The organism is Hymenobacter tibetensis (assembly GCF_022827545.1).
Taxonomy (GTDB): domain Bacteria; phylum Bacteroidota; class Bacteroidia; order Cytophagales; family Hymenobacteraceae; genus Hymenobacter; species Hymenobacter tibetensis.
Map to the genome: position 1 here is coordinate 1,921,101 of NZ_CP094669.1, position 57,671 is coordinate 1,978,771.

At 55.6% G+C, this 57,671-nt stretch carries 41 protein-coding genes, 1 tRNA gene and 1 pseudogene (1 of these 43 only partly in view); 15 read left to right on the plus strand and 28 right to left on the minus strand.

Going from position 1 to position 57,671, the window contains the following annotated elements; translation table 11 throughout:
• Positions 1 to 341 precede the first annotated feature (341 nt).
• Positions 342 to 1,145 carry a hypothetical protein gene (locus MTX78_RS07635; RefSeq protein ID WP_243801395.1) on the plus strand — a complete coding sequence of 268 codons (804 nt, stop codon included), beginning with the start codon at positions 342 to 344 and terminating at the stop codon, positions 1,143 to 1,145.
• Positions 1,146 to 1,161: 16 nt separating this feature from the next.
• Here the strand turns inward: MTX78_RS07635 and MTX78_RS07640 are convergent, their stop codons facing one another.
• Positions 1,162 to 1,668 (minus strand): hypothetical protein, encoded by a 507-nt coding sequence (locus tag MTX78_RS07640; RefSeq protein WP_243801397.1) that lies wholly within the window; start codon positions 1,666 to 1,668, stop codon positions 1,162 to 1,164.
• 398 nt (positions 1,669 to 2,066) lie between these two features.
• Between MTX78_RS07640 and MTX78_RS07645 the strand changes: the two genes are divergently transcribed.
• Complete coding sequence (locus tag MTX78_RS07645) at positions 2,067 to 3,986, plus strand: RecQ family ATP-dependent DNA helicase (RefSeq protein WP_243801399.1); 1,920 nt, start codon at positions 2,067 to 2,069, stop codon at positions 3,984 to 3,986.
• 95 nt (positions 3,987 to 4,081) lie between these two features.
• Here MTX78_RS07645 and MTX78_RS07650 read toward each other — a convergent pair whose 3' ends face one another.
• The 10 genes and pseudogenes from MTX78_RS07650 to MTX78_RS25530 form a co-directional block, all read right to left on the minus strand.
• A complete protein-coding gene (locus tag MTX78_RS07650) occupies positions 4,082 to 4,762 on the minus strand; it encodes a type 1 glutamine amidotransferase domain-containing protein (RefSeq protein ID WP_243801401.1) in 681 nt (226 codons plus the stop codon).
• A 44-nt stretch (positions 4,763 to 4,806) separates the two neighbouring features.
• Positions 4,807 to 5,127 (minus strand): putative quinol monooxygenase, encoded by a 321-nt coding sequence (locus MTX78_RS07655; protein ID WP_243801403.1) that lies wholly within the window; start codon positions 5,125 to 5,127, stop codon positions 4,807 to 4,809.
• A gap of 76 nt (positions 5,128 to 5,203) precedes the next feature.
• Positions 5,204 to 6,202 (minus strand): NADP-dependent oxidoreductase, encoded by a 999-nt coding sequence (locus tag MTX78_RS07660; RefSeq protein WP_243801405.1) that lies wholly within the window; start codon positions 6,200 to 6,202, stop codon positions 5,204 to 5,206.
• Between the two features lie 150 nt (positions 6,203 to 6,352).
• Positions 6,353 to 6,787 (minus strand): organic hydroperoxide resistance protein, encoded by a 435-nt coding sequence (locus MTX78_RS07665; RefSeq protein WP_243801407.1) that lies wholly within the window; start codon positions 6,785 to 6,787, stop codon positions 6,353 to 6,355.
• A 37-nt stretch (positions 6,788 to 6,824) separates the two neighbouring features.
• The gene (locus tag MTX78_RS07670; protein ID WP_243801409.1) at positions 6,825 to 7,277 is read right to left on the minus strand and encodes a MarR family winged helix-turn-helix transcriptional regulator; all 453 of its coding nucleotides are present in this window, start codon (positions 7,275 to 7,277) and stop codon (positions 6,825 to 6,827) included.
• A 180-nt stretch (positions 7,278 to 7,457) separates the two neighbouring features.
• On the minus strand, positions 7,458 to 7,757 hold the full coding sequence (locus tag MTX78_RS07675) for a rhodanese-like domain-containing protein (protein ID WP_243801411.1): 300 nt from the start codon (positions 7,755 to 7,757) through the stop codon (positions 7,458 to 7,460).
• Between the two features lie 101 nt (positions 7,758 to 7,858).
• Entirely contained in the window at positions 7,859 to 9,781 is a 1,923-nt protein-coding gene (locus tag MTX78_RS07680) for a T9SS type A sorting domain-containing protein (protein ID WP_243801412.1), read from the minus strand.
• Positions 9,782 to 9,950: 169 nt separating this feature from the next.
• Positions 9,951 to 10,736 (minus strand): PASTA domain-containing protein, encoded by a 786-nt coding sequence (locus MTX78_RS07685; RefSeq protein WP_243801414.1) that lies wholly within the window; start codon positions 10,734 to 10,736, stop codon positions 9,951 to 9,953.
• 93 nt (positions 10,737 to 10,829) lie between these two features.
• Positions 10,830 to 13,160, minus strand: a complete 2,331-nt coding sequence (locus tag MTX78_RS07690; RefSeq protein ID WP_449555802.1) for a D-alanine--D-alanine ligase family protein — start codon at positions 13,158 to 13,160, stop codon at positions 10,830 to 10,832.
• A gap of 32 nt (positions 13,161 to 13,192) precedes the next feature.
• Positions 13,193 to 13,619: pseudogene (locus MTX78_RS25530) on the minus strand (D-alanine--D-alanine ligase family protein); the annotation flags it as partial.
• 206 nt (positions 13,620 to 13,825) lie between these two features.
• On the opposite strand from MTX78_RS25530, the gene MTX78_RS07695 reads away from it, so the two are divergent.
• Positions 13,826 to 15,016, plus strand: coding sequence for a phosphoglycerate kinase (locus MTX78_RS07695; protein WP_243801418.1), 1,191 nt, complete (start codon positions 13,826 to 13,828; stop codon positions 15,014 to 15,016).
• 105 nt (positions 15,017 to 15,121) lie between these two features.
• On the opposite strand, the gene MTX78_RS07700 is transcribed toward MTX78_RS07695, so the two are convergent.
• The 3 genes from MTX78_RS07700 to MTX78_RS07710 form a co-directional block, all read right to left on the minus strand.
• Positions 15,122 to 15,760 (minus strand): hypothetical protein, encoded by a 639-nt coding sequence (locus MTX78_RS07700; RefSeq protein ID WP_243801419.1) that lies wholly within the window; start codon positions 15,758 to 15,760, stop codon positions 15,122 to 15,124.
• Positions 15,761 to 15,872: 112 nt separating this feature from the next.
• Positions 15,873 to 17,099 (minus strand): site-2 protease family protein, encoded by a 1,227-nt coding sequence (locus tag MTX78_RS07705; RefSeq protein ID WP_243801421.1) that lies wholly within the window; start codon positions 17,097 to 17,099, stop codon positions 15,873 to 15,875.
• Entirely contained in the window at positions 17,056 to 17,730 is a 675-nt protein-coding gene (locus tag MTX78_RS07710; protein WP_243801423.1) for an HAD family hydrolase, read from the minus strand. The genes MTX78_RS07705 and MTX78_RS07710 overlap by 44 nt, the downstream gene beginning before the upstream one ends.
• Before the next feature lie 149 nt (positions 17,731 to 17,879).
• Here MTX78_RS07710 and MTX78_RS07715 point away from each other — a divergent pair.
• Positions 17,880 to 17,953, plus strand: a tRNA-Ile gene (locus tag MTX78_RS07715).
• A 354-nt stretch (positions 17,954 to 18,307) separates the two neighbouring features.
• Here MTX78_RS07715 and MTX78_RS07720 read toward each other — a convergent pair.
• The 3 genes from MTX78_RS07720 to MTX78_RS07730 form a co-directional block, all read right to left on the minus strand.
• Positions 18,308 to 18,544, minus strand: a complete 237-nt coding sequence (locus tag MTX78_RS07720) for a hypothetical protein (RefSeq protein WP_243801425.1) — start codon at positions 18,542 to 18,544, stop codon at positions 18,308 to 18,310.
• Positions 18,545 to 18,641: 97 nt separating this feature from the next.
• On the minus strand, positions 18,642 to 19,112 hold the full coding sequence (locus MTX78_RS07725) for a cation:proton antiporter domain-containing protein (protein ID WP_243801427.1): 471 nt from the start codon (positions 19,110 to 19,112) through the stop codon (positions 18,642 to 18,644).
• Positions 19,067 to 19,285 (minus strand): hypothetical protein, encoded by a 219-nt coding sequence (locus tag MTX78_RS07730; protein ID WP_243801429.1) that lies wholly within the window; start codon positions 19,283 to 19,285, stop codon positions 19,067 to 19,069. The genes MTX78_RS07725 and MTX78_RS07730 overlap by 46 nt, the downstream gene beginning before the upstream one ends.
• A gap of 379 nt (positions 19,286 to 19,664) precedes the next feature.
• Here MTX78_RS07730 and MTX78_RS07735 point away from each other — a divergent pair, with 379 nt between their 5' ends.
• Together MTX78_RS07735 and otsB are read left to right on the plus strand one after the other, a co-directional pair.
• Positions 19,665 to 21,272 (plus strand): bifunctional alpha,alpha-trehalose-phosphate synthase (UDP-forming)/trehalose-phosphatase, encoded by a 1,608-nt coding sequence (locus tag MTX78_RS07735; RefSeq protein WP_317258936.1) that lies wholly within the window; start codon positions 19,665 to 19,667, stop codon positions 21,270 to 21,272.
• Complete coding sequence (gene otsB / locus MTX78_RS25340) at positions 21,247 to 21,849, plus strand: trehalose-phosphatase (RefSeq protein ID WP_317258937.1); 603 nt, start codon at positions 21,247 to 21,249, stop codon at positions 21,847 to 21,849. The genes MTX78_RS07735 and otsB overlap by 26 nt, the downstream gene beginning before the upstream one ends.
• Before the next feature lie 51 nt (positions 21,850 to 21,900).
• On the opposite strand, the gene MTX78_RS07740 is transcribed toward otsB, so the two are convergent.
• The 3 genes from MTX78_RS07740 to MTX78_RS07750 form a co-directional block, all read right to left on the minus strand.
• A complete protein-coding gene (locus tag MTX78_RS07740; protein ID WP_243801431.1) occupies positions 21,901 to 22,665 on the minus strand; it encodes a 4'-phosphopantetheinyl transferase family protein in 765 nt (254 codons plus the stop codon).
• A 31-nt stretch (positions 22,666 to 22,696) separates the two neighbouring features.
• Complete coding sequence (locus MTX78_RS07745; protein WP_243801433.1) at positions 22,697 to 26,734, minus strand: non-ribosomal peptide synthetase; 4,038 nt, start codon at positions 26,732 to 26,734, stop codon at positions 22,697 to 22,699.
• Between the two features lie 114 nt (positions 26,735 to 26,848).
• Positions 26,849 to 33,523 (minus strand): polyketide synthase, encoded by a 6,675-nt coding sequence (locus tag MTX78_RS07750; protein ID WP_243801434.1) that lies wholly within the window; start codon positions 33,521 to 33,523, stop codon positions 26,849 to 26,851.
• A 654-nt stretch (positions 33,524 to 34,177) separates the two neighbouring features.
• On the opposite strand from MTX78_RS07750, the gene MTX78_RS07755 reads away from it, so the two are divergent.
• The 4 genes from MTX78_RS07755 to MTX78_RS07770 all read left to right on the plus strand — a co-directional run bounded on the left by MTX78_RS07755 (position 34,178) and on the right by MTX78_RS07770 (position 39,525).
• Positions 34,178 to 34,855, plus strand: a complete 678-nt coding sequence (locus MTX78_RS07755) for a response regulator transcription factor (protein ID WP_243801436.1) — start codon at positions 34,178 to 34,180, stop codon at positions 34,853 to 34,855.
• A 53-nt stretch (positions 34,856 to 34,908) separates the two neighbouring features.
• Entirely contained in the window at positions 34,909 to 36,387 is a 1,479-nt protein-coding gene (locus MTX78_RS07760; protein ID WP_243801438.1) for a sensor histidine kinase, read from the plus strand.
• Between the two features lie 187 nt (positions 36,388 to 36,574).
• The gene (locus MTX78_RS07765) at positions 36,575 to 38,182 is read left to right on the plus strand and encodes a SulP family inorganic anion transporter (protein ID WP_243801440.1); all 1,608 of its coding nucleotides are present in this window, start codon (positions 36,575 to 36,577) and stop codon (positions 38,180 to 38,182) included.
• Between the two features lie 395 nt (positions 38,183 to 38,577).
• Positions 38,578 to 39,525, plus strand: a complete 948-nt coding sequence (locus MTX78_RS07770; protein WP_243801442.1) for an NAD(P)-dependent alcohol dehydrogenase — start codon at positions 38,578 to 38,580, stop codon at positions 39,523 to 39,525.
• 94 nt (positions 39,526 to 39,619) lie between these two features.
• On the opposite strand, the gene MTX78_RS07775 is transcribed toward MTX78_RS07770, so the two are convergent.
• The 3 genes from MTX78_RS07775 to MTX78_RS07785 form a co-directional block, all read right to left on the minus strand.
• Positions 39,620 to 42,100: a M1 family metallopeptidase gene (locus tag MTX78_RS07775; RefSeq protein WP_243801444.1), complete on the minus strand. Its 2,481-nt coding sequence runs from the start codon at positions 42,098 to 42,100 to the stop codon at positions 39,620 to 39,622.
• Between the two features lie 135 nt (positions 42,101 to 42,235).
• Positions 42,236 to 43,048, minus strand: a complete 813-nt coding sequence (locus MTX78_RS07780; protein ID WP_243801445.1) for a hypothetical protein — start codon at positions 43,046 to 43,048, stop codon at positions 42,236 to 42,238.
• A complete protein-coding gene (locus tag MTX78_RS07785) occupies positions 43,045 to 43,548 on the minus strand; it encodes a glycine-rich domain-containing protein (protein WP_243801447.1) in 504 nt (167 codons plus the stop codon). Before MTX78_RS07785 ends, MTX78_RS07780 begins: the two co-directional genes overlap by 4 nt.
• A 135-nt stretch (positions 43,549 to 43,683) precedes the next feature.
• Between MTX78_RS07785 and MTX78_RS07790 the strand changes: the two genes are divergently transcribed.
• Complete coding sequence (locus tag MTX78_RS07790; RefSeq protein WP_243801449.1) at positions 43,684 to 44,055, plus strand: hypothetical protein; 372 nt, start codon at positions 43,684 to 43,686, stop codon at positions 44,053 to 44,055.
• Between the two features lie 163 nt (positions 44,056 to 44,218).
• Here the strand turns inward: MTX78_RS07790 and MTX78_RS07795 are convergent, their stop codons facing one another.
• A complete protein-coding gene (locus MTX78_RS07795; RefSeq protein WP_243801451.1) occupies positions 44,219 to 45,334 on the minus strand; it encodes an NAD(P)-dependent alcohol dehydrogenase in 1,116 nt (371 codons plus the stop codon).
• A gap of 234 nt (positions 45,335 to 45,568) precedes the next feature.
• On the opposite strand from MTX78_RS07795, the gene MTX78_RS07800 reads away from it, so the two are divergent.
• The 4 genes from MTX78_RS07800 to MTX78_RS07815 all read left to right on the plus strand — a co-directional run bounded on the left by MTX78_RS07800 (position 45,569) and on the right by MTX78_RS07815 (position 50,163).
• Entirely contained in the window at positions 45,569 to 46,552 is a 984-nt protein-coding gene (locus MTX78_RS07800) for a formylglycine-generating enzyme family protein (protein ID WP_243801453.1), read from the plus strand.
• Between the two features lie 518 nt (positions 46,553 to 47,070).
• The gene (locus MTX78_RS07805) at positions 47,071 to 49,617 is read left to right on the plus strand and encodes a type IA DNA topoisomerase (RefSeq protein ID WP_243801455.1); all 2,547 of its coding nucleotides are present in this window, start codon (positions 47,071 to 47,073) and stop codon (positions 49,615 to 49,617) included.
• 33 nt (positions 49,618 to 49,650) lie between these two features.
• Entirely contained in the window at positions 49,651 to 49,914 is a 264-nt protein-coding gene (locus tag MTX78_RS07810) for a hypothetical protein (protein ID WP_243801456.1), read from the plus strand.
• A 21-nt stretch (positions 49,915 to 49,935) separates the two neighbouring features.
• Entirely contained in the window at positions 49,936 to 50,163 is a 228-nt protein-coding gene (locus MTX78_RS07815) for a DUF2905 domain-containing protein (RefSeq protein ID WP_243801458.1), read from the plus strand.
• Between the two features lie 9 nt (positions 50,164 to 50,172).
• On the opposite strand, the gene MTX78_RS07820 is transcribed toward MTX78_RS07815, so the two are convergent.
• The 4 genes from MTX78_RS07820 to MTX78_RS07835 form a co-directional block, all read right to left on the minus strand.
• Positions 50,173 to 52,008, minus strand: a complete 1,836-nt coding sequence (locus MTX78_RS07820; protein WP_243801460.1) for a prolipoprotein diacylglyceryl transferase — start codon at positions 52,006 to 52,008, stop codon at positions 50,173 to 50,175.
• Between the two features lie 337 nt (positions 52,009 to 52,345).
• The gene (locus MTX78_RS07825; RefSeq protein ID WP_243801461.1) at positions 52,346 to 54,292 is read right to left on the minus strand and encodes a hypothetical protein; all 1,947 of its coding nucleotides are present in this window, start codon (positions 54,290 to 54,292) and stop codon (positions 52,346 to 52,348) included.
• A gap of 63 nt (positions 54,293 to 54,355) precedes the next feature.
• Complete coding sequence (locus MTX78_RS07830; protein WP_243801463.1) at positions 54,356 to 56,107, minus strand: SBBP repeat-containing protein; 1,752 nt, start codon at positions 56,105 to 56,107, stop codon at positions 54,356 to 54,358.
• Positions 56,108 to 56,316: 209 nt separating this feature from the next.
• A protein-coding gene (locus tag MTX78_RS07835) for an SDR family oxidoreductase (RefSeq protein WP_243801465.1) crosses the window boundary here: on the minus strand, positions 56,317 to 57,671 show its 3' portion. Its footprint extends 136 nt past the window's final position; 1,355 of the gene's 1,491 nt are visible here — the last part of the coding sequence; the start codon falls outside the window, past its right edge — the gene reads right to left on this strand; its stop codon occupies positions 56,317 to 56,319.

The window sequence follows — 57,671 nt, forward strand, 5'->3', positions numbered from 1 at the left end:
CAGATGCTATTTACGTACGACCTCGGTCATGCGTCCGTTCCGCCCCGGACCATGCTTTGCAACCCGCTCCCTCGTTTTCCGGAAACGAAGGAGCGGGTTTTCTTATGCTCCATTAGCCCGTACGCAGGAGAGTAACGCCACCTGAAAAGCACACTAAAGATGCTGGGGAAGGCTAAAAAAATTAGTCAACTAAATTTTTTTGAATATGCAGTTGTAAGTGTCTGACAGACAGAGTAAAAATTCTATAAAAAATATATAGATTTGTGCACCTTTTAGGAGGCCAAGGCGTTTACATATCAGAACACAAACACGGTATTACAGGACATAAAAGAACAGACGCCATGAGCGAAGCAACCAAGACCATCAAAGAGCCGGTTCGCAAGACCAAAGTGGAGAGCTACGACATTTCGCGCTCCGACGAGACCCTGCACTTGGCTACCGATCTGGCCAAGTTCATCAAGGAAAACAAGCTGACCACTACGGTGCAAGGCAAAGAGTTTGTGAACGTGGAAGGCTGGCAGTATGCCGGTTCGCGCTTGGGCATTGTGCCCATCGTCGACCATGTCATCAACGTTTCAAACGACCAAGAATTAAAATATCAAGCTAAGGTGACGCTGTTCGACATGCGTTCCGGGCAGACAGTGGGTGCGGGCTTCGCTATCTGCTCCAGCAAGGAGCAGGGCAAAAAGTTCTACCAGGAGTTTGCTATCATGAGCATGGCCCAGACCCGGGCTATTGGCAAAGCATACCGTAACATCCTAGCCTGGATTATTCGGGCTGCTGGTTACGAGCCTACGCCTGCTGAAGAGATGGAGTATGGCGGCAACACGCCTACTGTCACGCAGCCTGCTATGGCAGTGGTACCTGCTGCTCCTGCGCCAGTTGCGGCTGAAGTAGCCGCTCCAATGATAGCCGTAGCTGCTGAGCCTGCTCCTGAAGCGCCAGTTGCTGCTGTTACTTATGCCTCGGCCGCGCAGAAGGAAGAGATTATTCGTCTGCTGAACCATCCGGTTATCACGCGCCAGGAGAAGACCAAGATGTTGCTTAACATCAACCGTCTGGACGATGAGCGAGCTACGCAGGCTATTGCCAAGCTAAAGAAGGCAATTGACGACCGTGAGAATGGTCAGTCGGCTGCCGCGTAAGCAGATACCCGAATGATTAGTACACGTACATTGAACTCACAACAAACGACGACACGTAGGTTTTAAGCTCTTGCTGATTCCGGTACACTGTCGTCTTTGCTGCTTTCGTGAAAATGGGCGACTTGAACTTCACGGCACACAGCCAACTGTAGGCCGAGGCAATGTCACTGAATAGCGCGACCACTGGTGAGGAGATATTGTACAAGGCTACATCGGTGCAGCATTGAATATCAACACCTGCGGAATACACCCATGCCATGTACTCCACACCCGCCATCTGCATGTGAGGGAAGTATTCGGTGGCCAGCCAGGCCCCGACGTCGGAAGTGATGCTCGTGACGTTGGAGTTGTCGTTAAGGATACGGGTGCAGTTTTGAGAAAGAAAGCATTGGGCTACCGCTACGCAGCATTCTTGCACGGAAGATAAAGTAAGGTCACCGTGCCAATCTAGGTAGAGCCAACGATTAGCGTTATCGAAGGAAATAGACACATTAGGTTTTTCTAATAATATATCTATGCTCATGGCAATATGATTTAAAAGAGGGTGCAGTGAGGTGTAAGTACGCAGAGCGAGGAGAGAGCAAATAGTCTTTTAAAGTCAGATGCGCCCTATACAACGTTTAAAGGCCGTTTTGACTGTTATAAATGTAACTATATTTATTTCATTGAACTATGCTCCGAAAAATAAATTTAGTAATAAGCCTTATCCATTTTATATAATATTGAAAACAAGCTATTTGCAAACACAATAAAACTTTGCCCGGATAACCGAGCCTGAACAGCAACCAATCATGCTTACTTTACTACGAGCAACAAGAAGGTAGTTTCTTACCTGAAGGTCAGCGAAACGACGGTAGCACTGGCTTTCTGTTTTAAAAGCAACGGCCGTACCTTCGTGGTTCCGCTAAGCTTACTCGTACCTTGACCTTGCCTACCGACGATATTCTGCACGTACTGCATCAGACGTGGGGACATACTGCTTTTCGGCCGTTGCAGGAGGACATTATCCGGGCGGTGCTAGCGGGGCAGGATGTACTGGCGCTATTGCCGACCGGTGGTGGAAAGAGCATTTGTTTTCAGGTACCTGCCCTGGCACGAGACGGGTTGTGCTTGGTGGTGTCGCCCCTGATTGCGCTGATGAAGGATCAGGTGGAGAACCTGCGCAAGCGGGGTATCAAGGCCGAAGCGGTGTATGCGGGGATGAGCCACCAAGAAATCGACCAAACGCTGGACAACTGCGTGTATGGCCCCGTCAAGTTCCTGTACGTGTCGCCGGAGCGTCTGCTAACGGATATGTTTCGGGCACGGATTGGGAAGATGAAGGTGAGTTTGCTGGCTGTGGATGAGGCGCATTGCCTTTCACAGTGGGGCTACGATTTCCGGCCGCCGTATCTGCGCATAGCGGAGCTGCGAGAAGTGCTGCCTAGTGTGCCCTGCATCGCCCTCACAGCTACAGCTACCGAAAAGGTGCGCCAGGATATCATACAAGAGTTACGGTTCCGGCCCGGACACAAGGTATTTCAGCAAAGTTTTGCTCGGCCCAACCTATCCTATTCAGTGCTGGCCACTGAAGACAAACTGCGCCGGCTGTTGGAAGTGATACGGGGGGTAGGGGCCGGCAAAACCAGCATTGTGTATGCCCGTACCCGCCGGCAAACTGAAGAGACCACTGCGTATCTGCAACAGCATGGCGTGCGAGCTACAGCCTACCATGCCGGCTTGCCCAGCGAGCAGCGCACTCGTACCCAGCAAGACTGGATGCAAAACAAAGTCCACTGCATAGTGGCCACCAATGCGTTCGGTATGGGCATAGATAAGCCCGACGTCCGGCTGGTAGTGCATTTAGAAGCTCCCGACAACCTTGAGGCATACTACCAGGAAGCAGGCCGGGCTGGCCGCGACGAGAAGTACGCCTTTGCCGTGCTCCTCGTCGGACCAAATGATGCCGATGAGTTGCGCCGCCGTACACAGCAGGCCCATCCGCCCCTCGATACGGTGCGCCGGGTGTATCAAGCGTTGGCTAACTTTTCTCGCACAGCGGTGGGGGGCGGCGAGTTGGTCGCTTTTGATTTTGATATTCAGCAATTCGCTGAGACGTACCGAATTAAAGCACTGGATGCGCACAACAGCATGCGTACGCTGGCACGTGAAGCATTTGTGGTTCTGAACGAAGCCGTAAACGATCCGGCCCGCGTGCATATTCCCATAGACCATACCGATTTGTATCGGTTTCAGGTAGCCAATGCCCAGCACGACCAGCTAATTAAAAGTTTGCTGCGCTTTCATGGGGGAGAGCTGTTTGCGGGGTTTCAGCGGATTTCCGAGAACAGCTTGGCGCAACACTTAAAGCTCAGCGTAGTGGACCTGCGCAAAATGCTGTTGTTTCTACACCGCTCCGGCATTATTCAGTACCAGCCTCGGCACGACTCCCCCCAAGCCCAGTTCGCCACGCCCCGCTACGACGCCGACAAGCTGCCGCTCGACCAAAAGCGCCTAACCGCAACCCGAGAACTAGCTCACAAGAAAACAGAAGCGGTAATCCGCTACGCCGCCGGAGGACGCTGCCGGCAGCAACTCTTGCTGGAGTACTTCGGTGAGCTGGATGCGCCTGCTTGCCGGGTCTGTGATTTTTGCTTAGCGCAGAAGAAGGCCAAGCAAGAGGCAGTGCCATCCGTGGCGCTCCGCGAACAGTTGTTGGCTTTGCTCCGTACCACCCCACAAACTCCGCGTGAGGTCTTGGCACATTTCAACCCCGGCCAAGCCAGTACGGTTACCGAGCAGCTGCGGGAACTGGTGGAATTAGGTGAGCTACGCTATGCTTCCGACGGCCGATTAAGCTAACGCCTCAACAATTCCCACTCCGTAACAATCAAACAGCACCAGTGGCCCCGACGAAGGGGCTACTGGGGCTGCATCGATAAACGGCAATCAACCTTCTACTTGCCTAACTGCTTGAGTAGCTCTAGCGCAGCAGGCTCCGACGAAGCTGGATTTTGTCCGGTAATCAAGTTGCCAGCTGTTACTACGTATGGCTGCCAGTCGCTTACTTTCGAGTAGTTGCCGGTGGCTTTCTTTAGTTCGTCTTCCACTAGAAATGGCACGATGTCGGTGAGTTGAACGGCCGCTTCTTCGGTGTTGGTGAAGCCCGTAACGTCTTTACCTGCCACTAGCAACGAGCCGTTAGGTGCTTTTACGTGGCGCAGAACGCCCGGTGCGTGGCAAACGGCGGCTACTGGCTTGCCAGCGGCATACATGGTTTCGAGAAGCGCAATGGAGGTAGCATCCTCGGCCAAATCCCAGAGTGGGCCATGGCCGCCGGGGTAGAACACGGCATCAAAATCAGGGGCCGAAACGCTGTCGAGCTTCACAGTGTGGGCGAGGGCGTCCTGGGCTTCTGGGTCTTTCTTGAAGCGCTCGGTAGCCTCTGTCTGGGCACCAGGCTCGTCGCTTTTGGGGTCGAGGGGCGGTTGGCCTCCTTTGGGCGAAGCCAGCGTGAGGGTGGCACCCGCATCTTTGAATACGTAGTAGGGAGCTGCAAATTCTTCCAGCCAGAAGCCGGTTTTTTTGCCTGTAGTACCTAGTTGATCATGGGAAGTCAACACGAGTAGTATGTTCATGGGAGGGCTTGTTACAATGAAAAAGGTATTCGGAACAGTTCTGTCTATACCAAAGGGTGGTAAAAGAATACTTTGCGCTCGGTGAGCAGCGGGACAATCTGCTGGAGAACTATCTCCTGGTAATGAGGTGCAGCGCGGTGCGTTTCGTACGCGGCTTTGTTGGCGTACTGCTCGTAGAGAAAGAAATGAGCTGGTTCTACCGGATCTTGGTGGGCAATATATTGCAGGTTGCCCGGCTCATGTTTCCGTACAGCTTCCATTACGCTTAGGAGTAAGTCGGCTACGGCCTTTTCTTGCCCAGCCTGTACCCGCCATTCGGCCGCCACGCAATACATATCGTTCTGCTTACTTGCTTGCTTTTCCATACGAATTGAGGTTGGCGTAGTGCTTGGGCACTACGGGTAAGTGGGCAAGACTAGAAAGCATTGCCTTACGGAGGCTTTACGCCACTTTTACTACCGCTTTGCCAGTGTTTTCTCCCTTGAATAAGCCTAAGAACGCGGCCGGAATCTGATTGAACCCTTCGGTGATGGTTTCTTCAAACTTCAACTTGCCCTGGCTATACCACTCCGTGAGTTGTTTAACGCCTTCCGGCCACCGCTCCGAGTAGTCGCTCACGATAAAGCCCTGAAGCTTGGTGCTGGTTTTGAGTAGCTTGCCTTCGGGGCGCGGGCCTACGGGCGCTTCCGTGGCGTTGTAGGTGGAAATCTGGCCGCATAAAGCAATGCGGGCGTGCGTGTTCAGTTGGTCGTATACGGCATCGGTGATGGCGCCGCCCACATTGTCGAAGTAGCAGTCGATGCCGTTGGGCGCGGCGGCAGCTAGTGCTTGCGCTATATCGGGAGTGGTTTTGTAGTTGATGGCTTCGTCGAAGCCAAGCTCTTTGAGGTAAGCCACCTTTTCATCGGAGCCAGCCGTCCCAATAACGCGGGCCCCGTGAATCTTAGCCAACTGGCCTACTACCATGCCTACTGCTCCTGCTGCCCCAGACACCACCACCGTTTCACCCGCTTTGGGCTGGCAGATTTCAAGCAGCCCGAAGTACGCAGTCAGCCCAGGCATGCCTAGCAACCCAAGAAAGTAGCTGGCGGGCGCTTTGTCGGTGGGTATACGGTTCACGGTGTTGGCGGCGGCTACGGTGTATTCCTGCCACGGCAAATTGCCGACCACCATGCTGCCTACCGGAAGGCTTTCGCTGTGGCTTTCCACCACTTCCGCCACCACTGCGCCTGCAATAGGCTGGCCTACCTCAAACGGCGCGATATATGATTTGGCCGCGCTCATCCGGCCGCGCATATAAGGGTCAACGGAAACGTAGCGGGTTTTCAACAGGACTTGACCCTCGGCCGGGGCCGCTACTTCGCGGGTTTCAAACCGAAATTGCTCGGCGGTAGGGGCACCCTGCGGGCGGCTAGCAAATAAGATGGTTTGCGTGTTCATAGATATGGAACTAGGAGCGAGTGTACACTAAAAAGTCATCCTGAGCAGGGCGAAGCTTCCTCGGCAATGCATATATCTGCCACAGCGGCAGTGTACTACAAGCCAAGCAAACTCCTGACAGGCTCAGGATGACTTTCAATTAGGGCCGTTCTAGGCGTTGGTGCTGGTGGTGAGGTTCACCTCGATATTGCCCTTTGTGGCGCGCGAATACGGGCAGATACCATGAGCGGCTTCTACCAACTCTTCGGCCTGGCTTTGCTCGATGCCGGGAATGTTGATATGCAAGTCGGCCGAAATGCCGTAGCCGCCATCTTCTGCTTTGCCGAACCCAATTAGGGCTTCTACCGTCACGCCTTCTAGTTTCACTTTGGCTTGCCGAGCCGCTACACCCAGTGCGCCTTCAAAGCAAGCTGCGTAGCCAGCTGCAAACAACTGCTCGGGGTTGGTAGAACCAGGCTTACCAGGGCCACCCATTTCTTTGGGAGTGCTAAGGTCGATATCCAGTACGTTGTTGTTGGTGGAAACGTGACCGTCGCGGCCGCCTTTGGCGAGAGCTTGCGCAGTGAAGATTTTGTCGATTTTCATAAAAGATGAAAGAGTGAAAAAGAAAAAACGCGACCAGTTAGGTTAGCCGCGTCAGTAAATGCAGGAGATGAGCGCGCAACTCTTCCATCTCGGCTGGGGTCATGTCCAGCTTCCCGATTAGCTGGCTGGGCACGTGGCATGCGCGGTTCTGGAGTTCCCGCCCCGCGGGCAGCAAACTAATGATGACCGACCGTTCGTCTTGCGGGTCACGGCTTCGGCTCACCCACTGTTTCTGCTCCATGCGCTTGAATAGCGGAGTAAGCGTGCCCGAATCCAGCAGCAGCTTTTCGCCTATTTCCTTCACCGTCAGCTGCTCGTGCTCCCACAGAAGCATGAACACCAAGTACTGCGGATACGTGAGGTCGAGGGATTGCAGAAAAGGTTGGTACGCCTTGGTCAGCATCCGGGAAGCGGCATACAGCGGAAAGCAAAGCTGGTTTTCCAGCTTCAGCAAGTCAGTGGCAGCCATAGGGTCGGTAGATGAAGTCATACGCTTTGGGTTATAAACTGGCTTTGGTTGTGTGATGTTTAATTGTGTGCAATTAAATTGTTTATGTTTATTGTAACTACTTGTAAGTCAATAATAAATATTTTAAGGTAGATAGACTAGAAGCAAGAAGGGTCGCCTTGCAAAGCAAAGCGGCCCTTCTTGTAAATGGAGTAGAAGTGTTTAGGCCTGCTGATACGCTTGAAAGCCACCAACTAGGTTGCGCACGTTCATGAAACCTTGCTGACTAAGAAAGGCCTTAGCGGAAGAGGAGCGTCCGCCCCCTTTGCAATGGACGATGATTTCCTGGTTTTTCAATTCGTCGAGGTCGTCTAGCTTTTGTGGAAGCGTACCAAGCGGAATATTTTGACTGCCCTCGATACGGGCTTCCTCGTTTTCCCAGGTTTCTCGAACGTCAATAATGGTGAGCTTTTCACCAGCAGCTTGGCGCTGCTTTAGCTCGGCAGGAGTGATATCAGGCATTCTACTTACTGATAAAGTGGAGTGGAAGGAAGGCTTACTGATGACAAAGGTGTTGAAAACAAGGCAAATCTGCTATCCAAGCTCCTCAATTTTCTCCAATTCTACTTTGTTAGTACCAAGCGTTTCGTGACTGTAAGCCGGTCATGCAGGGTGAGTTGCACCAAGTACAGCCCCGCTGGCAAGGCATGCAAATCTAAGGTAGATTGGCCTGTTTGAGAGGCTGGCTGCTGCCAAGCCACTCGGCCCAACGCATCCAGCACCACCGCCTGTGCGTAGCGGCCTTGCACCCGTACCTGCCCGTCGTTGCTGGGGTTGGGGTACACGCTGTAGGTGGCTGCTACAGCAGCGGGAGCCACCGCCAGGATATTGTTGTTCAACACGGGCCGCAGCATCAGAGAGCCGGTTGGGTAGAATGTAGCGGTAGGTTGCGACCAGCCCGGCGTGAATTGCCAGAAAGCGTCAGCGGGAATAGGCGTGTTCAAGTCCAACCCCAACCGGACCGGGTTCACAGAAAGCGTTCCGGTTGGGCCATGGCCGTAGCCTGCGTAGAACCGTCCGCTTACCGGCACTGGCACCGTGAATGGTATATCTATGAAGCTCTGGCCTGCCGGCAGCGTAGCCGGAATACTGTAGCTCTGGGTGGCTTTGGGAGTGGCCGCGGGTCGTCCGTTGGCAGCAGGGTCCGGATCAGCGTCCCAAATGTTGATTGTAATCTGGCGGCCCGTCGCCTGCGGATACAAGGGAAGTAGCTGTAGCCTGATGCTGCGTACTTGGTCGGGGCGGTTGGTCTCGAAGCGCAACGCAAAGTAGCGGTTGCCCGGCTGGTCGAAGGGGTTGATGTTGATAGTAGCTTCAGCGGTACCATCATCGAAGGCGTAGTAGTCGCTCAGTTCGGTTAGGCGAGAAATAGTGTCGTTGGGCAAGGTGAGCGGGTCTACCTCATTGCTGGCGAGTGTTACACGGTGCCGGATGGTCTTTGGCTCGGGCGTGATAGGCAGCGTGACAGACGACGCGTTGCCTTCCGCCCGTGCCTGCTTTTGGTTGCTTATCAGCGTAGTGGGAGCAGTGATAGGGAAGGTGGCGACTGGTCCGGTGGGTAACACTTGCAGCGTGCCGGTTGCTTGCAAGGGCGTAGGAAAGCCGCTCTTATCCAGGTTGTTCACCGTAGTGAAGGTGGCCGGGTTCAACTGGCTGGAGGGGTTGGCTGCTGCGTTGAATTGCCACACGGGCATGGCCGTGCCACGAGTCAGTAAGCTGCTTAAGGGCCTGCTAATGGCCACATCCTGGTACAGCGTATCAACCACGGTCCGGGGAGGGACGGGTTGCAGCGGTGCCAGCCGGACATAGTCGATGCTCCAGTTGTCTTCGTTGGTAGCAACGTCGCCAGTGGCCCGGAAGCGGAACTGGAAGTCGGCGTGCAGAAACATCGGCTGCGTGACGGCAATAAACTTCTGCCGGAAAGCCGTCCGGTTGCCGGTGGTGCTGCGCTCTATCCATACTTGCCGCCAGCCGCCCGTGTTGTCCTTGAATTCCACTTGCAAAGAAACCTGCCGGCTGCTACTATTGGTGTTGAGGCCTCCGCGGATGTTGCCGGCTTGCCAGAAGAAACCGAAGAAAATTTGATCGGCCGCCGAGCGTCCACTCAAGTCAATGGGCTGCGAAACCAGCACATCAATTTCGCTGCTGCCGCCGCCGCCATAAGGCTGGCCGTTGGCCCGCAACCCATCAAAAGTGGCCACGCCGCGCGTTGGCGGCTCGAAAGCCAAGCGGTTGTTTACCAATACTCCCGTCGGAACCACCCAGTTTTGTACTGTGGGTGCGCCTTCCTGCGGAGAAGTGAAGTCATCGAAAAAGGGTAGGGCCAAGGCTTGCACGCGCTGTGCCGTCACCGTCGTCCGAACGGCACTTGAAGAAGCGCGCGCCGGATCAGTAGTTAAGGGGCCTACACCCTGCGCCTGCCCCACCAAGGGAGCTAGGCTAAGCAAGGATAGAAACGAGTAGCGTAAAAGTTTCAAACTCATCATGTAGCACAAAGTAAGAGTCGGGATTTAAACGTACCGGAGAAAGAGAATATTTCAAGCCCTGTCATCCTGCATACGAGAAGTTGAGTGCCGCAGTCAGACAACCAAACAGCCGCCGCGCAAAGCATGGGTGCTCTACACGGCGGCTGCTTCAAGCGCCCAGGCGCACAAACTACTTGACCTCGGATAGGGGCGCTTTGCCGGCCACCCAAATATCCACGAGCTGGCCCATCCGGATGGTAGCATCAGGCGCGGCTACGGGTCGTTGTTTTACCACCGTGCCTTCCACTTCGCCTTCCTGTGGCTCCTGGTAAAATGTTTCACCTAGCTGCAAACCCTGGCCAACTAGCAGCGTAGTGGCTTCGTCGGCGGGCATGTTGAGTAGGTTGGGAACGGCAAATTCCTGGTTGCCAAGACCGTCGCCCACTTCGAGGTCTACGCTGGTGCCTTTCGCAATAGGAGCGCCGGGCGCAATTTCCTTGCCGTTCACCATCTGCCGCAATACCATGTTCTGCTCTAGGTTGGGCACTTTTATCAGCTTGCCCACCGTCAGACCATAGCTGCTAAGAATCATTTGGGCATTCTTTTCGGAGCCGCCCGTTAGCGTAGGCATCTTAATGACCGGTGGGTTCTTCATGGCCACCGTAATATAGATTTTGCGGTCTTCCTTCACCCGCTCACCGGGAGCTGGATCTTGGTTGAGCACCTGGAACGGTGGTACGCGCGGGTTGTAGGTGGAGTCGTCCACGAAGTAGCGCAGGTTTCGCTCGTCGAGGTAGCTGTCGAGGTCGGCCTGATTCATGCCCGTGATTTTGGGCACCACAATGGTTTCGCCGTGGTTGGTGGTGAGGGGCAGATACACGAAGAAAAAGCCGAACACCAACGCCGCCGCCGCCACGCCTATCACCACCAGGTGTTTGACAAGATCAAGCGGCGTATCAGATTTAAGAAAAGACATGTGCGTTAGAAATGAGATAGTAGCGCTGAGAACGTAGAGAATTCAGCCAGAAGGTTTTAGAAACGAAAAGCGGACGAGGCTAGCGCCGTGGTTCTAGGCGTTAAGCTCTAACTTATCGGCTCTCTGTTTCCCAAACTCTAGAATCTGGTCGATGAAGTCGTAGGGAGTGTAACCGGCCAGGGCAGTTTGGTGGAAAATGCAGGTGGCAGGCGTCATTCCCGGCAACGAATTTACTTCAATGATCAGTACTTCCACGGCGCCCTGTTGCCGCACTCGCACAAACGCATCGATGCGGGCATAGCCCTGAATGTCCAGCACTTCGGCCACCCGGCGCAGCTCGGCTTTCACTTCCTCGGAAATGCGCTGCCGCTCAGCCGGGTCGGGGGCGTAGCGCGCCGGGGTGATGTTCTGGCCTTCGCCGGCCAGAAACTTCTCTTCCAAGCTTAATACTTCGCCGGTGGCAAGGGCTTCGGAAGCCTCAAACACCTCGATTTCCAGCTCGCCATTAGGGCCCCAATGGGTGAGCAGGCCGCCGGTCACTTCCAAGAAGTGAGCCGCCCCGTCGCGGGCAATGAGGGTCTCGACCAGGAAAGCCTCTTTTTGCGGAAACTCTTCTTTGAACCCAAGCTGAAGCACGGTTGCATCCGCGGGCATCAGTTCTTCCTGGTCGCGGAAAATGAGGCGGCTAAAAGCAGCTAGCTCCGCGCGGTTCTTGATTTTCTTGACCGCCGAAGAACAACCGTCGTCGGCAGGCTTGGCAATGAAAGGATACGGAAACTGCGCTTCCAGGCTTTGGTAGAACCCTTCCGAATCGGCAGTCCATTCCAGACGGGTAGCCATGCGGTGTTCGGCTACTCGCAGACCGGCTTCGCGCAGCTTGCGGTTGGTTTCGAACTTGTTGATGGTGATGCTGCTGCTTTCGGCACCCGAGCCGTTGTAGGGTAGCCCGTACTGTTCCAGCTCGCGCTGCAACGCTCCATCTTCGCCTGGGCGGCCATGCAAGGCAATAAATACCTCGCTCACCTCTTCAGCCAATTCCGAAAACGACACGCGCCGCGGCTGCTCAGTGGGTTGCCCGGCGTACGCACTGGTAATGGCCTCGGCTTCGTGACGGATACGGGTCAGAATAGGGTGCGTCGGGTGGCCTGCTTCGGCCAACTCAATTTTCTCTCGAATGTCATCGGCATTGTCCTTGAGCATCACGTTGATGGGCAGCACGTAGAGCCGGAACTCTTGGCTGTTGCCCGTCAGGAACACCGGCACAGGCTCGTATTTGACGGAGGAGCTAAGCTTTTCGTAGATGTTGCGCCCACTTTCCACTGAAATGTGCCGCTCCGAAGAGTAGCCGCCCATAACCACGGCGACTTTGGTACGGGTGCGCTCTTGCTGCTGCCGTGAAGCCACGGCCGTATCCAGTTGCTTCAGCAAACCAGCCAACCGAACCGGCTGCATACCCCCCCGCCGCCGCGCCGCCAACGACGTGCGAATCAGAAACGTAAGAAACTGCGACGGATTCAGGCCGATTTCGGCAGCTTGGTGAAAGAAAAACGAAGCAGGCAACATGCCCGACGTGGTATTCGGGTCGTTGAGGAAAATAAAGTTGCCCGAGTCAGTAGCCGTTGCCTCGGAGTCCGTGACGGGCGCTTCGGAACTAATAAATCCGTCCAAGCGGGCGTACACCTGAAAACCGAAGGTCTCGAACATCTCTTCGCAAGCCTCGCGGATGCGCTGAATGTCGGCTTCGGGTAAGTCGATAGGTGTGATTTTGCGTGAGAGGCCCGGCAGGTATTTCGACCGGTAGTCGAACATCTCTTCGCCTTTCACAATTTCGGTGGGCGGCAACGCCAGCGGCTTGCCAGTTGGGTCTTCCACCACAATGCACGAAAACTCGCGCCCCTGCACGAAGCTCTCTAGCAGTACCTGGGCCTCACCATCCACATTGGTTAGCCGCACGGCCTCCGTGGTTTGCAACGTGGCGTCTAGCACGCGCAGCAGTTCTTCGGGGTGAGCTACTATCTGCTTTTCAGAGGGCTGAGCAGTGGCGTCAAGGGTACTGGAAGCTAGAGGAGCGAGGGTGGAAACTTCCACGGGAAGCCCGATACCATCCCGGATGTCCACGAGCTGCTGCACCCACTGGAGCTTGTCCCGTTCGGTGAGCTTCTGCCACTCCGCCCCAACAACAGTTTTGCGGAACAAACTGCGTTCTACGGCATCCAAGAATTTCGCTACGTCGGCTTCCCGAAGAATACTGACCCCGATGCTAGAACCCTGACGGGGTGCTTTGAACACCAACGGCAGGCCCAACTCCCGCACCAGATACTGCAGCGTGGCGGCCGGATCGGCAGCGTCCCACTCTTCCACTGACAGCACGCGGAAATTAGGCGTCGGCCGGTTCAGGGCTTTCAGTAGCTTCTTTTGTGCCACTTTGTTGATGCCAAATGCCGAGGGCAAAATGCCAGAGCCCGAGTACGGAATTCCGTACCACTCCAGTAAGCCTTGAATAGCGCCATCTTCGCCACCCGGCCCGTGTAAGGCCAGAAAGGCGAAATCCACTAGCTCGCGCAGCTCATGCGGCTCCACGCGGCGGCCTACTTCCGCAATAATGCGGTCCTGCTCCGCCTGCGTCAGCTCGCCCAAGCTTTCCAGGTACACTTGCACGGGCAGGGTGGAAGGCGGCAGCGCCGAAACCGGCGGGTAAAAGTCGCGGATGGTGCCTTTGTAGATGTAGTGCCAGTCGAGCAGGATAAAGTTGCCGCGGCTGTCAACAAATATGGGAATGGCCTCGAACAACGACTTGTCGAGGTTATCATATACGGTGCGGCCGCCCGCAAAGGAAATTTCCCGCTCACGCGACGGTCCGCCGAAGAAGATGCCAATTTTCATAGATAGCACAAAGGTAAGGGGAATCTAGAACGCAGTACCACTGTGTGGCTGGCTACACGTACGCCTAGCAGATTGGTTCCGCTGGCTGGGTTGCTGGCTTTGTGTGGGTGAAAAAGAACGGGGTGCCATGCCGGATACAGGCGGCTGATTCGCACTACTTGCTACATTCGTGCCGTACAAGGCCCAAACATCATCCCCATTCTCATATGAAAACCCTCGACCAGTACAACTTCAGTGGCAAGCGCGCCGTGGTACGCGTGGACTTCAACGTGCCGCTTGACAAGGAGTTCAACATCACCGACGACACCCGCATTCGGGCAGCAACGCCCACTATCAAAAAGATTTTGTCGGATGGCGGTTCGGTGGTACTGCTCTCACACCTAGGCCGGCCCAAAGGCGGCCCCGAAAACAAGTACTCGCTCCAACACATTGTGGCCCGCCTAGGGGAGGAGTATGGTGCCGAGGTGCAGTTTGCTCCGGATGCGCTGAAGGCTGAGCAGCAGGCCCAGGCATTGCAGCCCGGCCAGATACTGCTCGTTGAAAATGTGCGCTTCTATCCTGAGGAAGAGAAAGGCGACGAAGCATTTGCTACGGAGCTAGCCAAACTAGGCGAGGTATACGTGAACGACGCCTTCGGTGCAGCACACCGGAAGCATGCTTCCACCGCCGTAATGGCAGCGCAGTTCGCTCCCGAAGACCGGATAGCCGGCTACCTGCTTCAGTCGGAGCTGGACAATGCGCAGAAGGTGCTCGAACATGCCGAGCGTCCCTTCACGGCTATTATGGGCGGCGCCAAAATTTCCGACAAGATTCAACTGATTGAAAAACTGCTTGATAAGGTTGACAACCTCCTGATTGGGGGCGGCATGGCCTACACATTTGCCAAAGCGCAAGGTGGCAGTATTGGTAGCTCGTTGCTGGAAGCCGACAAAATGGATTTGGCTCTCCGCCTCATCCAGCAAGCCAAAGACAAAGGCGTAAACCTGGTGCTGCCTACCGACAGTGTCATTGCCGATAAATTCGCCAACGACGCCAACACCAAACAAGCCAACAACGACAGCATTCCCGACGGGTGGCTGGGTCTTGACCTCGGCTCCGAGTCGCAAAAAGCCTTTGCCGACATCGTGCGCCAGTCCAAAACAGTGCTCTGGAATGGCCCCATGGGGGTGTTCGAGATGAGCAACTTTGCAGCCGGCACCACGAAGGTAGCCGAGGCCATTGCTGAGGCTACGGAAGCTGGCGCCTTCAGCCTCATTGGCGGCGGCGACTCTGCCGCGGCAGTCAACCAGCTTGGCTTCGCCGATAAAGTATCGTATATCTCCACTGGCGGCGGTGCGCTACTTGAGTATATGGAAGGCAAGGAATTGCCCGGCGTAGCAGCGCTAGAAGGACGATAAAGCAAAGCAGTAATCAACCAGTAAAAAAAGGGAGGCTGACGCTCCGGCTGCGCACGTTGCGCAAGCGGAGTGTCGGCCTCCCTTTTTTTACTGGTTGTCTGGCTACTAATTCAGATAAGGCGTTTCCAGCACCTGGCCCATACTGCGCAACGGCGGTGAATCCAAGCGACCGGTGAGGCGAGTAGCCAAGACGCGCACTTCCGATTCGCTGAGCACATCGAGGCGGCGAAGCCACTGGAGGCGGTTAAGCTGCAACTCAATAACGCCGAGCGGGTTGATGGTGGCGTACTCGTTGCGCAAGTAGTCTTTGGTGCGCTGCTCCAAGACGCGCGTAAACTTGTCTACGGAGGCCCGCTCAGCCGGTCGGTCGGCCAGCGTGATGTTGGCACGGGCCGTACCAAGCGTCACGTGTTTCCACCAGTTGCGCTGCCCGTATAGGTAGCCCGCCAGCAGCAGCCCGCTTAGCCCGAATAGGCCAAGCCACGCCGCATTGGACATGGGGCCGCTGGTTGGGAGCAGCCGCTGCAGCACGTTCATGCTAATCCAAAGCACAGTCAAAGGAACCCAGCTTAGCTGGGGCGTGCTCCGGTGGCGGATAACGCGAACGGGCAGCACTTCTTCGTAAGGCATTTCAAATTCCAGCGTTGGGCAACCATTGCGGTTGCGCTGGCAAACGTAGAGTCCGTTCGGACGAAGAGCCAGCTGCGTAGAGCCAGCCAGCAGCCGGCGTTGTTCAATAAGCATCAGAGAGAATGTCGGAGAGTACAGTGCTTGCGGCGAGACATCGGGCGGATTGCCGGATAAGATGCACCAGAAACCAGAAATTTGCTAGCTATTGGGTTGCTGTAAGCTCTGGCTAGTGAAAAGGACTTGGGGTGAAGCACAACACAAAAATAGCCAACATCAGCCAGCCGAGCACCTTGCGGCCGGCACTAAGAGGAGCTTCATCGGGCGCCGGTGGATGATAGATGCCCGTGAAGCGGCCCAGCATCAAGCCGAAAACCAGCCACCCTGGGTTGCCGAGAATTCCAGGGAAAGCCACAGTAACAGCTAGTTGTGCTATCCATACGCCCAAACTGAGCAATAAGGCGCGGCGTGGCGTAGGCAGAGCCCGCCGAAAAACTAAAAACAGGTAGCCGAAATACGGAAGGCCCCAATACAGCCAGGTATCCAAGGAGCTATTCAAGGAAAATAATCCTAGTCCGGCGTAAAAAATAAACGCAATAAACAGCACCGCCGATAGTCGGTTGAAGCGCTGAAACCCGAGCAAGCCATACAGAATGTGCCCGCCGTCGAGCTGCCCGATGGGCAGCAGGTTGAGCGCCGTGAAAAACAACGCCAGTATGCCCGCCAGCAGCACTGGGTAGTGCATTAGCTCGTTGGGATGAGGAATCAGCGCCGGATCGGCAAAAAGGTATTCCAGCCCTTGATACAGTAGTGGCTTCGCTAGCGTGATACCCGGTTCGCCTCTGTAGACATACTGGGCGTACTCGGCGCCATACACCCGGTACTCCGGATGAATCTGGAACAGATACTCCAACGACGGCAAATGCGTGAACCCGTAAATAAGGACAGGTACGGCCACCACAAAGCCTGCTAATGGACCCGCCAATCCAACATCAAAAAATTCACGGCGCGAAAAAATTCGGTCTTTGATTCGGATAACAGCCCCAAACGTGCCAATACCAAGGATAAACGGAATATAATACGGCAGCGTCACCCGGATCTGATTGTAGCGGGCCGTAAAATAATGCCCGAACTCATGCACAGTCAGGACCCCTAGAAATGGCAGCGAAAACCACAGCCCGCGCTTCAACTCTGTCCATAGCTGCGGTCCAGGCAATAGGAATATTTCTATCGGCAGGAAATTGATACCGCCTCGCGTCAGTTCAATGCCCGCCAGCGTGGTGGTAAGCAGCGTGGCCACAAACAGCACGAGGTGCAGCAGCGTGGTGCGCCAGCGTGGGGACTCCGGCTGCTCGTAGCGAACAAAGTCCTCCTCCGTCTCATCGGCAGACGATAGGGAAGGAGACGGAGCGTCAGGAAAGGGGAGAGGCGGGGGAGTATTCTCGGGGAAAGGCACGGATGGCAGCGGGCAGAGCGTCGGTGAGGGTGTGTGGCGGAGTCAGAAACAACGTGCGCAACCCCAGGCGGCGGGCCGTTTCGATATGTTGAAAACTGTCTTCAATGAAAAGAGTTTCTTCGGCCTTCCAGTTCATCTCGCGCAAGACATGCAGGAAAATTTCTTCCCCTGGTTTGCGCAGCCCCACTTCCTGCGAATAAAACACCCGGTCCAGCACATCAGCAATGCCCTGCTCGAAACCGTACTGCGTTTTCAGCGTCTGGTTGACGGCATCGATATGAATTTGGTTGGTATTGGAAAGCAGTGCCGTTTCGTGACCCTGAGCGCGCAAATCGGCAATAAGGGCCAGCCGTTCCGCCGGTACGTCCAGTAGTAAAGCGTTCCAGGCTGCGTCCAGTTCGTCGTCGGTGGCGGTGAGGTTGTAGTGCGCGCGCAGCCCTTCCCGAAACTCGTGCGGCGTGAGGCGTCCCGTTTCCATCAGGTCAAACAATTCGCTTTGCGCGGCCTGCGTGAAGGGAATTGTTTCACCTTGCACATTCAGGCGGCGCATGGCTTCCAAGGTGCGCTGAAACTCGATATTGATAATAACTCCTCCAAAGTCGAAGAGCAGATGAGGCAGTTTGTGTGGCATAAGTTGATCGGTAAGCACTGGGAAAGCAAACGTTGCTTGGTTGAGGCGGAAGGTCAGTTGCAGCAAATCTTGCGTGCAGCGTTGCAAAATTGCCCGTAAAAGTCGAAGTTTGCGCTGCCGAAACCAACTGCTCTGGCAGTCTTCGCGCTGGGCCTATAGCTCAATCGGTTAGAGCAGCTGACTCATAATCAGCAGGTCACTGGTTCGATTCCAGTTGGGCCCACCCCAATTCGTATAGCCATCCACAGCGGGTGGCTATACTTGTTTTCAGGGTCTTTGCCACGCGGCTTCTCGAAACAAGTGCCGCCGTTACTCTTGCCGCGTCTCCTCCGAGCTAGCTTTTACGGGGCGGTTGCGGCCGAAAAATAGGGTGTAGAAACCTAAGATCTGGCGCTTTTCCAATAGAAAAAAAGAGCACCGTGCATGAGACGATAGTGGCCATGATAACGACTAAGGTGACGATCTGAATGATGTGGCCACTGGGTATATCACGCTGTGCGGGTAGCGTAGCCAACATGGCGGACCTCAGTTCCTTGGGTATCATGATGCTCATGAAAGCTATATCGAACTGCGGTGCCTACTTGTCGGTGGTAGTCAGCACCATTGGGATGCGCACCAGAAAAAGCAGCACCGTCATGCTCACACCGAGAGCTATCGGATAGCCGTTGTCGAGGACGAAAGACATGCCCACGTGCACAAATAAAAACGTGCGTAGTAGAAAAACGATTTTCGAGGAGAAGTCCTGTTCGGTGGCGGTCAGCTCCACGTGCCGAGCTGGCAAATAGTGCTGCAGGCCACCAGGACGCAGTAGCATATTGCTGAGCGTGATAGAAAAAAAACAGCACCGCAATGGGCCCGCTGAAACGAAGCAGTTAGACTGCGCCATAAAGCAAAAAGACGAAGGCCGGTGTCTAGAACCGCGTTTTGAGCAAGGTGGACACCTGGGTCATCAGTACCAACCACAGGTAGCCACACCCAACTCCAGCTAATACCGCTACAATCAGAGAAGAAAGAATTTCGGTGAACAACGTTACAACACTGAACGAAGAGCCCGAGTAAAAGCTAATGAGGGCTATAGGAATAGCCAGGGTGAAGATGTCGCTTAGCGCCGACTCCATAACCAGCGTCGTGGAGGTCTGCGGCAGGATATTCACCTTGCGGACCAACGTGGTGACAACGGCGGAAGACGTGCCCCCGAGAATGGTGCCCAATATAAGTGCGCTAATAAAGACTAGCTCTTCGAAAAGCTGACCCAGTGTGGCCACTACCAACGTGGTAACCACAAAGTTGATAGTCGTAAGCTCCAGCGTGCAGCGCAATGCGGCGCGTAGCTGTTTCAGCCGTACTTCCAACCCACTTTCAAACAAGACAAAGACCAGCACCAGGTTGGAAAACACCCGGCCTGCCCAAACGAGGCTGGGTCGAGGAGTTGGGTGATGGACCCAAGCAGCATACCCACCACATCGGGAATTTTGGTTCGGTTAAGTAGTTCGGCTAGGTAATGACCCAGGAATATAAGGAACCCGCTTAGAATGAACAGGATAGGGGTAGTCATAGGCAAGGCGTAACGTAGCTGCAAAAAAGTAGACTATAAGTAGCACCGCGGGTGCAACTGTGCATGGGGGCCAGTTAAGATGCTCCGGCTGCTTGGTTTCTAGCTACGCAAAACGGCTTTATTCCATACAAACGAGCAAGTTGCGTGGCGGATCAACTGCAGTGCTTTTACCTATGAAAGCCACTGTGCCAAAGCGGTGAAGGTGGCCGGATCTGTATGTTAGTGAGTTGAACAAGAAGCGGGATAGGCAGGACATTTTTCGCGCTTTAATGTTTTTTAACGTTGAGTTAATTGGACTCTAATGCCTGTTTGGCTTTTTTGTAAGATATCATCTGGTGAAAGTTGCTGTTTTATACCTGCGCTTTCCCATCCTCTGTCTATGGCTAAAACCATCATTGTTTCCAACCGTTTGCCTGTAAAAGTGCTCCGTACGGACGACAAGCTGTCTTTTCAACCAAGTGAAGGAGGCCTGGCTACTGGGCTTGGCTCCATCTACCGCTCCGGCGACAATGTGTGGGTTGGCTGGCCCGGCTTAACAGTAGAAGGGGCAGAAGAACAGGACCTTGTAGTAGAGGAGTTGCGTGCCAATAGCATGTCGCCAGTGTTCTTGACGAAAGCAGAGTTTCGGGACTACCACGAAGGATTCTGCAATGAAACGCTTTGGCCCACTTTCCACTATTTCGCGCAGTATGCCGTTTTCGATGATGCTACTTGGGCTGCCTATGTAGCCGTCAACGAGAAATTCTGTCAGGCGGTGCTAGAGCAAGCCGGCCCCGAGGATACTATCTGGGTGCACGACTACCAATTGCTGCTGCTACCTAGTCTGCTTCGCCAGGCCCGCCCCCAGGCCACTATTGGGTTCTTCTTGCACATTCCATTCCCGTCGCAGGAGCTGATTCGGGTGCTTCCGTGGCGCAAGGAACTGCTGCAAGGAATGTTAGGTGCTGATCTGATTGGCTTCCATACGTTCAGCTACATGCGGCACTTTCTGAATGCTGTGTCGCAACTGCTAGGATTGACCAACCAGAACGGGCAGATCGAAACAGCTGACCGTACTATCTTGGTTGACACCTTCCCTTTGGGCATCGACTACGACCGGTACGCCACGGCGGCCGTCTCGGCACCGGCACAGGAGTATGCGCATACCTATCGTGAGGCATTGCGTGGCGCCCGCATCATCTTGTCTATTGATCGGCTAGACTATACCAAAGGCATTGCCGAGCGGCTGCGGGCTTTTGAACTGCTGCTGGAGCGCTATCCTGAGTGGCGCGAATACGTGAGCTTGGTTATGGTGGTAGTTCCCTCCCGCGACCAAGTGGAAACGTACAGAAGGCTGAAAGAGGAAATTGATGAGCTAGTGGGGCGTATCAATGCCAAGTATTGCACCATCAGTTGGCGGCCCGTCTATTATTTCTACCGATCCTTACCCCTTGAGGAATTGGCCGCTTGGTACCAATTGGCAGATATTGGATTGGTTACGCCCATGCGGGACGGTATGAACTTGGTGGCCAAAGAGTTTGTGGCAAGCAAAGCCGACCAGAGCGGAGTGCTTATCCTTAGTGAGCGAGCTGGCGCGGCCCGAGAACTAGCCGATGCGCTTCTAATCAATCCTACGGATATTGGGCAGTTAGCAGAGGCGCTCCATGTAGCTTTGGTGATGCCTGAAGAAGAGCAGCGCCAGCGCATGTCGAACATGCAAAACCTTGTGCAGCAGTATGATGTATTTGCTTGGAGCCGCCTATTTATAGAACGGCTTGAGTACGCAAAACACAAGCAATTGGCTTTGGCTACCGCTCAGCTCGATGCGAGAAATGCTCAGTATCTGGTGCGTGATTACCAGCAAGCCAAGCAACGGTTGTTGTTACTGGACTACGATGGTACCCTGGTACCCTTCCTTGCCAACCCGCAGCGTGCCCGACCCGACGCCGAACTGCTGAACTTGCTTAAGGCGCTGACTAACGATGGCCACCCAGGTCGCCATCATTAGTGGCCGCGACCGGCATACGCTTACTAAATGGTTCGGTGACTTGCCCATCGGCCTGATTGCAGAACATGGCGCGTGGTTGCGGCCACCGAACGAGGAATGGTCGTTGATCCATACGTTGCGGTCCGAATGGCAACAGGAGATGCAGCCTGTTATGGAGTTGTATGTCGGGCGGACTGCGGGGTCATACATCGAGCAGAAAGACTTTTCACTGGCGTGGCACTTCCGCCGCGCCGACCCCGAACTGGGGCTGGTGCGCGCCCGCGAACTGATGAGCCACCTCACGTTTCTAGCCTCCAATACGGACCTTCAAGTGGTGGAAGGCGACAAAGTGGTGGAAGTACGCAATGCCGGAATCCATAAAGGAGCAGCCGCGTTGCGCTGGATCAGTCTGTACCAGCCTGATTACATACTGGCCCTAGGCAACGACCACACCGATGAGGATATGTTCCGAGCAGTTCCATCTGATGCCTACACCATCAAAGTGGGCATCTCTCCCCGTTCAGAAGCGCGCCACCATGTTCCGCGCATCAATGATGCGCGCCGCCTACTGCAACGACTGTTAGCACCTGCCAACTAACCAGGAACGTACCTTGGCGGGGCACTTGCATCGTAAAGCCCGTCCCGAAGCCTAGTAAGTGAACAGCAGGGGGGGTAGGTCGTTAGGGGTGTGTACTATTATGTCTCTGGCTGTGGAAGAAGACGGATATGATACGGCCGCGCTGTAAGCAGGGCTGAGAAGGACACTGCTGGTTGTCCAGTTGCTAGCTGTGGCCAGTAGTTCGCCTTGCATCACGTGCAAACCGTTTAGAGAAGGCACAGACTGCAAATCGTCATCAATGCCTTTGCTGGTAGCCTTCACCAACGCTTCCTTGCGCGTCCAGAGTTGATAGAACGCAACGGAAGGAGTGGCACTCTGCGCGATGTACGCCTGCTCTCGCAAGCTGAAACACGTTTCACTGATGTCTTGGTAACGGAAGGCGCCATCTACCTTTTCTATATCTACTCCTATGGAGTCGAGGGCAATGCCAATCAGTGTGCAGCCAGAAGTGTATGAAATAGAAAAATAAAGCGGTTCCAAGCCAACAAGCATGGGCTTGCTGTTGAAGCCACCTGCGAATTCTAAAGCCTGGCCGTGCTGTTTGCGGTATGCTCCAAGCAGAATGCGCAAAGCACATTTGCTGATTACATACTGCTCTCGTTTTTCCAACTGATGATAGCTTCCTGCTTTGGCTATCTCGCTTTCACAAAGGATGTGCTCTGCGTGGTGGACTAGGTTTTTATGAGTGCTTGTCTCTACAGCAAACAGGTGCACGCTGTTGCTGTAGAGTTTGTCGGGAAAACGGGTGCTAGGTGTGGGGATGGTGGTGTTGCACAACACCGTTACGGCAGGCATGCTGAAGTTATTGGCACGGACGTTCAGCTATTCAAACTCTATCCAAGGCGGCTTGTAGTACTCGGCCTGCTTCTACATCGTTCGGCGGGGCAAACATGTAGTTGTGGTCGCCGGGTACCTCATGGATATCAATTCCTCCTAGCGCAAATTCCTTCCAACCCAAATAAACAAAGTCGTCCATGTAGTACGTCTTTTCCTTGGCTCGGAACAAATCAATTTTCACCTGCTGAGGTACGATTTGATAGGTATTGGCTGCTGTGCTCTGTGCTTCTCCCATTTTGTGGGGGTAGCCGTACGTGATTTCATAATGCTTCACTTTGTCGTATTTAAATCTATCCGCAAGCCTTCCCAACGCTTCCCATTTATACGCCATAGTGTCTTTCGGATTTTTGTAGAGCAGCACGAAATTGTAAGCTAACCTCTTGACCGAAGACGCAATGTGTTTGATGGAATTGGCAACTCCTGACTTGAATTGCTTGGGTTGGTCTGCGTACGTATCGAACATAGCCAACGTCTCCACGGGCTTTCCAGCAGCCTGCAATTGCTTGGCCATCTCGAAGGCGATGATACCGCCAAAGGAGTAGCCTGCCAGTGCATAAGGGCCATTCGGATTTTGGGCTTGGATGGCTGCTATATAGTGGGCTGCCATAGCTTCTACACTGTCGTGCGGCTCATCGATGCCGTTGAGGCCTTGGGCTTGTAAGCCGTACACCGGCTGGTCGGGGGCCATGTTCTTGGCCAATGCATTGAACAAGAGTACATTCAATCCTCCGCCGTGCACAATGTAGAGTGGTGTTTTGGTGCCGTGCGGCCTGATAGGAACCAGTGAGTTCCAGGTGATAAACTTGCTGTCTAGCTGTAATACAGCAGCAAGCTTCTCGACAGTGGAACTCTCGAACAGCGTGGCTAAGGGTAGCTTTTTGCCGGTTTCTTTCTCTAAATGCGCCATCACCTGAACGGCAATTAGGGAGTGGCCACCTATTGTAAAGAAATCATCGAATATGCTGATGGTGTCTAGCTGTAAGTACTTCTTCCAGATAGCAACTACCATTTGCTCTACGTCCGTTCTCGGCTCCCCGTGCTCAACGGTGGTATGGCGAGGAGTAGGCGCGGCAACCTGTAGCAGCGCATTTCTGTCGACCTTGCCGTTCAGCGTTCTGGGGATGGATTCAACAACAATAAAATCGTTGGGAATCATGTATGCCGGAAGTTTATCGGCGAGAACCTTTCTCCAAATGGAAATGCCAGCGTCTTGGTGCTGAGTGGCAACGGCAAGCACTATGTAGGCGCGCAAACGCGTCAGGCCGTAGCTGTCTTCTTTGGCCACTACTACGGCTTCCTTTATTTCGGAAATGGAGGTAAGCAGATATTCTATTTCACCCGGCTCGATTCGGTATCCTCGCACTTTGATCTGCTGATCGGCCCGGCCTAGATACTGGATTTCGCCGGTATCTATCAGTTTGGCTAAGTCGCCGGTTCGGTATAGTTTACTGGCTACATCCGGTGAGAATGGATTGGCAATAAATCTTTCCCGGTTTAACTCTGGGCGGTTTAAGTAGCCGTTGGCTACACCGGTGCCGGCAATGTATAACTCACCGGCCGTGCCGGGCGCAACCAGACTGCCTGACTCATCCAGAATGTAGAATTGAGTGTTGGCAATAGGCTTGCCTATCGTAATTACTTGGGTTGGGGCCGTGACTTGCTTTACCGAGGAATAGATAGTGGTTTCAGTTGGGCCATACATATTCCATAATGCCTTGCAGCGGCTAGCAAGACGTTCCGCAAGTTCATTGGACAATGCTTCGCCGCCGCTGATAGCCTGCAAAGGATACGGTTCTATCCAGCCTGCATCGAGCATCATGCGCCAGGTTGAGGGCGTACCCTGCAGGATAGTAACCGCTTCCTCTTCGACCAGTTGTAACAGCAGCTGGCCGTCCTTGGTGGCGTGGGTTTCGGCAAGTACTACGGTGGCACCACTAATCAGTGGTAGGAAAAGCTCTAACCCAGCTATGTCAAACGAGATGGTAGTAATTGCCAGTAGCTTATCGTCTGTCGATACGTTGATTGCCTCCTTGATGCTACGCAGCAGATTCACCATGCTGTGGTGCTTCACCTGCACGCCCTTCGGTAACCCTGTCGAGCCCGACGTGTAGAGAACATACAGAACGGCCTCATCCGGTATAACAGTTAAAACAGCAGAAGTCGGATGTTGGCTTGCCTCCAGCAGAGCGTCCTCGATGCGGTAGGTTTCCGCCCCAGCAGTAAGAACAGTACCGCTTACTTCTTTAGACGAGACAAGCAGTCTTGCAGCTGAATCACGCAGCATAAACTCCAGCCTGTCATCGGGGTAGGTTGGGTCGAGAGGGAGGTACGCCGCCCCGCATTTTATAACGGCCAGCAGCGTTACGACCAGTTCAAGAGAACGGTCAAGTGCAACACCAATAATGTCTCCGCTCTTAATCCCTTTCTGAAGGAAGAAATGAGCAAGTTGATTTGACTTGGTGTGTAAGTCAGAATAAGACAATGTAGCGCTACGGAATTTGATTGCCGTTTTATGGGGCGCTGCAACTACTTGATTGGCAATAAGAGCAGGTAGGGATATGCCTTTCGGGTAATCAACAGTTGTATCGTTTAGCAGCGAATATGCAGTTGGTACTTTGTTGGCGCTGTAGCTTTCCCGCTGCACCTTTTTCTGGCTGGGAGCAGTGGTAACCTCTTGTAACAGCAATTCAAATTCGGCCATCATGCGGCCAATCCTTGTTTCCGTAAACAGCGCCGTATTGTAAGACCACTCTAAAACCACGTGGTTTTCCGATCCGCTTGCGTTCAAAAACAAGTCGAAGGTTTCATAAGCCCGAGGGTTTGTGCGCACCTCATACCTTAATTGGTGGAATGCCACGCCATTTGCAAGGCCCATATCCACGTTGAAAACAACGGGAACCAAGGGAATCCTGCTGGCATCCCTGGCTACGTTGATGTTCTTCAACAAACTCCCAAACGTGAGTCCCTGATGGTCGTAGGCATCGAGCAGATAGGCTCTGCGTTGTTGCAGAAAGCCCTGAAACGTGTCCTCGGGGCCGAAGTGGCTCTTCAATGGTAACAGGTTGACGCAGTGCCCTATCAGGTGCTGGCTGCCAGTGGTCGGCTGGCCCGCCGCGGGTAACCCCACCACTACCGTTTCCTGACCGGTTAGGCGGTGCAGCAACAGCTCAAAACTTGCCAGCAATGTCGTGACAAAGCTGCAACCCGCTTCCACCCCCACTTTTTTTAGCTTGGCAACTAGGGTGCTACTGAGGGGAAAGTCTAGGCGGGTACCTTGGTACGTGCGAAAGGCTGGCCGGGGAAAATCAGTTGGTAGCTCTAGCACCGGCACCGAGTCGTGGTACTGTTGTATCCAGAATTGCTCGATCTGGGCGTATTCCTCACTGCTCCGGAACAGTGCTTGCTCGTGGGCGTACGTGCTAAATTCTGAAGCTGGAGGCAACACAGGCCGCAAGCCTTGACTGTAAAACGAATAAAGCTTGCCTACATCCTGTAAGAGAATGCCAAGCGACCATCCATCACACACAATGTGATGAACGGTAAGGACAAGCTGGTGCTCTTCGCTGCCCAGCCGAAGCAAGGAGGCTTTCAGCAGGGGACCATGCACCAAGTCGAACACGTGCTGCGCATCCTGCTCGATGAAGTTGCTAACGACACGAGTTTGCTCTGCCGCTGGTAGGCTCGCAATGTCTTGGTAGGCCAGGTCCGTAGCCACGGTAGCAAACACGCACATATGCTTCCCGTTGGCGCTGAAAACAGAGCGTAGGGCCTCGTGTCGGTTCACGGTTTGCTGCAAGGCCTGTTGCATAGCCGCCTGATTGAGCGGCCCGGTGAACCGCACCGACAACGACTGGTTGTATGCCCGGTTTGCATCGTCGCCGCCCAGCAGGCTGGCCAGCCATATTTCAGCCTGCGGATCGGTAATCGGTACCAGCCGAGTAATCTCCGGCTCCATAAAAGGGTCGAAGTCCACTGCCAAAGCTTGTGATCCTGCGGTGCGTTGCGGTGCTTGAATATCGGTTAACATATGCTTCAACTTTTCTAGCGCGTGTTAGAAGTACACGCTAGATGTCATGTATTACCTGCTTATAAAAAGAGTGTGAGTAATTCCTTTTTCTCAATGGAAATAGGAATTGGTGTTTTAGTTGATATCAATCTTTAAATACTTGCCAGGTATTTCAGGATTGGATATATACCAAGCCGGATTGCCGTTATGGTCTCTTCCTAATCTTGCGCCTGGTACCGGCGGTTGATTTACAGAAAGCAGGTTTTGAAGCTTAGGAGTGGGTTTTGGATGGTTGGGGCTCTCTGGAAAGAAGCCGGCCTGTATCATCTCGTTCACACTTTCCTGAAACAAAGAAATAAGCAGCTCTATTTCCTCGAGGGTGTGCGCTTCAGTCATGAAGCAAGGAAATCCGTCCCAAATATGAATTCCTTTTTCGCGCATTAGCGTGAATAGTAATTCGCTGTATGGAATTTCTTTTTTGAATTTAATTTTCCACAAAGAGCCGAATTGAGCTGCGAAAGCGGGAAGCCGTTCTTCTTTGAATATCTGGTTGATTCCCTCCACCAATTGGTTGGTCTTTGCTGTGAGGGTTTCTTGCAAGGCCGGGCCTTTCTCTTTCATATAGAGCAGGGTGGCTTTGGTCGCGGCTAGGGCGAGAGGATGTCGCACGAAGGTGCCCGCAAAATACGTGACGCCTACCTCGGGGTAAGAAGCGTCATCATATTGCCAAAAGCCGCCATCCAGCGCGTCCATGAACTTCTTGTGCCCCGCAATGACGCCAATAGGTAAGCCACCGCCTACCACTTTGCCATAAGATGCCAGATCAGCTTTGATACCGAAGAGTGCTTGGGCGCCGCCAGGGTGCATGCGGAAGCCGGTAATCACCTCATCAAAGATGAGCGCAGTGCCAGACTGCTTGGTTATGGCTCGGACCTGCTTGAGGAATTCGATAGGCACAAACTCCGGCCGCCGACTCTGTACAGGCTCCACCAATACGGCTGCTAGCTCGTGGGCCCTCTCCTTGATAATGCGCAGGCTTTCATCGGTGCCATAGTCCAGGATTAGCATGTTGTGTACGGCTTCGGGCATAATGCCGGGGGCAGCCGGATACGACTTCAGTTTCTTGGTTCCGCGTACCAGCACTTCGTCGTTGATGCCGTGATAGGAGCCAGAGAAGGCCACAATGAGGGAACGGCCAGTTACCATACGGGCTACGCGCATGGTACCTAGCACCGCCTCGGAGCCAGTGCTGCACAAGGCCACTCGGTCGAAGCCGGTGAACTCACACAACAATGCACTGACCTCTCCAGCCAACTCGTGCTGAGGACCCACCTCGTAGCCGGTTTCTATTTGTTGGTGCAGGGCATCCGTAACCACGGTGGGTTGGTGGCCGAGCATAGAGGAGCCGAACCCATTGAGTGCATCAATGTACTGGTTGCCATCAATATCCCAGAGCTTGCTGCCCTTCGAACGGTTAACTACCAATGGATACACCACCTCTTTGGTAAGCGGCTTGAAGCCTGATACCACGCGCGGGTCGGCCATGTGGGCGCGGTGCTGCTGCGAATACGCCTTGCTACCCCGGGTTTTCTGATTGTAACGAGAGGTAAGCTGCCACACAAAATCCTGCTGTAGCTCACTTAGCTCCGTTGCTTGCCGCTCGATGCGGGCAGTTGCACCGAAGGGTTTCTTCAATTCCACTTCTTCCTCCGGCGTAAGTTCCGGGCTGCTGCCTGCAGGTTGCTCTGGAAGTGCGCTAGCCGTGCTGGAAAGAATAGCTGTTTCCAGTGTGTAGGATGGGGCAGCAGAGGCTGGCAATGCATTAGCACTTGCTGTTGGTACTGCTTGTGCGGAGCCTTGAAGCAACGTGACTTGCTGAGCCAGCAGATGCAGCTGTTGGGCTACCAAGCCCAGAATGGTGTCATTGGCGGGTACGGCAGGAACTTGCGCAGGTGGTAAGATGGCAGCAGCTACAGGTGCCAGAACTGGCTGCGCAGCGGGTGCCTGATGAATTTCCGGAGGCAATTGGCTATCCAGATACGAGACCAAAGCCTCTAGAGTAGAGTACTCTTGGTTGAGCTGCCGGAAGGTGATGGGAAGCTTGAACTCTTTCTTTAACGTGATAGCTACCTGCGTGATAAGCAAGGAGTCGAGTCCTATTTCCAAGAGAGTCATGGTAGGGGTGACTCCGTCCATCTCAATACCAGAGGCGTCTTCCAGTATGGTCTTTACTTTGCCAAGAAGACTGTCTTTTCTCGAAACAGCAGGTGGCAGAGAGGGGCGAGGGGCGGCAACTAAGGGAGCAGAAACAATAGGAGTAGGCACAATCGGCGGGGTAGGAGCAATAGGGGTGGAAGCAACTGCTGGTTCAACCCAGCAGTATTTCCGGTCGAAGGCGTAAGTAGGCAGGGCTAGTCGAGCCCTGGTCTGGTTGGCGTAGAAGTTCGGCCAATTGGGTTCCAGCCCGTGCAGCCATAAATGGCCGAGGGCTTCCAGCAAGGCTGGCTGTTCTTGCAGGGGCTCTTTTTGGCCGCTGAAGCTGGAGTGCACCGCTCCGGGTCGGGTGCCGCGTTGCTGTCGGGCCAGCGTGGCTAGCGTATTGCCCGGACCTACTTCCAGCAGTAGCGGTTGCTCTTGTTGAAAAATAGTTTCTAGCGCATCGGCGAAGCGCACTGTCAGTCGCAGATGTGAAGCCCAGTACCGTGGGTCGGTGGCTTGGGCGTCGGTGAGCCAGGTTCCGCTAACAGTAGATACCACCGGCTTCTGCGGCCTGCTCAAACTGATGCCCTCCACCACTTGCTGAAAATCAGCCACGATAGAGTTCATCATGTAGGAATGAAAGGCGTGGCTGGTAGCCAACAGGCGGTTCGGGACCTTTTGCTCGTCGAGCAGCAACGCAAACGTGGCCACATGTTCGTCGGCGCCCGCTACCACGCAGTGTACGCGGCTGTTGATAGCCGCAACCGATAGGTCTTCGGGTAGAAGCGCAAGTAGCTTTTCCGCTTCCATGCGTACGGATAGCATGCTGCCCCGCGGAAGCTCGCTCACCATGCGCCCTCGCGTAGCCACCAAGGATAGAGCGTCGGCCAAGGAAAACACACCAGCTAAATGAGCTGCCACAAATTCTCCGATGCTATGGCCGCACAAGACGGAAGGGCTGATGCCCCAACTCATCCAGAGAGTAGCCAAGGCATATTCCGTGACGAAGAGAGCAGGCTGCGCGTAGCGGGTATTTTTCAGCGTGTCTTCTTCCGCACTCGTACTGGCGGCGGGATAGATAGTATGCCGTATATCAGTGCCCAGGTGCGGCAGCAGTAAATCGGCGCAGGTATCCACCGCCTGCCGATATACAGCTTCCGTTTCATACAGCGTGCGGCCCATCTGTAGGTATTGCGCGCCCTGGCCCGGAAACAGAAATACCACTTCTCCGGGTAGTTGTTGCAGCGTTTGGGCGTCGGTGGCTGACGGTTGGGCGCGAAGCTTGGCTGCCAACTCCGCAGGCGTAGCGGCTACTGCAAAGCGCCGATGCGCAAAACGGCCCCGGGTCTTTTGCAGCGTATAGGCCACATCTGCTACAGTAAGCAAGGGCTCCTGCTCCAAGTAATCAGCTAGGTTGCTGGCATAAGCTTCTCGGCTGCCTACCGATTTGGCCGACCACGTAACCAACTGCGCTGCCCGACTTCCTGATGACGGGGGGGGCACGTTTTCAAACTCTTCGAGTATCACGTGCACGTTGGTGCCCCCAACGCCAAACGAGCTAACGCCTGCCCGGCGCACCTCCGAGGATTGCCAATCAGTGAGTGCGGTGGTTATAAAGAAAGGACTCGCGGCAAAATCAATACTAGGATTGGGTGCATTGAAGCCCAACGACGGTGGCAACTGCTTGTGGTGCAGCGCCAAGGTAGCTTTTATCAAGCCTGCTACACCGGCTGCTGGGGTCAGGTGGCCCATGTTACTCTTGATGGAACCCAGGGCACAGCTCTGTTTTGCTACCTGGTCTCCAAACGCCATGGTCAAGCCTTCTATCTCAATTGGGTCGCCGAGGGGAGTAGCTGTACCGTGAGCTTCCACATAACCGATAGAGGTGGCTGCCACGCCCGCGTCTTGGAGAGCCATAGTGATGGCGCCGGCCTGCCCAGCTGCACTAGGAGCCGTGAAGCTGCCTTTGCCGCGGCCGTCGTTATTAACGCCCACACCTTTGATAACAGCATAAATTGTATCACCGTCTTGCTGGGCAGCGGCTAAGCTTTTCAGCAAGACTACGCCCGCTCCGTCGCTGAACACTGTGCCTTGCGCCTGCGCATCAAATGGCCGACAATGTCCGGTGCGGCTAAGCATGGCGCCTTCTTCGTAGAGGTGGCCGCTAAACACTGGTGCGGTAATACTGGCTCCTCCTGCCAACGCTAACGTACAGTGGCCACTACGAATACTCTGCACCGCTTGTGTTATGGCCAACAGGGACGTAGAGCAGGCCGAGTATACACTCACGGCCGGGCCTTTCAGGTTGAGTTGGTAGGCCGTTCGGGAGGCTATGTAATCCTTTTCGTTCGCCGTCATCACCTGAAAGCTGCCCACCTGGTCTACCAGATGCTGGTTGCCGAGCACATTACGCTGGTAATACGTGTTGTTGCCACAGCCCGCAAATACCCCGATGCTCCCGTCGTAGTGCTGGGGCAGGTAGCCAGTTTGCTCTAATGCTTCCCAGGCAATTTCCAGGAACACCCGGTGTTGCGGGTCCATCAACGCGGCCAGTTTAGGGTTCAGGTCGAAGAAAGCCGCGTCGAACTGGTCGGGGTTATTGATGATTCCTCTGGCTTTGACGTAGAGTGGGTCGTTTTTGACGTGCGCCGGGATAGTGGCATCCAACTCGTCGTCGGTGAAGAAACGCGTGGTTTCCTTGCCTTGCTTTAGCAGTTGCCATAGGTCTGCTATGCTGTCGGCACCCGGAAAGCGCCCCGCCATACCAATAATGGCCACTTCCCCATGTGAGACGAGTGGCGGGCTTGCTGCTTGCTTTGGGGCAGGAGATGCGGCAGCGTGCTGCCCTAAAAGACTGGCGGTTTCCGCTACCGTAGGATGCTGGTATAGTTTGGTTATGGGCAGCGTGAGTTGGTGTTCCGTCTTCAACACGGCCACCGTTTTTTGCGCCAGCAACGAGTTACCGCCCAGTTCGAAAAAGTTATCATCTAGCCCTACTTTGTCTACCTGCAGCAGGTTGGCCCAAAGGGCAGCAATGGTTGTTTCCAGCGCAGAATGCGGTTTTCTGTATAGTGCCGAAAGCTCTGGCCGCTTCAATTCGGGGGCGGGTAACAGCTTGCGGTCAACCTTGCCGCTGGTGGTGAGGGGTAGTTGCTGCATCCACACGAAAGCCGAGGGCACCATGTAGTCTGGCAGGCGCTGCTCCAGCGTTTTTCGGGTTGCTTGGCTGTCTTGGCTGGTAGTTTCAGAAACCAGGTAAGCAACCAGTTTTTTCTGATTGTCGGCGTACTCACGGGCCACTACGATGGCCTGCTTGATGCCATCCAGCGTGTTCAAAACGGCTTCAACTTCGCCAAGCTCGATGCGGTGGCCACGGATTTTCACTTGGTCGTCCTGCCGACCCAAAAACTCCACGTTGCCATCTGCCAGGAAGCGGCCTAGGTCTCCGGTTCTATACAACCGAATCTGTTCGCCCGTTGTGGTTTGCTGAGTGATAAACTTTTCGGCGGTTAGCAGAGGTTGATTTAGGTAGCCTTCGGCTAAGCAAGCGCCCCCGAGGCAGATTTCTCCGATGCTACCTGCGGGCACCGGGTGCAAAGCCCCATCAACTACCACGATGAACGTATTGCTGATGGGCTTGCCAATGGGGGGCAAAGGGGGCCAAGCACTAGTGGCTCCTTCCAACTTGAACTCCGTAACGACGTGGCATTCGGTGGGCCCATATTGATTGTAGAGCACACAATCCGGTAGAGCAGAAAACAGCTGCTCGAGCTGCGGAGTGATTTTCAGCTGCTCACCCGCCGTCATGATTTCGTTTAAACAAACAGGAAAAAGCTGTTCGCTGACGGCGGCCTCTGCCAAATACTGCAATGCCACGAACGGCAGAAACAGCCGATTTACAGCGTGCTGCTTGATGAATAGCAGCAGCCCAGCTAAATCCAGCCGCAACTCTTCCTTGATCAGCAGCAAGCGGCCTCCGGTGCTGAGCGTGGCAAAAATCTCTTGAAAGGAAACGTCGAAGCTTAGCGGCGCAAACTGCAGCGTGCGGCTCGAGCTCGTGGCTCGGGACTGTGCGTTTTGCCAGTGCAATAAGTTGAGCAGCGCGGCGTGGCCCATGCACACTCCCTTGGGCTCGCCCGTAGAACCGGATGTATAGAGTACGTACGCGGTAGAGCCGGTGTGGCTAGCAGTGAGGCCCGTGTACGGATGCTGAGTGTCAGACTGAATAGAAACAAGCCCCAGCTCTTGAAAGAGCACTTGGTCTTGGTGGGCCGACAAGCAGGTGGAAACGCCTGAACTCTGAATGACTTGCCGGAGGCGTTGAGCAGGATAGTTGGGGTCAAGCGGCAAGTAAGCTTTGCCCGCTTTCAAAATAGCCAGAACGCCCACAATCATTTCCGGGCCCCGGGAGGTGCTTATCCCAATAACTGCTTCCTGCGGAGCATATTGCAGAAGCGCTTGGCACAGATTGTTGGCTTTGTTTTCCAGCTGTCGGTAGGTGAGTTGCTGGCCCTCATACTCCACAGCTACAGAGTCTGGATATGTAAGAGCGGCGTGCTCGAATAGCTGATGTACCAGCGTAACAGGAGTAGGAGTATGAGAAGAAAACATCAGCAGCTAAACCAACAATAAAAGGAAGGCAAATGCCTGTATCAGAAATTACACTGTAAAAGTATAGAAATCAGATGATATAAATTGTAGAAAATAGCAATATAAACTATGTATTATGAATTATTAAAGATAAAATATATGCATAGAAAGCATAAGTGAAGATTCAATGAATATGTAAGGAAAGTATAAGCTCGACAAATATTTACTTTTATTAATTGTATTATTTAAATACATGACTAAACTGTGAATTTGTGTGGTTTAGCTCGTTTGTAGCATGTTGCTCTTAGGGTATTTTTATATGATGTTACTATTGAGCATTGAAGCGCCAAATCAGGGAAAAAGCTGGCCCGACGGGAGGCACGGCTTCCTTCTTCGGTGTTGCAGATAGCAAAGCAGCCTCTTGGTATTTTCCGCGTCAGGTTGTCTTTCCTTTTGTTCTTTGAGAGGGTAGAGTATTTCGCCTCTAGCAGAGGTGCGTAGCATGGAATGCTCAACCTTACGGGGGGCTAGCTGTACTTTTACAGCAGTTTGCCTCGTAGAACGAGCTTGAGTCTGTTGTAAGCTGGCGAAACGAAGCACGCCGGCGTGGCTGGCCTTAGGCGTTTTGTTGCCACGGCCTCAGCCCATTATTTCCCATCCTGTACACGATCATACATGAAAATTCTGCTCGTAGAAGATGAGCCCAAAGTGGCTTCATTCCTGCACAAAGGCCTTACTGAGCAACAACACGCTGTTGAAGTAGCTACCGATGGACCCACCGGCCTACGGATGGCGCTGGCTGGCGCACACGACCTCATCATTCTGGACAACTTGCTTCCTGGCCTCAGCGGCCTTGATGTATGCCGGCAAGTGCGCGCTCAAAACCCGGCCGTCCCTATCCTGATGCTAACGGCCCTTGGCGAAACCGACGATAAAATTCGGGGCCTCGATGCCGGCGCCGATGACTACTTGGTGAAGCCATTTGCTTTCCAAGAGTTGCTAGCACGAGTGCGGGCCTTGGTGCGCCGTCGTCCTGAACCTAGCTCCACCGCAGCCATCCTGCACCTCGCCGATCTAACCCTCGACCCCGGCAGCAAGCGTGTGCAGCGTGCAGGCCAGCCCATCCAACTCACGGCCCGCGAGTTTTCTTTGTTGGAGTACTTGCTCCGCCACAAAGGCCGCGTCATATCCCGGGTTGATATTTTGGAGCACGTGTGGGAAACCAGCTTCGATACGGGTTCCAATGTGATTGACGTGTACATCAACTTTCTGCGGAAGAAGATAGATAAGGACTTCACTCCCAAGCTGATTCATACGCTGGTAGGAATGGGGTACGTCATGAAAGAAGAATAAACCAACCTGCGCAAGAGGCGGCAACTTAGCGGCATAGGCCGAGAAGGAACTGTATGTTGCCAGCAGCTAGCCATGCCCGCAAGCACCGCCGCAACTGGTGCCATTTCGCCCCGCTTAATTTCATTGTTGTCATGTCGATTCGCTTGCGTCTGGCTTTGCAGTTCACCGCCATTCTGGCCGTGACGCTGCTCTTGTTTTCGGTGGTGATTTATTATTCCACATTTCAGGCCCGGCAAGAATCTTTCACTGAAAGTCTGTTTGCGCGTGCTCGTGTTGTGGCACACGTGTATCTAGACGGTACCAACCGCGCCGACGAGGCAAGCCGTATTTCCTATCGGCGCTACTTGCGGCAGTTTTACCGGACCCTACCCGAAGAGGAAGTACGCGTGTACAATGCCTCCAACCGCGTGGTGTTCCGGGAAGGCCAACTCACGGATGTGCCCGTGCCCCTGAGCTTGCTTATGGCGGTTCGGCAAGCCGGCCGGCAAGTGCAGGTGCGCAACGGTTTTCACCAAACGGTTGGTATGCTGTATCAGGATGTGCGCCGCGGCGACTTTGTGGTAGTAGCTTCGTCCGTTGATCTGGACACCCGCGACAAGCTCCAGGGGCTTCGTAACATTCTGGTGAGCGGGCTCTTGGCGTCACTTATTGTGGTAAGTATTGGCGGCTGGTTTTTTGCAGGACAAGCCTTGAGCCCCATGCAGAAAGTGGTGCGCGAAGTGGACAGCATCACGGCTTCCGACTTGCACCGCCGCCTCTCGCAGGCTGGTGGCAAAGACGAAATAGCGCACTTGGCCCAGCGCTTCAACCAACTGCTCGACCGGCTGGAAATAGCCTTTGCCGGCCAGCGTACCTTTGTGCGCGATGCTTCGCACGAACTGCGCACGCCGCTTACTGTGCTCATTGGCGAGCTAGAAGTGGCGTTGCTACAGCAGGAGCGCAGCCCGCAGGAATACCGACGGGTGCTGCAAAGCACTTTGGATGCCTCCCGCCTGCTGAAGGATCTAACCAACGGGCTACTCCAGATTGCACGTGCCTCCGACGACCCCTCGCAGGTACCGCTGAGCGTAATCCGCCTGGATGAACTGTTGTTGCAGGCCCACGAAGAAGTGCAGCGCCGTCACCCTATCTGCCGGGTTGACTTGGAGTTTGGCGACGTGCCAGCTTGGGTACGGCAGCCGTTTGCGGTGAAAGGCAACGAGGCCCTGCTATTATCGGCGTGTCTAAACGTGTTGGAAAATGCCTGCAAGTTCTCGGTGGGTTGTGGAGCGCCAGTAGTTGCTATGCTAACCACCACCGGATACCATGTGGTGCTGGAAGTGCGCGACCAAGGCGTAGGCATGAGCGAGGCTGATCGTCAACAGGTATTCGTACCCTTCTTTCGGGCCGAGTCTATGCGGGCCATACCAGGGCACGGCATAGGACTACCGCTTACGGCCAAAATCATGTCGTTGCACAACGGGGTAGTGCGAGTGGAAAGCGAGCTAAACCAAGGCACGCAGGTGCGGCTGGAATGGCCAGCTGTTGGATAATAGAGAATCCTATTTAACACTTCCTTCCACAGGGGTTCTGGTCGGGCTACAGCAAAAATAACTCAACTTTAATCCTGTTTTAATTCCTTTTTAACCGTGTCTTAATTACGGGTCCGTAGACTTGTAAGGTCGTAGTGCACCGCGTTCTGTTTCATCAGGTTGCCTATCTTCTTGCTGGTCCCTCTGTATGCCTGAAATAACTCAAGCTCCTCGAAAGGTAGCTTCCACTGCTGTCGCTACCAAGGTTAGCTACTTAGGCAACCTCGGTAAAGATATTCCAGCCGGACTAGTCGTTTTTTTGGTGGCTCTGCCATTGTGTTTAGGTATATCACTGGCTTCAGGAGCTCCTCTGCTATCGGGTATTGTTACCGGTATTATAGGTGGGGTGGTAGTTTCCTGGCTTAGTGGCTCACAGCTGAGCGTTAGTGGCCCGGCTGCAGGCTTAACGGCCATCATTCTAACGGCTCTCCAAACGCTGGGCTCCTTCGAAGCGGTGTTGGCTGCCACCGTCATAGCTGGCTTGCTGCAAATCGTGATGGGGCTTGTGCGGGCCGGTATTATCGGTTTGTATTTCCCAACCTCCGTCATTCGAGGCATGTTGGCCGCAATTGGTCTTATCCTGATCCTCAAACAGATTCCTCACTTGCTCGGGGTGGATACCGACTACTTCGAGGATATGACCTTCCTGCAATTTGATGGGAAAAACACGTTCTCGGCTGTTGCATCGGCATTGCGCTCCTTCGGGTGGGGGTCAGCGCTTATCGGGATGCTGTCTTTGGGCGTGCTGCTGTTCTGGGAAAACGTATTGAGCAAGCGCTTTGCTTTGCTCCGCATGATACCTGCCGCGCTGGTGGTGGTTATTCTTTCCATTGTGCTAAGCTCCGTGCTAGACCTCGCGCTGCCCGTGCTGCGTGTTCGGCCGGAGCATTTGGTGCAACTGCCTATCGTGTCCTCTTGGGGCGACTTTTTGAACATCTTCATGGCCCCTGATTGGTCGGCTTTCAGCCGTTCGACCACCTACGGCGTGGCTTTCACTATTGCGGTGGTGGCATCGTTGGAAAGCCTGCTCAGCGTTGAGGCCGTCGATAAACTAGATCCGCACAAGCGTGCTACCCCCACCAACCGGGAGTTGATGGCACAAGGCGCTGGCAACATGATAAGCGGGTTGTTGGGTGGTTTGCCCATGACGGCCGTTATCGTGCGCAGCTCGGCCAATATCAACGCCGGTGGCCAAACCAAGGTGTCGGCTTTCTTTCACGGGTTGCTTCTGCTAATCAGCCTGCTGTTCCTGGAAACCATTCTCAACAAAATTCCACTGTCGGCATTGGCCGCAGTGCTGCTGGTAGTGGGGTATAAGCTAACTAAACCGGCGCTGTACCAAACGCAGTGGCGCCTGGGCATGCAGCAATTCCTGCCATTCATTGTAACGATTATAGCTGTCTTGCTCACCGACTTGTTGAAAGGCGTTACCATTGGCTTGGTAGTGGGCATCTTTTACATCCTAAAGACCCACTATGAGTCGGCTTATTTTATGCGGGCCACTCCTGAACTGCAGGGCACAGGGGTGTACCACCTCAAACTGAGCGAGCATGTTTCGTTTCTCAATAAGGCAAGCATTGTGCGGGTGTTAGAGCAGTTTCCTGCCGGTACGCACATCATCATTGACGGCTCAGAATCACAAATGATAGACTACGATGTGCTGGAAGCCATTGAGAACTTCCGCCAATCGGCGGTTGACCGGGGCCTCAAACTAGAGCTGCGCGGCATTAAATCGGTTGCGGTATTAGGGCATTAGAACCCTGGACAGCATGCATCTGCCTGGCAGACACCTTTGCTGAGCCTCCCAAGACCTAGTCCTGCGCATTCAACTCACGCTCTTCAAGCCAACAAAGTGCATGGCAGCATGCCCGAGCACGACGACAACCAGACAAAGACAACCGGTGCGGACACCAAAAAGAAAGCAGGCGCTACAGCCTAAAGAAATGAAAATTCAGTGCACGATGTGAGCTAGAATTCACCCTCTTGCCTTAGGGCAAGTTAATTAGTTAAGTGTGGTTAGAACCGCCGTGGCCCTTGGCTGCGGCGGTTTTGCTTTCAGGAACAGCCACGGCGGCAGCGGCCAACGCAAAGAGCCGGTTCGACTGGTAGCGAGGCGCTACGTATGCTGTAGCTCACTAATCTGATGCCGCTATGCAAGCAGTCTATTTCAAGCAATATGGTCCCGCTGACGTGTTGCAGTACGGCGAGTTGCCAACTCCCTCTATCAAAGCCAACCAAATTCTGGTTCGTGTACGAGCCAGCAGCGTGAATCCCGTCGATTGGAAAGTTCGCCAAGGCGACCTAAAGCTTATTACCGGACTTAAATTTCCTAAAATACCTGGCCGAGACGTGGCAGGCGAAGTAGCAATTGTAGGAGCCAACGTGGTACGCTTTGCCCCCGGCGACCGAGTGTATGGGTTGCCCAACGACGGAGTGGGCGGAGCCAATGCCGAGTATGCTGTGCTGGCGGAGTCGGTGGCCGCTTTCATTCCAGAGAAGTTGAGCTTCGAGGAAGCCGCCGCCGTACCCTTGGCAGCTCTTACGGCCTTGCAAGCCCTACGCGACCATGGCCAGCTACTTTCTGGCGACCGGGTACTTATCAATGGGGCATCTGGCGGAGTGGGCTGTTTTGCCGTGCAACTGGCCAAAGCCCTAGGCGCCGGGGAGATTACAGGCGTGTGCGGCCCAGACAACGAGGAGCTAGTACGCAGCCTTGGCGCCGACCGGGTGCTCAACCACCAAGACAACGACTTCACCAAGGAACTAAGCCGTTACGATATCGTCTTCGATGCGGCCGGTAAAAGCTCGTTTGTGGCTAGCAAGGAGGCGTTGCGCCGCAACGGCCGATACATCACCACCACTCCCGACCCGACTGCTATTCTTGCTGGTACGGCCGCGGCCGTCTTTTCCACCAAGACACAACACGCCTTTATGGCTAAGGAAAGCGGCTCCGATTTAGCCCTGATTTCCGCCTGGTTGCAAGCCGGCACTATTCGCCCCGTCATTGACAAAACCTTCCCTCTGCAAGAGCTTGCCGAAGCGCACCGCTACAACGAGCAAGGCCACGCCGCCGGCAAAACTGTGCTAACGGTACAATAAATAGCCTGCCATCAGCACATAAAAAGCCCCTTCTACAGCACGTAGAAGGGGCTTTTTATGTGCTGATGGCAGGTTGTGCTTTATTACGAGGCTCTTATTTGGCCTGCTCAATCTCAGTCACGGCCTTATCAATGATGGGCTGCTGCATACTGGCGGCAGGACCCGGCTTTTCTTTGGTGATGCTTTGTAGCAACCCAATCATCGGCTTATCGGCGCCGCGCGACTTGTACTGGATGGCAATGGCCTTGATCCGGTCCACTCCTTCGCTGAAGGCGGTTGGGTCTTGGAGGCGCGGCAACATCGTGGCAATGTCTTCTAGCATACCAAACTTGCCTTGTGGCCCGGCGGCATCGTACTTGTTGCGAATGTAAGCCCATTCGGCCGTGCCGCCCGCCATGGCGTACACCGCTGTTACTGCTTGCGTCAAGGACTCATGCTCGTCTGCCTCGTAGGCTTTGGCTTTGGCAAGTGCCTGCGCTGGGTCAGTGAGGGCCAACGCTTGGAGAGATGCCCCTTGCACCGCGTAGGACTTACTGCCGGTTAGTTGCTTAGCGAAGGTTTTGGCATCGCCCTTGTCCTTGAGTTTCGCCAGCGTTATCAGGGCGTTGGCTAGCACCGAGGTTTCTTTCTCGCTGTTGATCATCTTACGAATGGCAGGAGCCGCCGCCTTGGCCACCGCTTTGTCTTCGAGTTCGAGGCGTTCCAGCGAAAGCGAGCGAAGGTTGGCAAACTTGTCGCGCAGGCCGCTCAGGAGCAGGGTACGAGCAGCGGCATTGGTTTTCTGCTCTTTGGCAGCAGCCAGCAGAGCTTCGCGGCGGTCTAAGTAGAGCGGCGCGTGGTTGTACTGGTACACGTAGTCGGCGAGGGGCTTATTCTCGGTGGGCTGCCACACCAGGGTTTTTTCAGCGTCCACGTTCACCAGATCGGGCTTGCTGTCCAGCGGCATCGTGAAGGTTTGGGTGGCCTCGGTCATGGTCACGCGCTGGCGCTGGGCTTTGCCTTTCACGTAATAGTCGATGGCGAAAGGCAGGCGAAATACCTCGCCGGGCTGCGTCTGCTTCACCGTTACGGCCTGCACCTTTTTAGAGGCATCCCAGGTATACTCTATCGTAACGACGGGGTGGCCAGAGCGGAAGTACCACTGGTTGTAGAACCAGTTTAGGTCTTGGCCCGATACGGCTTCCATGGCAAGACGCATCTGGTGGGCTTCACCGTTGCCGAGGGCATTGTCTTTCAGATATTTCTGAAGACATGCAAAGAATACATCGTCGCCAAGGTAAGTGCGAAGCATGTCCAGAATGGCACCGCCTTTCTGGTAGCTCACCAAGTCAAACATCTCCTCTTTGTCGCCATAGTGGAAGCGCACCAAGTCTTTGGCGGCGTCGCGAGGGCTGGAGAGGTAGTTGCGCAGGTTGCGGTAGTTGTGCGCATCAGCGGCATCAGCCCCGTACTTGTGCTCGGCGTAGAGCCCTTCCGAGAAGTCGGCCATCGACTCGTTCACGGTCAGGTTGCTCCAGCTTTCGGCCGTCACGTAGTCGCCGAACCACTGGTGAAACAGCTCGTGGGCAATAACGGACTCGTTCTGGTATTGGCGGTCGAGCAACTCCCGGTCGGTCATCTGCACAAACTCGCCGTGCAGCGTGGCCGAGGTGTTTTCCATGGCGCCGCTCACGTAGTCGCGCACCACAATCTGGGCGTACTTGTTCCACGGGAATTCCACGCCCAAGCGGGTCGAGAAGAACTCCAGCATATCGGGCGTGTTGCCGAAGATCTGCTTGGCATAGGGCGCGTACTTGGGCTCCAAGTAGTAGCTCACTTCTTTGCCGCGCCAGGTTTCCTTGAAAATTTTGAAGTCGCCGACGGCCATCATGAACAGATAGGGCGCGTGTGGCAACTCCATCTTCCAGGTATCGGTGCGCAAGCCGGCGCCAGCCGGCTTCTGGCTCACCAGCGCGCCGTTGCTGAGCGTGACGTACTTGGCTGGCACGGTCATGCTGATTTCCGACGTGGTCTTCTGGTTGGGCCTGTCGATGGTGGGAAACCAAGCCGATGAGGCTTCCGTCTCGCCCTGCGTCCAAATCTGCACGGGCTTGCCTTTCTCGGTGCTGTCGGGGTTGATGAAGTACAAGCCCTTGGCATCGGTGATGGCCGCGCTGCCTTGCGCTTTCAGCTCGTTGGGCTTGGCCGTGTACTCGATGTAAATGGTGTAGGCGGTGCCCGGCGCCATGGATTTGCCGAGGTTGATGCGCAGGTTGCTTTGGTCGTAGTCGAACTTTAGCTTCTGTTGCTGCTCTCCAGTCATCAAAGCCACTGACGTGATATCCATGCCTTTGGCATCGAGCCGCAACGAATCGGTGGCGTAGGCGTGGGGCTTGAGGGTAACCCACTCTTTGCCGTAGAGGTAGCGCTTCGCGTAATCGAAACGCACATCCAGCTTGGTATGCACTAGGTCATTGATTTTGGTGGCCGATGCCCGGTAGGGGCCAATCGGTTCGGCCGGTGCCGTGGGAGCCTGGCCTTGCGTGTTGGCACTGGCCGCCAGAATCAGCAAGCTCAGCGCAGAAAGGTGCTTCATGAAAGGAATGTGAGTGGAGAAAGAGGATTCAAGTCCTAAAGATGTGGACTTCGCTCTGAAGTTGCCCGCTTTCTTAAAAGAAACGGCCTAGGCTTTCGGCATACTGCCTGTGGCTTCCGTGCTACGGGGGCTGCCTCAGTCGCCGCCGCAACCTCCGCAGCCCGAGCAACCACTGTCGCCGCCACATCCACTGTCACTGTCGCCCCCGCAACCGCTGCTGTCAGACTCGCCGTGGCCGCCACAGTGGCTGTCGAAGGTGTCGCTATGGCTCGGCCAGCTGAAGTCGCCCCCGTCACCGCCGCTAAAGTCGCTCCCCAGGTCATGGGCCGGCTCGGGAATTTGTCGTAGCTCCCGTTCAAGTTGGTGGCCTACTTCGGAAGAGAAGGAAGGTAGTAGAAACAGCATGCCGCCAAGGTGCTGGCTGAACTGGCGAGCGTCGGAGGGGTTGCTGGCGACTCGGCTAGCAAATTCTTTGTCGAGACGTGCTAGCTCGTTTTCTGTGGCGGCCTGTAGTTGCTTGCCTTTCGGAGTCAGGTAGCGTATTTGGGTCAGACGCCAAAACCAGTGGTGCGAAAACAACTGCCCGGTCCGCATATTCTCTTCGATAAGCTGGTAATACGCACGCGGAGTCTGCGCCTTCCCAAAAATCATGCGCACGTACTGCTTGAACGGTATCCGTAGCTGATCATCGGCCTGTAAAGCATTGATAAGCAATGCCTCATGCGGTAAAGCTTGGTAAGTGGCTAGCGCCGGTCCCCCTATTACAAACTGCTGCCACGTGACCGGATCGAGGAAGTGCGGCCGGTATTGCTCGGTGCTAATGGCTAGTACCTGCTGACGCAGCAAGTCGAGGAACGTGACGCGCAGTAATTGGCGCAGACTAGGATTGTGGTACTGCTCGAGCAGCAACAGCAGCTCGGCGGGGGAGTGAGAGGAAAGGCTGGTCATGTTTTGCGACGGAAACGAAGTTTAGGTAGCAGCCAAAAAGCACTCAGGTTCACTCGGCGAAAGTTTACATCTCGAAATCGGGTTTCATTGTCGGGCCAAATATCGGCGGGTGCCGCGGCGCCAAATACCTCCTGGTAGAGCGCCTTGGTGCGGCCGTACCAGTCGTTGAATTTGCCGCGCTCGGCATCGCCACCGCGGGTAGGGCCGTGATGAATCGGGCGGCCAAGCACTTGCTCGCAGAAGTCCAGCCAGTAGGAGCGGGTATAGAGCAGGTGCAGGTGCCACACCTGGTCCACTTGGTCGGAGGGGGTGAGCGACTGCTCGGTCAGGCAGAGCAGAAACATAAATTTCTTGTACTCCAGCACCGCCCGCAGAGCGTATTCGAGGGGCCAGCCATTTTCGCGCGCCAGCCGGTCGGTGAAGGAAAACGCCGCAGTTGGATCATCCAGCTCGAAGCGCCGGATGCGGTTCCACAGGTCGGGTTGCCGGACTGGCATCATGCGGGAAGTGGTGGCAGCTATGCGTTTTCTAAAGGTAGCGGATTTTGAATGTAAAAAGCTGACTTGCAGCTCCACAATACCCTTTTCTGGCTCTGGGCGTAGGTGTTTCTAGTGTCCATCTAACTTTCTAACCGTATGAATCAGCCTATTTCTCGTAAGCAGCACGGCTTCTCCGACCTTTCCTATGTTCCGCTCGCCCTTGCCCTGCCTAGCCTGGCAGGATTTGAAGACGAAGAAAAAGCCGTTGCGGTGACCCGCTTCCTGGCCGGCAACGTCGCCACTGTGGGGCTGTTCACCCGCGCCGAGTGGGGAGCAGTCAAAAAAATACCGTTCAAAGCCCACTTGCTGCTCGATATAGGTGCAGGAGTAATGGCTGCCGCTTCACCTTGGCTGTTCGGCTTCGCCGACAACAAAAAAGCTCGCAACGGCCTCTTGCTGCTTGGCGCTATGAACATCATGGCCGGCGCTTTGTCGCGGCCCGAAGAAATGCCCGAGGATACTTATTAAGAGTTCAGAGTATACAAGACACCGAACGGCCTTGCACTTGCTTCTAGATGAAAGCAAGTGCAAGGCCGTTCGGTGTCTTGAGAATAAATATCTAAAAGCTAACGAGCTAGTTCCTCTCCTCATCTGAGAAGGGGAACTAGCTCGTTAGCTTTATGAAGTAACGTTACGCCTCTTCTTCTTTCAAGGACTGCATGTCGATGACGTGGCGGTAGCGCACTTCTTTGTCCATCAGGTCGTCGAAGGCTTTGTTGATTTCCTGCATGGAAATCATCTGCACTTCGGGCAGGATTTTGTGTTTGGCGCAGAAATCGAGGACTTCTTGCGTTTCGGCAATGCCGCCGATGATGGAGCCGGCTACGGTGCGGCGGTACATGGCCATATCCATGTTGTTGAGCGGCTTTTTGTACTCGCCTAGCAAGCCCACAGCTACTACGGTACCATCGAGGTCGAGCAGGCTGACATAATCGGTGATATCGTAGGCGTCGGGGATGGTGTTGAGGATGAAGTCGAACGAGGCTTCGTGCTGCTTCATAGCGTCGGAGTCGGTAGAAATCAGTACTTCGTGGGCACCCATTGCCTGGGCATCCGCCTGCTTCTCTTTGGACGTGGTAATAACCGTCACGTTAGCGCCTAGAGCTTTGGCCAGCTTCACGGCCATGTGGCCCAAGCCCCCGAGGCCCACAATACCGACCCGGTCACCTTCCTTCACGTTCCAGTGCTTCATCGGTGAGTACGTGGTGACACCTGCGCACAGAATCGGCGCGACGGCGCTGAGGTTCAGCCCTTCGGGGATACGGAGCACGAAGGATTCCTTCACGGTGATATTGGTGGAGTAGCCGCCGAAGGTATTGGCACCGTTGCCATCGGGCTTCATCGGGCCGTTGTAAGTGGCCGTCCAGCTTACGGGGCCTTGGCAATAGTTCTCCTCGCCTTGCTGGCAAGGCTTACACTGGCCGCAGGAGTCTATCATGCAGCCCACACCCACGATGTCGCCTACTTTGAACTTGGTGACGGTGCTGCCAACTTCCAGCACTTGTCCTACTATCTCGTGGCCTGGTACACAGGGGTATACTGTGTTTTTCCAGTCGTTTTTCGCCTGGTGCAAATCGGAGTGACACACGCCGCAGTACAGAATGTCAATGTGCACTTCGTCGGCTTGGGGCGGATGCCGCTCGATTTCCATGCGCTTGAGGCCGTTGAAAATCGAATTGGTGGCGCCGTAGGCAGGGGTTTTGATAGTTGCGACAGTGCTGGATGTGGGGGAGGTGCTGGTTTCCATGAGCTAGAAAGATTGGTTTTGGAGGTAGGGAAGAGTGCGATAAACTCAGGCAGCCGGAGCGGCTAGAGTACTAAGGAGTTACGGTGACCTTTAGGAGACGTTGACAGTTGGGCAGCTAATAGCAAAATGTTGTTGGCTGTAAGCCAACCCCGCTGGCACCGACCTTTTCCTGGCATAGCTTTGTTGCTCTTCCTCCCACCAAATCAGGTGTGGGCGTAACGATAACAGCAGCGTATGCCGCGTAGAAAAAATAGCTGGACATTCCGTTTAATGCTCTTCCTGGTGCTAGGGCTAATTCCTATGGCTACATGGGCGCAGAAAGGCCGCGCAACCACTGGCCCACCGGCGCTACCCGCACCGCCCGGCACCGTGCGAGTAACTGAAAACCTGTTCATTGACCAAGCAGAAGTAGCCAACATCCATTGGCTGGAATACCTGCACTTTATCCGTCGCGACTCTGCGTTAGCCTTTTACAACTCTCAATTACCTGATTCTACGGTCTGGCAACCCGTCCCGACAGTTGAGCAGAAGCAAGCGCCCCAAGCGTACTTCCGGGCTGCAACGTATGTGTATCATCCGGCCACGGGCATTAGTTACGAGCAGGCGCTGGCATATTGCCACTGGCGTAGCATCATGGTCAACCGTGGCTATTTCCAGAGTGTGGAATTTCGCAAGCAGCACCCCGAACTGCGCGACTACCAGGTGACGGTTGAGTTCGGGTTGCCCACGGAAGCCGAATGGCAGCTAGGTGCAGCCGGGAGCTTGCCGGCGGGCCCGCGCCCCTTCGAGGTAATCCAAACCAAACCCGCTGGAAAAGTCAAAGGCCAAAAGTTAGCCGCTGTCAAAGACCTAGTAGCCTGCCTCGACGCCCAACAACTGCCACATTCTGCCACCGAAGTAGCCTATGAGCTGCCGTTCAACCTACAGGAAAACTACTACCTGGCGGGCAGCAACCAGGTATTCACCTGCGCCCCACCCAAAGCGGAATTTCCGTTGCAGCTAACCGTACGAGGGCCACTCAACGGGTTTGGAATGCAGCACATTATCGGTAACGTGGCAGAAATGACGGCCGTCAAGGGTATGGCCAAAGGCGGCTCTTTCAAAACCTCCGTGCAGGATCTGAAATTAGCGTCGCGCCAACTATACCAAGGCCCGCAAAGCTGGTTGGGCTTCCGGTGCGTAGCCACAGTCCGGATAGCACCGAAGACGGGGCAGTAAGACAATTCAATGCGTAGCTAACGGAAATTACACGAGCTATTCCACTCGAAAGCCAAAGGTCTACTATGCTATCCGACTTAAGCGAAGAACAACTGTTTCTGTACGACTTCATGAGTGACATTTCTGAGAGATGTTACTGTGCCGGCTGGTTGCTGAATTTGGAGTACGTGCTTTGGAATGCTGTGCTAACAGGACCTAGAAAATATGGCCACGGCATGATTACGCAAGAGGATATACATGAACTGCTGTCCTTGGCAAACCGCACGGATAGTTGGATCGTCTTCGATGATGAAACCGAGGAAACGGCCGTAGCGCTTAGTTTCTGGCGAGCTAAGTACCTGAATGATATTTCACTCGATTCGACTCTTATCAAAGGTTGAGGCAGCTAAGCAAATTCGGGCGAAACACCTGCTCACTACGCAACTGAAAAACGACTTTTTCTCACTGTATCTTTGTTGATTCCCTGCTGACCGACACGTCAGCGAAGTCAGTTTACTTACTCAGCGAGAATCAACAATTTGAAAGTCTGCATTGCCGAAAAGCCGAGCGTTGCCCGTGAAATAGCCACTGTACTCGGGGCCAACCGACGCATGGACGGTTACTATGAGGGCAACGGCTACCAGGTCACTTGGACATTCGGCCACTTCTGCCAGCTCCGGGAGCCCGAGGACTACCGCCCCGAATGGAAGCGTTGGAGCATCCACGACCTGCCCATGCTGCCCGAAACTTTCGGCATCAAGCTCATGCGCCGCGACGACGGTGTGGTGCGGCAATTCACGGTTATCAAAAATCTGCTGGCCAACGCCGAGGAAGTGATAAACTGCGGCGACGCCGGGCAGGAAGGGGAGGTGATTCAGCGGTGGGTGCTGATGGAAGCCAAGTACCGCAAGCCATTCAAGCGCCTCTGGATTTCGTCGCTCACCGAAGAAGCCATTCGCCAGGGCTTTGCCAACCTGCGCGACGGCGCCGAGTTCGACAAGCTCTACCAAGCCGGCAAAAGCCGCGCCGTAGGTGACTGGCTACTTGGCCTGAACGCCACGCGCTTGTTTACGCTCAAGTATGCGGCGGGTCAGCGGCAGGTGCTCAGCCTTGGCCGGGTGCAAACGCCCACGCTGGCGCTGCTGGTAGACCGGTACCACGAAATTCAGAACTTCAAGCCGGAGCCGTATTGGGTGTTGCGCACCGAGTACCGCGGCACCATGTTCAGCCACGTCGCGCCGCCCAAAAAGGGCAAGGCCGATGACGATGAACCCGACGAAAAGGCTCGCCTGAAAGCCCGCGGCTATTTCGTGAGCCAGGAAGAAGCCGATGCCGCCATGGCTGCCGTGAAGGACGTGCCACTCACGGTAACGGGTGTCGAAATCAAGAAGGGCTACGAAACGCCTCCTTCGTTGTTTGACCTGACTTCCTTGCAAGTGCAGTGCAACAACCAGCTGGGACTTTCGGCCGAGGACACGCTCAAGACAGTGCAGAGCCTCTACGAGAAAAAAGTGGTGAGCTACCCGCGCGTAGACACCACCTTCCTGCCCGACGACCAGTACGTGAAGATTCCCGACATTCTGCGGGGCTTGGGTGGCTACGCGGGCCTGACGGCGCCGCTGCTGGCCACCAAAATTCGCAAGAGCACCAAGGTTTTCAACAACAACAAAGTCACCGACCACCACGCCATCATCCCGACCGGCGCGAGTGCCGGCGGCCTCGGCGGTAACGAAAGCAGTGTCTACGACATCATTGTGCGCCGTTTCCTGGCTGCTTTCTACCCCGATTGCGAAGTCTCGAACACCACCGTAACGGCCGAAGCGGGTGGCTACCCGTTTCGGGTGCGCGGCCGCCAGATTTTGAATCCTGGCTGGCGCGTGGTGTACGGCGACCCCGAGAAGCAACAGGCGCCTTCCGCCCCCAAAGCGGCTGGGGAGGGTGAAGACGATGTGGTAAGCACGGTGCTGCCCAACTTCGTGAAAGACGAAACCGGCCCCCACAAGCCCCGCCTCGACCAGAAAGTAACGCAGCCCCCGCGCGAATACAGCGAGGCCATGCTGCTACGCGGTATGGAAACCGCCGGCCGCAACGTGGACGACGACGAGCTGCGGTTGGCCATGAAGGAAAACGGCATTGGGCGCCCAAGTACCCGCGCCGCCATCATCGAAACGCTGTTCAAGCGCGGCTACATCGTGCGCGACAAGAAGAAGATTCTGCCTACTGCCACTGGCGTTGAGCTTATCGGGCTTATCCGTAACCCCACGCTTAAGTCGGCGGAGCTGACCGGGCAGTGGGAGCGGAAGCTGCGCCAGATAGAAGCTGGCAACTTGGATGCTGGCTTGTTTTTGGATGAGCTCAAGCAGCTGGTGCGCGAAATGGTGATGGAAGTGAAGCAGGACGGCTCGGGCCGCGGCATCACCGTCAGCAAAACTGAGCTAGCCGACCTCACGGGCCAGAAGAAAGCCGCCGCCACCAAGGCTGCTCCGCCCAAAGCCGCCGCTACGCCAGCTGTTCCCGGTGCGCTTGGGCCGTGCCCGGCTTGCGGCAGTGGCCACGTGCTACGCGGCAAATCGGCGTTCGGCTGTTCGCGTTGGCGCGAAGGCTGCCAGTTCCGGCTACCTACCGAGTTCGAGGGCAAGAAGCTCACCGACAAGCAGATGCAGCCACTGTTAGTGAAGGGCCGTACGCCGGTTATCAAAAGCTTCTTGGACGATGCTGGCCAGAAGTTCGACGCGGCTGTTCGCCTTACGCCACAGCGTACGTTGGAGCTGGTGCGCGCGGCCGAAAGCAAGCCTACTACCGCCACCGACCCCGGCCAGATTCCGTGTCCGGTGTGCCGCCTTGGCCAAATGCTGAAGGGCAAAGCCGCGTATGGTTGCTCCCGCTTCCGCGAAGACTGCCAGTTCCGGGTACCCTTCGAGTGGGGCGGCAAAACCCTGAGCGACACGCAGATGAACCAGTTGTTGCGCAAAGGGAAAACCGGCGTCATACGTGGTTTTATATCGGCTAAGTCGGGGCAGCGGTACGAGGCGGTGCTACAAATCAGCCCTGAGGGTCGTATTGAGCCGGTATTCGGGCAGGGATAGAGAAGTAAGTTTCTGAAGCAGTATATTACTTATATGAATCAGTCAACTTTCTTGCCGCGCCTGGCCGCCTATTGCATAGGCTTACCTGTGGTGGTCATCCTCTATCTGTCTTCGCAGAGCATCATATCTAGGGAAGTGATGTTGCCACTTGTTGCGGTGGCTCTGTTTGTTGCCATTTGGGGACAAGCACGTATTCGGCGCTCTTATCCCCAGGATTTCAGCCAGCGGGTGGAATGGCAAGCTTTCGGAGTATTTCTGGTCCTGGTGATAATAGGGGCCGTATCCATCTTTGGATAGCAGCAAACTCAGTGGTTGGCTATGACGCCCCAACTCGGTAAACTCCTTGTTTTTCTCGGTTTAACCGTGGCGGCCCTTGGCGCTTTTATCTGGCTCGGGGGTGGCTCGTTGCTGAGCTGGTTTGGCCGCTTGCCTGGCGACATCCGCGTTGAGCGGCCCGGCTTTCGGTTGTACGCGCCTATCGTTTCGATGCTGCTGGTGAGCGTGTTGCTAAGCGTGCTGCTGTGGCTGTGGCGGCGTTTCGGTTGAGTTAGGGGCTTAGCGTTCCTTGCTCAGCCGGTACTGCAGGCGTACAGCTACTTGATGATGGCGGCCGAAGTTGGTGGCACCGTATGGCTCCACCCACAGGCCCGTATGGCCCACCGGCACGCTGGCACTTACAAACCCCATGCTTACGTCAGGTGTGTATTCAGACAACGCTACTCCTGCCAGTACCTGCCGGCTCCAGGTGGACCCCAGGCCGGAGCCCAACGCTATGCGGCCAGTTGGATTGCCTAGCCCAAGGGGGCCGGCCCCATAATCGGCTTGAGCGAACAGGATGCGCCGCACACCCAGCCAAAGCGCGCCTTCTGGCACTACATTTATTTTGTCTAGGCCTCTTGACACATCATACCTCCCAACGTGTGCCAGATTGCCCACGTGAAGGCCTACCCGAAAGCCGTAGCCAAATCCGCCGGCGCGTATCCTATCCCGCTGAATGTGAGGATTTATATCAAACAGGGAGAAGCGTTGGCCGTCTTTAGGGTTGGCTGTAAGGAAGGGCCTACCCGGCGTAAGCTGTTGGGCATTCACGTATTCCCGGCCTCCCCACACACCTACTCCATAGCTCACACGGCCCGCTTTACGCTTCGACGGGCGAGTATACGCAAAGTCGCCCCCTACGGCCTGATACTGATGGTAGTAGCCCACTCGGTACGCCGGACTAGAACAACCGCCTCCGCCATCTATATCTTGGTCGTAGGTGCCGTTGATGAAGCCGGGAGTAAAAGAGAAATAAGGAGTTTCAGTTGAATCGGCAGGGACTTGGTTAGTGAAGAGCAAGACCACCGACGCTGCCGTGAGTGGCAAACCAATCCGGCGCGTGGTTACAGCGCCGTGCAAGACACTGCCCGTCGCCAGCACTACTACAACCAGCAGTGCCGCCTTTACCACCACTACCTCAGGTGATGTAAGCGCGCCAACAGGTAGCAGCAACGTGCAAACGAGCACTGCCACCACAACCAGCAGATTCCGCACTGGCTGATTGGTGGGCGGCACGTCTGGTATCAGTGCCATAAGGCGGGCGCGGTACACCAACAGGCCCCATGCCCCGAGCAATAGCGCCGCATAAGGCAGCAACACCCATTGCAACTCCAGCATAGAAATGCTTCCCAACCTGACAATACCCGCGCCCACAGGTTCACTGGCTGGGTCGCGCCAGAAGTCGATAAGCAGCCGCCCCACTACCAGCAGCCCAGCTTGCAACAGGGCCCGGCTGCCCGCCGGCCACGCTCGGTGGCGCGTCAGCCAAAGCACCAGCCCAACCCCCGCACAGAGCACCAGCGTGTAGAGTTGGGTAGGGTGCAGCGCGAGAGAGTGAGGGGCCCCCGGGGCTAGTAGGCCTTGCTGCTGCTGAAAGAGGTAAGGAATAGACCCCGCGGCATACGTGACTCCCCAGCTACCATCCGTCACTTCCCCGAAGCAACAGCCCGTCAGCAGGCACCCCACGCACTGCACCACCAAGCCCGCGCAAAACGGTCCCGCAAACACATCGGCCACGTGCCAGCTGAAACCCAGCCAGCGGCGCAACAATACCAGCGCCACCGCAAACCCAACGCCGCCGCCCAGCACCGACCGGGCCGTAGTGGTGGGCCATTGGCCGTGCTGTAGCAGGGCAGGCCACTCATGCGCAGGTATGGCAACTAGCTTGGTGCCAACGATGAAAGCCAACGTGCTGGCTGCTAACAACACCAACCATGTCTGGAGCGGATAGCCGCGTTGATAGCCCGCCCGCAGCAACAGCGCCAACTGCACCCCGAAAGCCAGCACGTAGCAGACGGTGTAGTACTGGTGCCCTTCGGCGGAAGGCAACAACAGAGTAGAGAGTAGAAACATAAAGGCAGCATTGGGAATGGCGGAAAGCGCACAACATCCTTCCGGGTGGAGCTACTCGTTTATGTGCCTTCCCGAACGGGTTTGCCTTGTGATGGGCAACGGTATACGTTCCAGTTGTGGACGGCTAAAAGAAGCAGGCAGCTAAGTACTTACAAGCTATTGGGTCTTCTGCACCCGCCCCAACGACAACCCTTCCTAATCAGACTTTAATCTGTCCTTGCTTCACCGGTAAATAGCAGATATAGAATACTGTACGTGCGTAACCAAAGGACATTGCAGCGCGCAACCCCAGAAGCTTCAGGTGCGGGCGGGGAGCCCGGATGTTCGAGAAAAGACACTACTCCACTACCAGCCGGCCTGGGTTCACGACGACCTCTCCATCCTGATGCACTTCGTAGAAATACAGACCTGGTGCAAGACCCGCGCGGTTGACAGGCAAGTCCAGCCCTTTCAGGTGCGTAACCTGACGTACGGTGCGGCCTAAGGCATCGCGCAAGGTTAAGGTGGCATCATGCAGGGTCGGGCGGCCACTCAAGCGCAGCACCGCCGTTTCGGCTACGGGGTGGGGTAGCACCACGGCCCGTACTTGCCCACAGGTAGCGCATGCATTTCGCACGGCTTGCACAAGTGCCGGAGCGCTACTGTCATAGCCGTCGAAAGCACCGCCCTGAAATTTTGTGCTGCTGAAGCCCGTGCCTGAACCGGTTGGCGCGCTAGGGGCGCCAGGACCGCTCATGGTTCGTACGCCACGGATAGAACGGTGGCTGGTGCGGTCAGCAAGGGCACTGCCCCCGTAGCGCCGGTCGGATACAGCCGCCCAGGAATCCGGCCGGCTCCAGTTGCCGCCGCGAAAATTAGAGCCTAGTACGTCGGTGCTATTAGGCCAGGTGAGTTGGTTGTGCTCACCAGTGGCGGCCAGCGCGCCGTCGCCCGGGCTACCATCAAACAGGCCCGCGTTGGTGGGGCGGCCGCCATCCTGCGCCGCTACGGTTACGCACCGCTCCCAGCAATTAGCCGTCATTTCCATCACCCCATAATAGGTAGCGCCGCTTTGCTGGCGGGTGGTAGCGGCCCTCGCGAAAATGCCGCACCGCAGCGGTCCTGCGCCGCCATCACCGCCCGCAAACGTTTCATTGTTGTAGGCACAATTGGCGGCAATATCGGTGGTTTCGGTGCCGTTTTCGGTTCCGCTGATGGTCCGCGCTGCCGTGATGCTGGCGTTGCCCCAGGCATACTCACTGGCAACGGCTGGCTCCGGACCCCGACAAATTTTCTCGTATTGCAGTTCTGTCATAGGGGCCAGGCCAGCCCAATCGAGGTAGGCGGCACCATCGGCCCAGATCAGAAAATTGGCGGCGCGGTCGGGGCGAGCACAACTGAACACGACCGGCAGGGTGGTGCCCATGCCACTGGCCGGACAAGTGATGGTGTTGCGCTGGGCACCTGCGGCAGTACTAGCGTTGGCCATGACGTAGGTGGCACCACCCGCCGGACTGTCGTTGGCAATATTCACCGGAACTCGCCGTATTTGTTGGGTGCGGCTAAGCGCATTCAGGAAATCGGTGTATTGGCCTTGGCTCAACTCGTACTTCATGCAATACTGCGCCCCAACGCCTTTTGGGTAAGCAGCAGAAAGCGCCGCCGAGCCTGCGTAAATGGTGTCGCCTACGGTTATTTCGTTGCCGCTGCCACCGCCGCCGCCTTCTTTGGCCCACCGGATGGCCCCGGCGGGCAGTGCGGCTTCGCTGGTAAGCTGCGTGAGGGAGCCGGCTACCCGCTGAAACTCAGCTTCCAGCGCAGCTTGCTTGGTGCTGTTCAGGTTGAAAGCCCCTTCCGGGATGTACACCATTTCGGTGGCGTAAACCTTGATTTCGTAGGAAGAGCCCGTGTTCAGCGACAGGCCCTGCGCCGCCGCATTCCACGTAACCCGAACGCCCGCCGCCGCAAAGGAGCCGCTGCCCGTACCAGCACGGTGCAGCAGCAGGCCCGTACCGTCGTTGGTGTCACTCCACGCCACACCAGCAGGCGTTTGGGGTTGGTTGAAACCGAGGGTGGCATGGCTCCAGCCAGTGGTAGAACCCACTGCCCGGTACTTCACAAACACCCAGGCTGCATCCCAATTGGTAGCATCGCGCCAGGAGTTGTCCCATTGAATATCAAACAGGATGTCTGCTCTGCTACCCGTGTTGTTGGTTAGCCGGACGTTGGAAACGGTAAGGTTGTTGGCCTGGACTGTTCCCCAAGACAGCAGCAAAACCAATAGGAAGGCGTAGCATTTTCGCATAGAAATTCAAGCAGCAATGATCGGATAGAATGGCGGCACAGGAAACCCGGCTCAAGATAATAGCTAGTGCACAATGCGCAGGCTGGCACTGGCCATTTCACTGCTAACGCGCACCACATACAACCCAGCTGCCAGTCCCTCCAACGATACGACGGCCCGCTGCCCATTGCCTTCTGGCAGGAAGTGCAGGGCTTGCACCTGGCGGCCCAACCCATCAAAAAGAGCGGCGGTAGCGGGCCGCCGCGAATTCAGTTGCACCGTGAGCTGGTTGGCTGCTGGGTTAGGCCAGGCGCTCAGGTCGGCGGCTAGCTGCGCCGAAGCAGAGGAGGTGCCGGCCAAGATATTTTGAAGCCGAGCCACAAAAACGTCGCGGACGTTGGTGGGCTGCGAGGTAAGCGGCAAGCTACCATCCGCGGTGAAGGGGCCGCCGGTGAAGTAGCCGGTGAGTACGAGGTTGCCAGCCGCATCGGGCGCGACACCATAGCCGAGGTCGTCGGCGGGGCCACCCAGGCGCCGGAGCCAGCGCAACGTACCGGCTGCCGTATAGGAAGCCACTACGGCATCGGAAACGCCGGCTGCCGTGGCCGTAAGGGGCGTGCCACCAGATGTGCCGGTTGGGAAGCTGATGGTTTGCTGGAAGTAGCTGAGCGCGTACACATTATTTTGTGCGTCGGCCGCAATGTTGATGCCGGTGTCGAGAGCTGGGCCACCAGCGGGCCGCGTCCACAGAACAGTGCCTTGAGGCGAGTATTTCACCACCACCACGTCGCGGTTGTTGGCGGTGGTAGCAAGTTGCACCGAATCGGTGGGCGTGTTGGTGAGGGTTAGCGCGTCGTTGAAGTACGTCATCAGGTAGATATCCTTGCGACGGTCGGTGCAGATGCCGCGCCCGATAACCACCCCGGGGCCGTAGCCTACGCGGCCCCAAAGTGGCGCGCCGTTGGCATCATACTTCACCACAAACGCCGCCGCTGACCCTGAGCGGGCTCGAATGACAACGGGTATGCTACCCTCCGCGCCTTCAAACGTGGCCGTTCCCCTAAACGACCCCGTCACGACGCAAGCGCCGGTCCGGTCTACGGCAATGGCTCGGCCGGCATCAGTTTCACTGCTACCACCACGCCGGGCCCACAGCAAGGTACCCACCGGACTGTATTTAGCTACCACTACATCGGTTGCGCCCGCGCTGTTGAGGGTGGCAGTACCGCCTCCGAAAACAGGAGTATCCCGAAACTCGCCGGTGATATAGGAATTGCCTACGGAGTCGGTGGCAACGGCATAGCCACTTTCAGCTGACGTGCTGGCGCTACCGATACTGCGGGCCCAAAGCAATGCCCCAGTTGCATCGTATTTCACCAGAAACAAGTCGTCGGCGCCGGCACTGGTTAGCACGGGCATAGTGCTAGGGCCGCCGGTTTGGAAGGTAGCCGCGCCCGAAAACGAGCCGATTACAGTGGCGCCACCTTGCGCGTCGAGGGCTACGCTATTTGCCTCTTCGGTACCGGGACCACCGCCCCGCCGTGCCCACAGCAACGTTCCGGACGGCGCGTATTTCGCCAGAAATACATCGGCCGTGGCGACCGTGCCCGAGGTGGGCGGTGTGCTGACGAGGCTAACTTGGTTGGGCGTGGTACCGAACGTGGCCGTGCCCCGAAACACGCCGGTTACGTAGGCGTTGCCTTGCTCATCTACGGCCACGCTGCGGCCTTCATCGGCGCCGGGGCCGCCGGCTTGCTGGTTCCACTGAAACGTCTGGGCTCGGCCCGGAAGCAGTGCAGTAAGTAAGAACAGCGAAATGAGTAGGAGTTTCTTCATGTACCAGAGGCTAAAAATGAACCAGGACAGTAATATACCATGTCAGCACATGAAAATTACAGTAGAAGGTACACAAGAATTCAGCTCCAGCTTCACTTGTCCCGCCGTATCTCCTTCACCTAGTAGAAAAGAAAAAGCCAACCAGTAGCCAGAGAATAGACGGCCCGTTAGCATCGCCTATCCTGGCTACTCGTTGGCTTACGCAGGATTCAGTTGGCGCTGGCTGGGGTGGCGTATTGTGGCAACGGCGTTGATTCGCCGTACTGCACAATGTTCTCGATCATGCCCCGGAAAATAATGAAGTGGAACGGCACCAAGGAATACCAGTAGAGCCGGCCCGCCAGGCCCCGCGGGCGGAAGGAAGCCAACTGTTCCAGGGTGTGCGACCCATCGGCGTTGGGCAGAATGCGGAATTGCAACCACGCTTCGCCGGGGAGTTTCATTTCGGCGTAAAGCAACAGGCGGCCGCTTTTCCGGTCGGCAACGAGCACGCGCCAAAAGTCGAGCGGGTCGCCGGCGCGCAGGCTGGTGGGGGAGCGGCGGCCTCGGCGCAAGCCTACGCCACCGGCCACTTTATCCATGAGGCCCCGTACGCGCCACAGCCAATCAACTTTGTACCAGCCCCGTTCTCCGCCGATGCTCCACACGTTTTGCAGCACCTCTTGGGGTGGGCGCGTGAAACGCAGCGTCTGGCGGTCGGTGAGCAGGCCGTGTTGCGGAATCTGGATGTGGTCCATGTAGTTGCGGGGCATCACGCCGCTGCTGAGTGCGTCGCTCCAGCTGCTTATCACTTCGTTTTGCTCGATGCGCTGGAACGCTAGCTCCACGGCGGCATAGTAGCTCATGCATTCGTGGGGCAACACGCGGGTTATACTGCGCGCCGGATCGGTTACGGTATCGTTGCGCAGGCTTTCCACCAAGCTCTGGGCCAGTGAAAACGTGGTGCGCGTCACCAGAAACAGCCACCACGACGAGAGCCGCGGCGTAAGCACGGGCACCGTCACAATGTAGCGCCGGTAGCCCCGCACACTGGCCAGTTTCAGCAGCATTTCGCGGTACGTCAGTACATCGGGCCCCCCAATGTCGAAGGATTGGTTGAGGCAGGCCGGGTTGTCGAGCACGTGGGTCAGGTAGTACATCACGTCGCGGATGCCGATAGGCTGGCAGCGCGAGTTCAGCCACCGTGGCGTTACCATCACGGGTAGCTTTTCCACCAAATCCCGGATAATCTCGAACGAGGCCGACCCCGATCCAATAATAATGCTGGCCCGCAATACGGTGAGGGCCGCTTTGCATTTGCTTAGCACCTCTTCCACCGCTTTGCGCGAGCGTAAGTGCGTGCTCAGGTCGTGGTCATTGGCGATGCCGGAAAGGTAGATAACCTGGCGGGCCGTGGTGGTGTCAAGGTACTGCCCGAAGTGTTCGGCGGAACGCTGCTCCGACTGGAAAAAATTCTTGTCGTTGCCGCTCATGGAGTGTACCAGATAATACGCCGCGTCGATGTCGGTGGGTAAGTCCTGCAGCGACTCTGGTTTCAGCAAGTCGCCTTGTACTATCTGCACGC

What these genes read in the sequence shown, in the direction of transcription:
- MTX78_RS07635 (WP_243801395.1), top strand. Translation starts at nt 342, where the DNA reads ATGAGCGAAGCAACCAAGACCATCAAAGAGCCGGTTCGCAAGACCAAA.
- MTX78_RS07640 (WP_243801397.1), bottom strand. Translation starts at nt 1,668, where the DNA reads ATGAGCATAGATATATTATTAGAAAAACCTAATGTGTCTATTTCCTTC.
- MTX78_RS07650 (WP_243801401.1), bottom strand. Translation starts at nt 4,762, where the DNA reads ATGAACATACTACTCGTGTTGACTTCCCATGATCAACTAGGTACTACA.
- MTX78_RS07655 (WP_243801403.1), bottom strand. Translation starts at nt 5,127, where the DNA reads ATGGAAAAGCAAGCAAGTAAGCAGAACGATATGTATTGCGTGGCGGCC.
- MTX78_RS07660 (WP_243801405.1), bottom strand. Translation starts at nt 6,202, where the DNA reads ATGAACACGCAAACCATCTTATTTGCTAGCCGCCCGCAGGGTGCCCCT.
- MTX78_RS07665 (WP_243801407.1), bottom strand. Translation starts at nt 6,787, where the DNA reads ATGAAAATCGACAAAATCTTCACTGCGCAAGCTCTCGCCAAAGGCGGC.
- MTX78_RS07670 (WP_243801409.1), bottom strand. Translation starts at nt 7,277, where the DNA reads ATGACTTCATCTACCGACCCTATGGCTGCCACTGACTTGCTGAAGCTG.
- MTX78_RS07675 (WP_243801411.1), bottom strand. Translation starts at nt 7,757, where the DNA reads ATGCCTGATATCACTCCTGCCGAGCTAAAGCAGCGCCAAGCTGCTGGT.
- MTX78_RS07680 (WP_243801412.1), bottom strand. Translation starts at nt 9,781, where the DNA reads ATGATGAGTTTGAAACTTTTACGCTACTCGTTTCTATCCTTGCTTAGC.
- MTX78_RS07685 (WP_243801414.1), bottom strand. Translation starts at nt 10,736, where the DNA reads ATGTCTTTTCTTAAATCTGATACGCCGCTTGATCTTGTCAAACACCTG.
- MTX78_RS07695 (WP_243801418.1), top strand. Translation starts at nt 13,826, where the DNA reads ATGAAAACCCTCGACCAGTACAACTTCAGTGGCAAGCGCGCCGTGGTA.
- MTX78_RS07700 (WP_243801419.1), bottom strand. Translation starts at nt 15,760, where the DNA reads ATGCTTATTGAACAACGCCGGCTGCTGGCTGGCTCTACGCAGCTGGCT.
- MTX78_RS07710 (WP_243801423.1), bottom strand. Translation starts at nt 17,730, where the DNA reads ATGCCACACAAACTGCCTCATCTGCTCTTCGACTTTGGAGGAGTTATT.
- MTX78_RS07720 (WP_243801425.1), bottom strand. Translation starts at nt 18,544, where the DNA reads ATGCTACTGCGTCCTGGTGGCCTGCAGCACTATTTGCCAGCTCGGCAC.
- MTX78_RS07730 (WP_243801429.1), bottom strand. Translation starts at nt 19,285, where the DNA reads ATGACTACCCCTATCCTGTTCATTCTAAGCGGGTTCCTTATATTCCTG.
- MTX78_RS07735 (WP_317258936.1), top strand. Translation starts at nt 19,665, where the DNA reads ATGGCTAAAACCATCATTGTTTCCAACCGTTTGCCTGTAAAAGTGCTC.
- otsB (WP_317258937.1), top strand. Translation starts at nt 21,247, where the DNA reads ATGGCCACCCAGGTCGCCATCATTAGTGGCCGCGACCGGCATACGCTT.
- MTX78_RS07740 (WP_243801431.1), bottom strand. Translation starts at nt 22,665, where the DNA reads ATGCCTGCCGTAACGGTGTTGTGCAACACCACCATCCCCACACCTAGC.
- MTX78_RS07745 (WP_243801433.1), bottom strand. Translation starts at nt 26,734, where the DNA reads ATGTTAACCGATATTCAAGCACCGCAACGCACCGCAGGATCACAAGCT.
- MTX78_RS07750 (WP_243801434.1), bottom strand. Translation starts at nt 33,523, where the DNA reads ATGTTTTCTTCTCATACTCCTACTCCTGTTACGCTGGTACATCAGCTA.
- MTX78_RS07755 (WP_243801436.1), top strand. Translation starts at nt 34,178, where the DNA reads ATGAAAATTCTGCTCGTAGAAGATGAGCCCAAAGTGGCTTCATTCCTG.
- MTX78_RS07760 (WP_243801438.1), top strand. Translation starts at nt 34,909, where the DNA reads ATGTTGCCAGCAGCTAGCCATGCCCGCAAGCACCGCCGCAACTGGTGC.
- MTX78_RS07765 (WP_243801440.1), top strand. Translation starts at nt 36,575, where the DNA reads ATGCCTGAAATAACTCAAGCTCCTCGAAAGGTAGCTTCCACTGCTGTC.
- MTX78_RS07770 (WP_243801442.1), top strand. Translation starts at nt 38,578, where the DNA reads ATGCAAGCAGTCTATTTCAAGCAATATGGTCCCGCTGACGTGTTGCAG.
- MTX78_RS07775 (WP_243801444.1), bottom strand. Translation starts at nt 42,100, where the DNA reads ATGAAGCACCTTTCTGCGCTGAGCTTGCTGATTCTGGCGGCCAGTGCC.
- MTX78_RS07780 (WP_243801445.1), bottom strand. Translation starts at nt 43,048, where the DNA reads ATGACCAGCCTTTCCTCTCACTCCCCCGCCGAGCTGCTGTTGCTGCTC.
- MTX78_RS07785 (WP_243801447.1), bottom strand. Translation starts at nt 43,548, where the DNA reads ATGATGCCAGTCCGGCAACCCGACCTGTGGAACCGCATCCGGCGCTTC.
- MTX78_RS07790 (WP_243801449.1), top strand. Translation starts at nt 43,684, where the DNA reads ATGAATCAGCCTATTTCTCGTAAGCAGCACGGCTTCTCCGACCTTTCC.
- MTX78_RS07795 (WP_243801451.1), bottom strand. Translation starts at nt 45,334, where the DNA reads ATGGAAACCAGCACCTCCCCCACATCCAGCACTGTCGCAACTATCAAA.
- MTX78_RS07800 (WP_243801453.1), top strand. Translation starts at nt 45,569, where the DNA reads ATGCCGCGTAGAAAAAATAGCTGGACATTCCGTTTAATGCTCTTCCTG.
- MTX78_RS07810 (WP_243801456.1), top strand. Translation starts at nt 49,651, where the DNA reads ATGAATCAGTCAACTTTCTTGCCGCGCCTGGCCGCCTATTGCATAGGC.
- MTX78_RS07815 (WP_243801458.1), top strand. Translation starts at nt 49,936, where the DNA reads ATGACGCCCCAACTCGGTAAACTCCTTGTTTTTCTCGGTTTAACCGTG.
- MTX78_RS07820 (WP_243801460.1), bottom strand. Translation starts at nt 52,008, where the DNA reads ATGTTTCTACTCTCTACTCTGTTGTTGCCTTCCGCCGAAGGGCACCAG.
- MTX78_RS07825 (WP_243801461.1), bottom strand. Translation starts at nt 54,292, where the DNA reads ATGCGAAAATGCTACGCCTTCCTATTGGTTTTGCTGCTGTCTTGGGGA.
- MTX78_RS07830 (WP_243801463.1), bottom strand. Translation starts at nt 56,107, where the DNA reads ATGAAGAAACTCCTACTCATTTCGCTGTTCTTACTTACTGCACTGCTT.